This window comes from Streptomyces sp. NPDC059452, from assembly GCF_042750035.1.
Classification (GTDB): Bacteria; Actinomycetota; Actinomycetes; order Streptomycetales; family Streptomycetaceae; genus Streptomyces.
The window spans coordinates 1-56,248 of record NZ_JBHYVE010000004.1 but is presented as its reverse complement, the minus strand read 5'-3'; the positions used below and the strand labels follow the sequence as shown (position 1 = coordinate 56,248).

At 70.2% G+C, this 56,248-nt stretch carries 54 protein-coding genes and 4 tRNA genes (1 of these 58 cut by a window edge); 33 read left to right on the top strand and 25 right to left on the bottom strand.

Translation table 11 applies throughout. From position 1 onward, the window contains the following. The 3 genes from ACFW9Z_RS07760 to ACFW9Z_RS07750 all read right to left on the bottom strand — a co-directional run. Positions 1-81 carry the 5' portion of a hypothetical protein gene (locus ACFW9Z_RS07760; RefSeq protein ID WP_384635941.1) on the bottom strand. 384 nt of this gene lie to the left of the window's left edge, so 81 of the gene's 465 nt are visible here — the first part of the coding sequence; it begins with the start codon at positions 79-81; its stop codon lies beyond the left edge, outside the window. 71 nt (positions 82-152) lie between these two features. After that, entirely contained in the window at positions 153-1,175 is a 1,023-nt protein-coding gene (gene rarD, locus ACFW9Z_RS07755) for an EamA family transporter RarD (protein WP_384635938.1), read from the bottom strand. Positions 1,176-1,332: 157 nt separating this feature from the next. Beyond that, positions 1,333-2,202 (bottom strand): SDR family oxidoreductase, encoded by an 870-nt coding sequence (locus ACFW9Z_RS07750; RefSeq protein WP_384635936.1) that lies wholly within the window; start codon positions 2,200-2,202, stop codon positions 1,333-1,335. A gap of 186 nt (positions 2,203-2,388) precedes the next feature. On the opposite strand from ACFW9Z_RS07750, the gene ACFW9Z_RS07745 reads away from it, so the two are divergent. Next, positions 2,389-2,724, top strand: a complete 336-nt coding sequence (locus ACFW9Z_RS07745; RefSeq protein ID WP_384636786.1) for a winged helix-turn-helix transcriptional regulator — start codon at positions 2,389-2,391, stop codon at positions 2,722-2,724. An 85-nt stretch (positions 2,725-2,809) separates the two neighbouring features. On the opposite strand, the gene ACFW9Z_RS07740 is transcribed toward ACFW9Z_RS07745, so the two are convergent. The 5 genes from ACFW9Z_RS07740 to ACFW9Z_RS07720 form a co-directional block, all read right to left on the bottom strand. After that, positions 2,810-3,883, bottom strand: coding sequence for a 2-oxoacid:ferredoxin oxidoreductase subunit beta (locus ACFW9Z_RS07740; RefSeq protein WP_384635933.1), 1,074 nt, complete (start codon positions 3,881-3,883; stop codon positions 2,810-2,812). Further along, positions 3,876-5,840 carry a 2-oxoacid:acceptor oxidoreductase subunit alpha gene (locus tag ACFW9Z_RS07735; RefSeq protein WP_384635930.1) on the bottom strand — a complete coding sequence of 655 codons (1,965 nt, stop codon included), beginning with the start codon at positions 5,838-5,840 and terminating at the stop codon, positions 3,876-3,878. The genes ACFW9Z_RS07740 and ACFW9Z_RS07735 overlap by 8 nt, the downstream gene beginning before the upstream one ends. A 526-nt stretch (positions 5,841-6,366) precedes the next feature. Continuing rightward, positions 6,367-7,026, bottom strand: a complete 660-nt coding sequence (locus ACFW9Z_RS07730) for a response regulator transcription factor (protein ID WP_366390923.1) — start codon at positions 7,024-7,026, stop codon at positions 6,367-6,369. 488 nt (positions 7,027-7,514) lie between these two features. Then, positions 7,515-8,894 carry a sensor histidine kinase gene (locus tag ACFW9Z_RS07725; RefSeq protein WP_384635928.1) on the bottom strand — a complete coding sequence of 460 codons (1,380 nt, stop codon included), beginning with the start codon at positions 8,892-8,894 and terminating at the stop codon, positions 7,515-7,517. Positions 8,895-9,088: 194 nt separating this feature from the next. Continuing rightward, positions 9,089-10,279 carry a sensor histidine kinase gene (locus ACFW9Z_RS07720; protein WP_384635926.1) on the bottom strand — a complete coding sequence of 397 codons (1,191 nt, stop codon included), beginning with the start codon at positions 10,277-10,279 and terminating at the stop codon, positions 9,089-9,091. 183 nt (positions 10,280-10,462) lie between these two features. Here ACFW9Z_RS07720 and ACFW9Z_RS07715 point away from each other — a divergent pair, with 183 nt between their 5' ends. The 14 genes from ACFW9Z_RS07715 (at position 10,463) to ACFW9Z_RS07650 (ending at position 23,706) form a co-directional block, all read left to right on the top strand. Then, positions 10,463-10,912, top strand: a complete 450-nt coding sequence (locus ACFW9Z_RS07715; protein WP_384635924.1) for an NADH-quinone oxidoreductase subunit A — start codon at positions 10,463-10,465, stop codon at positions 10,910-10,912. Further along, positions 10,903-11,613 carry an NADH-quinone oxidoreductase subunit B gene (locus ACFW9Z_RS07710; RefSeq protein ID WP_384635921.1) on the top strand — a complete coding sequence of 237 codons (711 nt, stop codon included), beginning with the start codon at positions 10,903-10,905 and terminating at the stop codon, positions 11,611-11,613. The genes ACFW9Z_RS07715 and ACFW9Z_RS07710 overlap by 10 nt, the downstream gene beginning before the upstream one ends. Beyond that, the gene (locus tag ACFW9Z_RS07705; protein WP_384635918.1) at positions 11,610-13,151 is read left to right on the top strand and encodes an NADH-quinone oxidoreductase subunit C; all 1,542 of its coding nucleotides are present in this window, start codon (positions 11,610-11,612) and stop codon (positions 13,149-13,151) included. Before ACFW9Z_RS07710 ends, ACFW9Z_RS07705 begins: the two co-directional genes overlap by 4 nt. Continuing rightward, a complete protein-coding gene (locus ACFW9Z_RS07700; RefSeq protein ID WP_384635915.1) occupies positions 13,148-14,116 on the top strand; it encodes an NADH-quinone oxidoreductase subunit H in 969 nt (322 codons plus the stop codon). Before ACFW9Z_RS07705 ends, ACFW9Z_RS07700 begins: the two co-directional genes overlap by 4 nt. Next, a complete protein-coding gene (locus tag ACFW9Z_RS07695) occupies positions 14,116-14,733 on the top strand; it encodes a NuoI/complex I 23 kDa subunit family protein (RefSeq protein WP_384635912.1) in 618 nt (205 codons plus the stop codon). The genes ACFW9Z_RS07700 and ACFW9Z_RS07695 overlap by 1 nt, the downstream gene beginning before the upstream one ends. Then, positions 14,730-15,398: an NADH-quinone oxidoreductase subunit J gene (locus ACFW9Z_RS07690; protein ID WP_384635909.1), complete on the top strand. Its 669-nt coding sequence runs from the start codon at positions 14,730-14,732 to the stop codon at positions 15,396-15,398. Before ACFW9Z_RS07695 ends, ACFW9Z_RS07690 begins: the two co-directional genes overlap by 4 nt. Continuing rightward, on the top strand, positions 15,398-15,871 hold the full coding sequence (gene nuoK, locus ACFW9Z_RS07685; RefSeq protein ID WP_384635906.1) for an NADH-quinone oxidoreductase subunit NuoK: 474 nt from the start codon (positions 15,398-15,400) through the stop codon (positions 15,869-15,871). The genes ACFW9Z_RS07690 and nuoK overlap by 1 nt, the downstream gene beginning before the upstream one ends. Continuing rightward, complete coding sequence (locus ACFW9Z_RS07680) at positions 15,868-17,868, top strand: NADH-quinone oxidoreductase subunit L (protein ID WP_384635903.1); 2,001 nt, start codon at positions 15,868-15,870, stop codon at positions 17,866-17,868. The genes nuoK and ACFW9Z_RS07680 overlap by 4 nt, the downstream gene beginning before the upstream one ends. Beyond that, a complete protein-coding gene (locus tag ACFW9Z_RS07675; RefSeq protein WP_384635900.1) occupies positions 17,865-19,562 on the top strand; it encodes an NADH-quinone oxidoreductase subunit M in 1,698 nt (565 codons plus the stop codon). The genes ACFW9Z_RS07680 and ACFW9Z_RS07675 overlap by 4 nt, the downstream gene beginning before the upstream one ends. Beyond that, on the top strand, positions 19,559-21,169 hold the full coding sequence (locus tag ACFW9Z_RS07670; RefSeq protein WP_384635897.1) for an NADH-quinone oxidoreductase subunit N: 1,611 nt from the start codon (positions 19,559-19,561) through the stop codon (positions 21,167-21,169). The genes ACFW9Z_RS07675 and ACFW9Z_RS07670 overlap by 4 nt, the downstream gene beginning before the upstream one ends. Before the next feature lie 114 nt (positions 21,170-21,283). Further along, on the top strand, positions 21,284-21,739 hold the full coding sequence (mscL, locus tag ACFW9Z_RS07665) for a large conductance mechanosensitive channel protein MscL (protein WP_384635894.1): 456 nt from the start codon (positions 21,284-21,286) through the stop codon (positions 21,737-21,739). Positions 21,740-21,981: 242 nt separating this feature from the next. After that, positions 21,982-22,845, top strand: coding sequence for a zinc metalloprotease HtpX (htpX, locus tag ACFW9Z_RS07660; protein WP_384635892.1), 864 nt, complete (start codon positions 21,982-21,984; stop codon positions 22,843-22,845). Further along, positions 22,842-23,234, top strand: a complete 393-nt coding sequence (locus tag ACFW9Z_RS07655; RefSeq protein ID WP_384635889.1) for a YccF domain-containing protein — start codon at positions 22,842-22,844, stop codon at positions 23,232-23,234. Before htpX ends, ACFW9Z_RS07655 begins: the two co-directional genes overlap by 4 nt. A gap of 199 nt (positions 23,235-23,433) precedes the next feature. Further along, positions 23,434-23,706, top strand: coding sequence for a GlsB/YeaQ/YmgE family stress response membrane protein (locus ACFW9Z_RS07650; protein ID WP_384635886.1), 273 nt, complete (start codon positions 23,434-23,436; stop codon positions 23,704-23,706). Positions 23,707-23,719: 13 nt separating this feature from the next. On the opposite strand, the gene ACFW9Z_RS07645 is transcribed toward ACFW9Z_RS07650, so the two are convergent. The 3 genes from ACFW9Z_RS07645 to ACFW9Z_RS07635 all read right to left on the bottom strand — a co-directional run bounded on the left by ACFW9Z_RS07645 (position 23,720) and on the right by ACFW9Z_RS07635 (position 25,660). After that, positions 23,720-24,322, bottom strand: a complete 603-nt coding sequence (locus tag ACFW9Z_RS07645; protein WP_384635883.1) for an alpha-ketoglutarate-dependent dioxygenase AlkB family protein — start codon at positions 24,320-24,322, stop codon at positions 23,720-23,722. Between the two features lie 94 nt (positions 24,323-24,416). Next, positions 24,417-24,935: a methylated-DNA--[protein]-cysteine S-methyltransferase gene (locus ACFW9Z_RS07640; protein WP_384635880.1), complete on the bottom strand. Its 519-nt coding sequence runs from the start codon at positions 24,933-24,935 to the stop codon at positions 24,417-24,419. A gap of 236 nt (positions 24,936-25,171) precedes the next feature. Continuing rightward, complete coding sequence (locus ACFW9Z_RS07635; RefSeq protein WP_384635877.1) at positions 25,172-25,660, bottom strand: YajQ family cyclic di-GMP-binding protein; 489 nt, start codon at positions 25,658-25,660, stop codon at positions 25,172-25,174. Between the two features lie 167 nt (positions 25,661-25,827). On the opposite strand from ACFW9Z_RS07635, the gene ACFW9Z_RS07630 reads away from it, so the two are divergent. Next, positions 25,828-25,909, top strand: a tRNA-Tyr gene (locus tag ACFW9Z_RS07630). 88 nt (positions 25,910-25,997) lie between these two features. Here the strand turns inward: ACFW9Z_RS07630 and ACFW9Z_RS07625 are convergent. Both ACFW9Z_RS07625 and ACFW9Z_RS07620 read right to left on the bottom strand, forming a co-directional pair. Then, the gene (locus ACFW9Z_RS07625) at positions 25,998-26,654 is read right to left on the bottom strand and encodes an SDR family oxidoreductase (RefSeq protein WP_384635874.1); all 657 of its coding nucleotides are present in this window, start codon (positions 26,652-26,654) and stop codon (positions 25,998-26,000) included. Positions 26,655-26,688: 34 nt separating this feature from the next. Next, on the bottom strand, positions 26,689-27,981 hold the full coding sequence (locus ACFW9Z_RS07620; RefSeq protein WP_384635871.1) for an amidohydrolase family protein: 1,293 nt from the start codon (positions 27,979-27,981) through the stop codon (positions 26,689-26,691). A 255-nt stretch (positions 27,982-28,236) separates the two neighbouring features. Here ACFW9Z_RS07620 and ACFW9Z_RS07615 point away from each other — a divergent pair. The 6 genes from ACFW9Z_RS07615 (at position 28,237) to ACFW9Z_RS07590 (ending at position 30,920) form a co-directional block, all read left to right on the top strand. Next, positions 28,237-28,309 (top strand) — tRNA-Thr (locus ACFW9Z_RS07615). A gap of 45 nt (positions 28,310-28,354) precedes the next feature. Beyond that, positions 28,355-28,427, top strand: a tRNA-Met gene (locus ACFW9Z_RS07610). Between the two features lie 88 nt (positions 28,428-28,515). Next, positions 28,516-28,680, top strand: a complete 165-nt coding sequence (gene rpmG / locus ACFW9Z_RS07605) for a 50S ribosomal protein L33 (protein ID WP_003956487.1) — start codon at positions 28,516-28,518, stop codon at positions 28,678-28,680. A gap of 116 nt (positions 28,681-28,796) precedes the next feature. After that, on the top strand, positions 28,797-29,249 hold the full coding sequence (locus ACFW9Z_RS07600; protein WP_384635869.1) for a MaoC family dehydratase N-terminal domain-containing protein: 453 nt from the start codon (positions 28,797-28,799) through the stop codon (positions 29,247-29,249). Next, on the top strand, positions 29,249-29,677 hold the full coding sequence (locus ACFW9Z_RS07595; RefSeq protein ID WP_384635866.1) for a MaoC family dehydratase: 429 nt from the start codon (positions 29,249-29,251) through the stop codon (positions 29,675-29,677). The genes ACFW9Z_RS07600 and ACFW9Z_RS07595 overlap by 1 nt, the downstream gene beginning before the upstream one ends. Positions 29,678-29,864: 187 nt before the next feature. Next, on the top strand, positions 29,865-30,920 hold the full coding sequence (locus ACFW9Z_RS07590; protein ID WP_384635863.1) for a UDP-N-acetylmuramate dehydrogenase: 1,056 nt from the start codon (positions 29,865-29,867) through the stop codon (positions 30,918-30,920). A gap of 52 nt (positions 30,921-30,972) precedes the next feature. Here ACFW9Z_RS07590 and ACFW9Z_RS07585 read toward each other — a convergent pair whose 3' ends face one another. After that, a complete protein-coding gene (locus ACFW9Z_RS07585; protein WP_384635860.1) occupies positions 30,973-31,608 on the bottom strand; it encodes an NAD(P)-dependent oxidoreductase in 636 nt (211 codons plus the stop codon). 85 nt (positions 31,609-31,693) lie between these two features. Between ACFW9Z_RS07585 and ACFW9Z_RS07580 the strand changes: the two genes are divergently transcribed. Then, positions 31,694-32,284, top strand: coding sequence for a TetR/AcrR family transcriptional regulator (locus ACFW9Z_RS07580; RefSeq protein ID WP_384635858.1), 591 nt, complete (start codon positions 31,694-31,696; stop codon positions 32,282-32,284). Here the strand turns inward: ACFW9Z_RS07580 and ACFW9Z_RS07575 are convergent. Together ACFW9Z_RS07575 and ACFW9Z_RS07570 are read right to left on the bottom strand one after the other, a co-directional pair. Continuing rightward, positions 32,277-33,290: an adenosine deaminase gene (locus ACFW9Z_RS07575; RefSeq protein WP_384635855.1), complete on the bottom strand. Its 1,014-nt coding sequence runs from the start codon at positions 33,288-33,290 to the stop codon at positions 32,277-32,279. The genes ACFW9Z_RS07580 and ACFW9Z_RS07575 overlap by 8 nt on opposite strands. 114 nt (positions 33,291-33,404) lie before the next feature. Then, the gene (locus ACFW9Z_RS07570; RefSeq protein ID WP_384635852.1) at positions 33,405-34,631 is read right to left on the bottom strand and encodes a pyridoxal phosphate-dependent aminotransferase; all 1,227 of its coding nucleotides are present in this window, start codon (positions 34,629-34,631) and stop codon (positions 33,405-33,407) included. 223 nt (positions 34,632-34,854) lie between these two features. On the opposite strand from ACFW9Z_RS07570, the gene ACFW9Z_RS07565 reads away from it, so the two are divergent. The 10 genes from ACFW9Z_RS07565 to ACFW9Z_RS07520 all read left to right on the top strand — a co-directional run bounded on the left by ACFW9Z_RS07565 (position 34,855) and on the right by ACFW9Z_RS07520 (position 48,256). Beyond that, positions 34,855-34,927 (top strand) — tRNA-Trp (locus ACFW9Z_RS07565). Between the two features lie 106 nt (positions 34,928-35,033). Next, on the top strand, positions 35,034-35,321 hold the full coding sequence (gene secE / locus ACFW9Z_RS07560; RefSeq protein ID WP_084748604.1) for a preprotein translocase subunit SecE: 288 nt from the start codon (positions 35,034-35,036) through the stop codon (positions 35,319-35,321). 73 nt (positions 35,322-35,394) lie between these two features. Then, positions 35,395-36,285 carry a transcription termination/antitermination protein NusG gene (gene nusG / locus ACFW9Z_RS07555; protein WP_384635849.1) on the top strand — a complete coding sequence of 297 codons (891 nt, stop codon included), beginning with the start codon at positions 35,395-35,397 and terminating at the stop codon, positions 36,283-36,285. 176 nt (positions 36,286-36,461) lie between these two features. Then, positions 36,462-36,896 (top strand): 50S ribosomal protein L11, encoded by a 435-nt coding sequence (gene rplK, locus ACFW9Z_RS07550; RefSeq protein WP_003967000.1) that lies wholly within the window; start codon positions 36,462-36,464, stop codon positions 36,894-36,896. 80 nt (positions 36,897-36,976) lie between these two features. Then, complete coding sequence (gene rplA / locus ACFW9Z_RS07545) at positions 36,977-37,699, top strand: 50S ribosomal protein L1 (protein WP_384635845.1); 723 nt, start codon at positions 36,977-36,979, stop codon at positions 37,697-37,699. Between the two features lie 211 nt (positions 37,700-37,910). After that, the gene (locus tag ACFW9Z_RS07540; RefSeq protein WP_384635842.1) at positions 37,911-38,807 is read left to right on the top strand and encodes a hypothetical protein; all 897 of its coding nucleotides are present in this window, start codon (positions 37,911-37,913) and stop codon (positions 38,805-38,807) included. Between the two features lie 285 nt (positions 38,808-39,092). Next, positions 39,093-39,650: a 50S ribosomal protein L10 gene (gene rplJ, locus ACFW9Z_RS07535; RefSeq protein WP_003966997.1), complete on the top strand. Its 558-nt coding sequence runs from the start codon at positions 39,093-39,095 to the stop codon at positions 39,648-39,650. Positions 39,651-39,734: 84 nt separating this feature from the next. Continuing rightward, a complete protein-coding gene (gene rplL, locus ACFW9Z_RS07530; RefSeq protein WP_137232475.1) occupies positions 39,735-40,118 on the top strand; it encodes a 50S ribosomal protein L7/L12 in 384 nt (127 codons plus the stop codon). A 622-nt stretch (positions 40,119-40,740) separates the two neighbouring features. Beyond that, complete coding sequence (gene rpoB, locus ACFW9Z_RS07525; protein WP_384635837.1) at positions 40,741-44,226, top strand: DNA-directed RNA polymerase subunit beta; 3,486 nt, start codon at positions 40,741-40,743, stop codon at positions 44,224-44,226. 130 nt (positions 44,227-44,356) lie between these two features. Then, positions 44,357-48,256: a DNA-directed RNA polymerase subunit beta' gene (locus tag ACFW9Z_RS07520; protein WP_384635834.1), complete on the top strand. Its 3,900-nt coding sequence runs from the start codon at positions 44,357-44,359 to the stop codon at positions 48,254-48,256. A gap of 99 nt (positions 48,257-48,355) precedes the next feature. Here the strand turns inward: ACFW9Z_RS07520 and ACFW9Z_RS07515 are convergent, their stop codons facing one another. The 9 genes from ACFW9Z_RS07515 to ACFW9Z_RS07475 form a co-directional block, all read right to left on the bottom strand. After that, positions 48,356-48,619 (bottom strand): hypothetical protein, encoded by a 264-nt coding sequence (locus tag ACFW9Z_RS07515; RefSeq protein WP_384635831.1) that lies wholly within the window; start codon positions 48,617-48,619, stop codon positions 48,356-48,358. Beyond that, positions 48,616-48,879, bottom strand: coding sequence for a hypothetical protein (locus ACFW9Z_RS07510; RefSeq protein ID WP_384635828.1), 264 nt, complete (start codon positions 48,877-48,879; stop codon positions 48,616-48,618). The genes ACFW9Z_RS07515 and ACFW9Z_RS07510 overlap by 4 nt, the downstream gene beginning before the upstream one ends. 55 nt (positions 48,880-48,934) lie before the next feature. Next, positions 48,935-49,798: a peptidoglycan-binding protein gene (locus ACFW9Z_RS07505; protein ID WP_384635825.1), complete on the bottom strand. Its 864-nt coding sequence runs from the start codon at positions 49,796-49,798 to the stop codon at positions 48,935-48,937. A 119-nt stretch (positions 49,799-49,917) separates the two neighbouring features. Beyond that, the gene (locus ACFW9Z_RS07500) at positions 49,918-50,568 is read right to left on the bottom strand and encodes a hypothetical protein (protein WP_384635822.1); all 651 of its coding nucleotides are present in this window, start codon (positions 50,566-50,568) and stop codon (positions 49,918-49,920) included. Beyond that, on the bottom strand, positions 50,565-50,789 hold the full coding sequence (locus ACFW9Z_RS07495; protein WP_384635820.1) for a hypothetical protein: 225 nt from the start codon (positions 50,787-50,789) through the stop codon (positions 50,565-50,567). The genes ACFW9Z_RS07500 and ACFW9Z_RS07495 overlap by 4 nt, the downstream gene beginning before the upstream one ends. Beyond that, positions 50,782-53,178: a hypothetical protein gene (locus ACFW9Z_RS07490; protein ID WP_384635817.1), complete on the bottom strand. Its 2,397-nt coding sequence runs from the start codon at positions 53,176-53,178 to the stop codon at positions 50,782-50,784. The genes ACFW9Z_RS07495 and ACFW9Z_RS07490 overlap by 8 nt, the downstream gene beginning before the upstream one ends. Beyond that, on the bottom strand, positions 53,165-54,418 hold the full coding sequence (locus ACFW9Z_RS07485; RefSeq protein WP_384635814.1) for a hypothetical protein: 1,254 nt from the start codon (positions 54,416-54,418) through the stop codon (positions 53,165-53,167). Before ACFW9Z_RS07485 ends, ACFW9Z_RS07490 begins: the two co-directional genes overlap by 14 nt. 80 nt (positions 54,419-54,498) lie before the next feature. Beyond that, positions 54,499-55,491 (bottom strand): hypothetical protein, encoded by a 993-nt coding sequence (locus tag ACFW9Z_RS07480; RefSeq protein WP_384635811.1) that lies wholly within the window; start codon positions 55,489-55,491, stop codon positions 54,499-54,501. 117 nt (positions 55,492-55,608) lie between these two features. Beyond that, positions 55,609-56,248 (bottom strand): hypothetical protein (locus ACFW9Z_RS07475; RefSeq protein ID WP_384635808.1); only part of this gene is annotated, 640 nt, incomplete at its 5' end.

Below are 56,248 nucleotides of genomic sequence, written 5' to 3'. Positions count from 1 at the left end.
GGGAACCTGGGACGCGGAGCCGTACGCATGCCGCAGCTCGTGCCACCGCACGTTCCTCATCTCGCCCAGGACAGTCCCCATCCGGGCACTCAATCAGCCTTATCGGATCGCGTCCACCATGCCGACCCTGGTCGCCCGGGGACCGGCCTCGCTCACGACGGGTTCGTCCTGGTCGGGGCGGCCTCCGGGGCTGTGGGAGCCGGGGTCGCGGGGGCGGGGGCCGTGGAAACGGGAGGCGGGGGTGCCGCCGCCGCGGTGGCCAGCAGGTCCGCCGCCAGGGCCCGGTTGCGGCGGGCGTTGCGCAGGGCGTCCCAGGTCAGGAGGGAGAGGGCCAGCCACACCAGCGCGAACCCGGCCCACCGTTCGGGCGGCATCTCCTCGTGGAAGTAGAGGATGCCGAGGGCGAACTGGAAGACCGGAGCCAGGTACTGGAGCAGCCCCAGCGTGGAGAGCGGTACCCGGATCGCCGCCGCCCCGAAGCAGATCAGCGGGACCGCCGTGACGATGCCCGTCGCGGCGAGCAGCGCCCCGTGGCCCGGGCCCGCGGGCCCGGCGGTGAACGTCGACGCGCCGGTGGCCGTCAGCCAGAGCAGGAAGCCGAGCGCGGGCAGGAAGAGTACGGCGGTCTCGGCGGCCAGCGACTCCAGGCCGCCCATGTTGACCTTCTTCTTCACCAGCCCGTACGTGGCGAAGGAGAACGCCAGGACCAGGGAGATCCACGGCGGCCGCCCGTAACCGATCGCCAGGACGAGTACGGCGGCCAGGCCGGTGGCGACGGCGATCCACTGGACCGGCCGCAGCCGCTCGCCGAGCAGGAGGACGCCCATGGCGATGGTGACCAGCGGGTTGATGAAGTAGCCGAGCGAGGCCTCGACGACCTGGCCGTTGTTGACGGCCCAGATGTAGAGACCCCAGTTGACGGCGATGGTCGCCGCCGCGACCGCTATCAGGCCCAGCTTGCGCGGATCGCGGGCCAGCTCGCCGATCCAGGCCCAGCGTCGGATCACGAGCAGGGCGACCCCGACGACGGCCAGGGACCAGACCATCCGGTGGGCCAGGATCTCGACCGCCCCGGACGGCTGGAGCAGCGGCCAGAAGAGGGGGACGATGCCCCACATCCCGTACGCGCCGACTCCGTACAGCAGGCCGGCCCGCTGTTCGTTCTTCCCCTTCACGGGCCCCTCCCGGACTACCTGCGCCGACGGGTCTGCCGACGGGATGACGGTAACGCCGGAAGGGCCTCATGTCATAGCCGTCTCAGGGAAACACTCATGACATGTATGGACGCCGATGGCAGCCGGTGACAGCTGATGACATGGGGGCCTGTGTGTCTCAGGCGGCGGTGGTGGTCGTGAGGGCGGCGCGTACCGAGGTGGCCAGGGGGGTGGTCGGGCGGCCGATCAGCCGGGCCAGGTCGCCGCTCGTCCCCGCGAGCCGCCCGCGCCCGATGGCCTCGTCCACGTCGGTGAGGATCGCGGCGAACCCCTCGGGAAGGCCCGCGCCGACCAGGATCTCCTGGTGCGCGGCGGCCGGGACCTGCTGGTACGCGATCTCCTTGCCGGTCACCTCGGACAGCAGGGCCGCGTACTCGGCGAGCGACCAGGCGGTGTCGCCGCTCAGCTCGTAGGCCTGGCCGAGGTGGCCCTCGCCGGTCACCACGGCCGCCGCTGCGGCGGCGTAGTCGGCGCGGGCGGCGGAGGCGATCCGGCCCTCGCCCGCGTTGGAGACGACCGCGCCGTGCTCCAGGACGGGGGCGAGGTTGGCGGTGTAGTTCTCCGTGTACCAGCCGTTGCGCAGGAGCGTGTACGGCAGCCCGGAGCCGAGGATCAGCCGCTCGGTGGCCTTGTGCTCGTCGGCCAGCAGGAAGTCCGCGTCCGGTCCGCCCAGGATGCCCGTGTACGCGAGCTGCGCCACGCCCGCCGCCTTGGCCGCCTCGATGACCGCGGTGTGCTGGGCGACCCGCTTGCCCACCTCGCTGCCGGAGATCAGCAGCACCCGGTCGCCCGCCCGGAACGCCCCGGCGAGGGTCTCGGGCCGGTCGTAGTCGGCGATACGGAGCTCGATGCCCCGGGCCGCGAGCGCGGCGGCCTTCTCCTTGTCGCGGACGACCGCCGCGATCTCACCGGCCGGGACCGTGGCCAGCAGCTCATCGATGACGAGGCGGCCGAGTGCTCCGGTGGCTCCGGTGACGACGATGCTCATGGGGGTGCTCCTGTTTCGGGATTTCGGTGGGGGGCTTTCCCGATCGAGCGTATGGCGGGCACTAACTGAAAGAAAGTACCCACTTTGAAGTAAGGTACTGATATGGGAGTTAGTGAGAGTGTGGGGAGTACGGCTCCGGTCGGTCTGCAAGGGGTGCCGATCCCCGTCCAGGACGTCAACCAGCCGATGTGCCCGTCACGCCTGGTGCTGGAGCATGTGACGAGCCGCTGGGGCGTGCTCGTGCTGGCGGCCCTGCTGGAGCGCTCGTACCGCTTCAGCGAGCTGCGCCGCACGATCGGCGGGGTCAGCGAGAAGATGCTGGCCCAGACCCTCCAGACGCTGGAGCGCGACGGCTTCGTCCACCGGGACGCGAAGCCGGTGATCCCGCCCCGGGTGGACTACTCGCTCACCCCGCTCGGCACCGAGGCCGCCGAACAGGTGTGGGCGCTCGCCCGCTGGGCCGAACGCCGGGTGGACGCGGTGCAGGCGGCACGCGAGGTGTACGACGAGGCCCGGGCCTGATCGTCCTTGTCACGGCAGAGGCCCGGGCCTGGTCCTCCTCGGTCGGGGGACGGGGCCCGGGCCTCTGCCGTGACTCTGCGGCTTGTCAGCCGACGACGGTCCAGGTGTCGGCCCCGGCGAGCAGCGCACCGAGATCGCCCTTGCCGTCGCGCTCCACGGCGGCGTCCACCTGGTCGGACATCAGGGTGTCGTAGACGGGCCGCTCGACGCTGCGCAGCACCCCGATGGGGGTGTGGTGCAGGGTGTCGGCGTCGGCCAGCCGCGACAGCGCGAACGCCGTGGTCGGGGAGTCCGCGTGGGCGTCGTGGACGAGGACCTGGGAGCGGTTCTCGTCGGTGACGGCGACGACTTCCAGATCACCGGTGGCCTGATTGCGGACGACGCCCTTGGAGCCGTCGGCTCCGAAGAGGATCGGCTGCCCGTGTTCGAGGCGGATGACGGCCTCGGCGGCCTGCTCCTTGTCCTTGAGGACCTCGAAGGCGCCGTCGTTGAAGATGTTGCAGTTCTGGTAGATCTCCACCAGGGCTGTGCCCGGGTGCTCGGCCGCCGCGCGCAGCACGCTCGTGAGGTGCTTGCGGTCGGAGTCGACCGTCCGCGCCACGAACGTCGCCTCCGCCCCGATCGCCAGTGACACCGGGTTGAAGGGGGCGTCGAGCGAGCCCATCGGCGTCGACTTGGTGATCTTCCCGATCTCGGAGGTGGGGCTGTACTGGCCCTTGGTCAGCCCGTAGATCCGGTTGTTGAAGAGGAGGATCTTCAGGTTGACGTTGCGACGCAGGGCGTGGATGAGGTGGTTGCCGCCGATGGAGAGCGCGTCGCCGTCCCCGGTGACCACCCAGACCGACAGATCGCGGCGGGAGGTGGCGAGCCCGGTGGCGATGGAGGGGGCGCGGCCGTGGATGGAGTGCATCCCGTACGTGTTCATGTAGTACGGGAAGCGGGAGGAGCAGCCGATGCCGGAGACGAAGGCGATGTTCTCCTTCGCCAGCCCCAGCTCCGGCATGAAGCCCTGTACTGCGGCGAGGACGGCGTAGTCGCCGCAGCCGGGGCACCAGCGCACTTCCTGGTCGGATTTGAAGTCCTTCATGGACTGCTTCGCCTCGGCTTTGGGCACCAGCTGCAGCAGTTCGTTGTGGAGCAGTTCCCCGGCTTCAGGCATCGATGGCCTCCTTGAGGGCGGTGGCGAGCTGCTCGGCCTTGAACGGCATTCCGTTGACCTGGTTGTAGCTGTGGGCGTCCACCAGATACTTCGCCCGCAGCAGCAGCGCGAGCTGGCCCAGGTTCATCTCCGGGACGACGACCTTGTCGTAACCCTTCAGCACCTCGCCGAGGTTTCTCGGGAAGGGGTTGAGGTGTCTCAGGTGGGCCTGGGCGATGGGCTGCCCGGCGGCGCGCAGCCTGCGTACGGCGGCGGTGATCGGCCCGTACGTCGAGCCCCAGCCGAGCACCAGGGTGCGGGCCCCGGCCGGGTCGTCGACGACGAGGTCGGGGACGGCGATGTTGTCGACCTTCGCCTGACGGGTGCGGACCATCAGGTCGTGGTTGGCCGGGTCGTAGGAGATGTTCCCGGTGCCGTCCTGCTTCTCGATCCCGCCGATGCGGTGTTCGAGGCCGGGGGTGCCGGGGACGGCCCAGGGGCGGGCCAGGGTCTGCGGGTCGCGCTTGTAGGGCCAGAAGACCTCGGTGCCGTCGGCCTGGGTGTGGTTCGGGCCGGTGGCGAAGGGGGTGGTGAGGTCGGGCAGACTGTCCGTCTCCGGGATGCGCCAGGGCTCGGAGCCGTTGGCCAGATAGCCGTCGGAGAGCAGGAAGACCGGGGTCCGGTACGTCAGGGCGATCCGGGCCGCGTCGATCGCGGCGTCGAAGCAGTCGGCCGGGGTCTGCGGGGCCACGATCGGGACGGGGGCCTCGCCGTTCCTGCCGTACATCGCCTGGAGCAGGTCGGCCTGTTCGGTCTTGGTCGGCAGGCCGGTGGAGGGCCCGCCGCGCTGGATGTCGATGATCAGCAGCGGCAGCTCCAGGGAGACCGCGAGCCCGATCGTCTCCGACTTCAGCGCCACGCCGGGCCCCGACGTCGTGGTCACGCCCAGCGCCCCGCCGAACGCGGCGCCCAGCGCCGCCCCGATCCCGGCGATCTCGTCCTCGGCCTGGAAGGTGCGCACGCCGAAGTTCTTGTGCTTGGACAGCTCGTGCAGGATGTCCGAGGCCGGGGTGATCGGGTACGAGCCCAGGTAGAGCGGCAGGTCCGCCAGCTGCCCGGCGGCGATCAGGCCGTAGGAGAGGGCCAGGTTCCCGGAGATGTTGCGGTAGGTGCCGGTGGGGAACGCCTGGGAGGCCGGGGCGACCTCGTAACTGACGGCGAAGTCCTCGGTCGTCTCGCCGAAATTCCACCCTGCCCGGAAGGCCGCCACATTCGCCTCGGCGATCTGCGGCTTCTTCGCGAACTTCTGCCGCAGGAACGTCTCCGTTCCCTCGGTCGGCCGGTGGTACATCCAGGACAGCAGCCCGAGCGCGAACATGTTCTTGGACCGCTCGGCCTCCTTGCGGGAGAGCCCGAACTCCTTCAGCGCCTCGATCGTCAGGGTCGTCAGCGGCACCGGGTGGACGTTGTACGCCTCCAGCGAGCCGTCCTCCAGCGGACTGGTCGCATACCCGACCTTCGCCATGGGCCGCTTGGTGAACTCGTCGGTGTTGACGATGATTTCGGCGCCGCGCGGCACGTCGTCGATATTCGCCTTGAGGGCGGCCGGGTTCATCGCGACCAGGACGTTGGGGGCGTCGCCGGGGGTGAGGATGTCATGGTCGGCGAAGTGCAGCTGGAAGGAGGAAACCCCTGGCAGGGTGCCTGCGGGGGCCCGGATCTCGGCCGGGAAGTTCGGCAGGGTGGAGAGATCGTTCCCGAAGGAGGCCGTCTCCGAGGTGAACCGGTCACCCGTGAGCTGCATCCCGTCGCCCGAGTCACCCGCGAAGCGGATGATCACCCGGTCCAGGCGGCGGACCTCTTTCCCGTCGCCGCCGGTCGTTCCCGTCGTTCCTGACAGGGGGGCGCGCTGACCCCCGAGGACGGCGTCGTTGGCCTCATCGGCCTTCTCTGCCGCGCTACTGACCTGGCTCGTCACTGAACTGGACCTCCCTTGGGGCGGCGGTTCGGAACCGTCCGGCCAGCCGGCGGTCCCAGAGGCAACCCTACGTCCGTGCGGTTCGCCCTCCAGGGGCCGATCATATGGTGGACGCTGTTTTGAGACACCCTTTTAGCCCGTTTTACCATCTTTCTCAAGCCCCCCGATCGCTGGGTGCAGGTGTTCTGCCCGTAGGTCTTTGGTGCTAGGTCCTGCCGTGGCTGCGTCGTGGCTACGTCGTGGTTGCGCCGTGCCTGTGACGTGGTTGCGACGTGGTTCTGCCGCGACCCTGCCGTGATCCTGCTGTGGGTCTTCCGCCCAGGACTGCCCGGCGGAGACTCCCCGGACACCCCCGGCGAAGATCCGCGGGGAGTGCGCCGGGTGCTCGTCGGGCGCCCGGTGGCGGTTCGGGTGGATGGCTGACAGGTGCTGACGGATAACTGACAGGGTGTCAGATCGCTGGAGGTCCAGGTAGATGAGCCAGGAGCTCAGGTAGGCGTGAGTCAGGAGTTCAGGTAAGGGTGAGTCAGGAGTTGAGGTAGGTGAGTACGGCGAGGACGCGCCGGTGGTCCCCGTCGCTGGGCGAGAGCCCCAGCTTCTGGAAGATATTGCTGACGTGCTTCTCCACCGCCCCGTCGCTCACCACGAGCTGCCGGGCGATCGCCGAGTTCGTCCGGCCCTCGGCCATCAGACCCAGGACCTCCCGCTCGCGCGGCGTCAGCCCCGCCAGCACGTCCTGCTTGCGGCTGCGGCCCAGCAGCTGCGCCACCACCTCCGGGTCCAGCGCCGTCCCGCCGCGCGCCACCCGTACGACCGCGTCGACGAACTCGCGGACCTCGGCCACCCGGTCCTTCAGCAGATAGCCCACGCCCCGGCTGCTGCCCGCCAGCAGCTCGGTGGCGTACTGCTCCTCCACGTACTGCGAGAGGACCAGCACCCCTATCCCCGGGTACTCCTTCCGCAGCCGCACCGCCGCCCGTACGCCCTCGTCGGTGTGGGTCGGCGGCATCCGCACATCGGCCACCACCACATCGGGCAGCGCCTGCTCCGCGCCCAGGTCCGCCACGGTCTTCAGCAGCGCCTCGGCGTCCCCGACCCCGGCGACCACGTCGTGCCCGAGATCGGTCAGCAGACGGGTCAGCCCCTCCCGCAGCAGGACCGAATCCTCGGCGATGACTACCCGCACTCTGTTCTCCACATGCTCCACGGTGCTGCGCCCCCGCTGTTCTCCGGTGATTCCGCGTTCTCGCGGCTCTGCCTCTTCACGGCCCGCGTCTCCGCGTCCGCACTGCTGTGCGCCCCACGCCCGACCGCTGCGCTCCACGCCCGACACCTCCAGCATCCCAGGCCCGGGGCGCGGATGGGGTGCCTGTGGATAACGCACACCGATCGCGCTACCCAGCCGAAATTCTTGCCACCGGGGAGGGGGTTTTCGGCGGGGAGGCGGCGGTCGGTGTAGGCGCGGGCGCCTCCGGTGGCCGGGCTGGCCTGGGGGTGGGCGGGGCTTGGCTGGGCTGAGGGCGCGGGTGGCGGGGCTGCCCGGCGGAGGCGCTGAGCCCGGTGGCGGGGGTGCGGTGGTGGGGGGTGCGGCGGTGAGGTGTGGTGAGCGGGGGCCGGGCGCCGCGCGGGGCCCGGGGCCGGTGCCGGGGCGGGCGTCGGCCCCCGGGCGTCGGGTCAGCCTCGCCAGGGCAGTTCGGCGGTGACCGTCGTCGGGCCGCCGGTCGGGGAGTCCACCACCAGGACCCCGTCCACCGCGTCGAGCCGTTCCGTCAGTCCGGCCAGGCCGCTGCCGGTCGAGACCGCCGCGCCGCCCCGACCGTTGTCGGTGACCTGGAGCATCAGCCGGTCGGACGTCCGCCACACGTCGACCGTGGCCCGGGTCGCCCGTGCGTGCTTGCTGACGTTTTGCAGCAGCTCCGAGACGGTGAAGTAGGCGATGCCCTCGATGGCCTGTGCGGGCCGTGCGTCCAGGTCCACCTCGACCGTGACGGGGACGGTGCAGCGGGAGGCGATGGCGGAGAGTGCGGCGTCGAGGCCTCGGTCGGTGAGGACGGCGGGGTGGATGCCGCGGGCGAGGTCGCGCAGCTCCTGGAGGGCGACCTTCACTTCGCCATGGGCCTCGTCCACCATCCGCGCGGCCGCCTCGGGGTCATCGGTGAGCTTCTCCTTGGCCAGGCCGAGATCCATGGCCAGGGCGACCAGCCGGGCCTGGGCGCCGTCGTGGAGGTCCCGTTCTATCCGGCGCAGGTCGGCGGCCGCGGTGTCCACGACCACGCCCCGGTCCGACTCCAGCTCGGTGACCCGGGCGGACAGCGAGGACGGGCCCAGCAGGCCGGACACCATCAGTCGGTCCACCGAGACCAGCCCCCGCACGATCCACGGCGCCACCAGCACCAGCACCAGGCCCACCGCGCTCGTCGCCGCCAGTTCGAGAGGGGAGTCCAGGTAGTACGCGTGGGTGGCGTCCCCGTACAGCTGGATGCCGTCGGCGCCCACGAACACCGGGAAGATCCAGTGCCACAGCGGGTACGTCAGCGCCATCAGGCCGTATGTCCAGAACACCACCGACACCGAGAACGTGAACACGGCCCAGGGAAAGTGCAGCAGCGTGTAAAGAAGGTGACGCCAGGAGACCCCGCTCTTGAGGACGGCGCCCATCCATGACATCGGGCCGCCCGACTTCGCCCGCACTCGCACGGGCTCCGCCACATCCAGCTTCAGCAGTCCGCGTGCCCGGGCCCGCTCCATCGCCCCGAACCCACGGCAGACGGCCAGGCCGACCGCGAGCAGCGGAACCCCGATGAAGGTGATGAGCAGACCGGCGCTGAGGGAGGTCATGGTGACCGCGAAGACGAACATCACCGTCGCCAGCGGCAGGCTCAGCACGACATACAGGAGCTCGCGCCAGCTACGCGCCTCCAGGGGCGCGCGCAGTACAGCAGGGAGGAAGTGATTCCCCGGGGACTGCCCTCGGGGCCCGGCGCCCCGACCCGTGTGGTCGCGCGTGCCCGATTCCTTGTAGTCCCGCATGTCCGGTCCGTATGCCGTGGCCATGAGTGCCGTCCGTTCCGTCTCTTCTGTCGATCACTTCTGCCGATCGGCGGAGTGTTCTGCTTTTTGCTCCGCGCTCGTGCTCGTCCACCGCGGACCGTGTTCCTTCAAGGGTGCTGGTCCGTGCTCTCCGGCACCATGTGGCCGGTCTCCGTATTCATCCGGGGGTTTTCCCCACCCCCGGCCGTACTCCGGGCTCAGGCCACGCGGCCGGCCGCCGGAGCCCGGTCGCGCCAGGGCAGCTCGGCGGTGACGGCCGTCGGCCCGCCCACCGGGGAGTCCAGGACGAACAGCCCGTCCACCGCCCCCAGCCGCTCGGCCAGCCCCGCCATCCCCGTACCCCCGTCCAGCCGGGCCCCGCCCGACCCGTCGTCCGTCACCTGGATCAGCAACCGGTCTGCCACCCGCCACACTTCGACGGAGGCCGACCGGGCACCGCTGTGCTTGCTGACGTTCTGCAGGAGCTCCGAGACGGTGAAGTACGCGATCCCCTCGATCGCCTCCGCCGGACGCGCCGGCAGATCCACCGATACGGAGACGGGGACGGTGCAGCGGGAGGAGATGGCGGAGAGTGCGGCGTCGAGGCCTCGGTCGGTGAGGACGGCGGGGTGGATGCCGCGGGCGAGGTCGCGCAGCTCCTGAAGGGCGACCTTCACTTCGCCGTGGGCCTCCTCCACCATCCGCGCGGCCGCCTCCGGGTCGCCCGTCAGCTTCTCTTTCGCCAGCCCCAACCCCATGGCGAGGGCCACCAGTCGGGCCTGGGCGCCGTCGTGGAGGTCGCGTTCGATACGGCGCAGGTCGGCGGCGGCGGTGTCCACGACCACGCCCCGGTCCGACTCCAGCTCCGCGATCCGGCGCTCCAACTCGTCCGAGCGCGACAACAGCCCCCGCACCATCGCCCGGTCCGCCGCCGTCAGCCCCCGCGCGATGAAGGGGAGCACCGGCCACAGGACGATCAGAGCCACCAGCGTCACCGTGAAGGTCAGCACCCCCCACGGCAGCCGAATGAACGCGTACAGCAGGGAGCGCCAGCCCACCGGGTCCTTCAGCCCCGACCAGAGCCACGGGAAGAACCCCTCCTCGCGGCGACCGCGCGCCAGCGGACTCGGCTCCTCGATCCGCACCCCGAGCAACGACCGCGCCCGGCCCCGCTCCAACCTGCCCAGCCACCGCGCGCCCCGCAACCCGCTGACGAGCACCGGCAGCCCGATCGCGGTGACGGAGAGTCCCACGCCGACGGCGACCACGAGAATCGCGTAGACGAACCCGACGATCGCCATCGGCAGGTTGACCAGCAGGTGCACGATCTCCCGCCAGGTCCACCGGTCGAGGGCGAAGCGGGCAGGCGGCAGCCGGTCGGGGGCGGGTACGGAAGGGCTCATGGTCATGGCACCAGCCTGCCGGGCCGTGTCCGCGCACGCCATGGGGCTCGTAGGTGGCATGAAGTAGGGATAACCCCACCTGCGCGCGACGCGGCTGCTTACTGTGCGTTTATCAGGGCCTAGACTCCCGTGCGTACAGAGGGGCCTCGGATACGTGCGGGGCTACAACCGGATGACGAGGAACAAGGGGTGGACGTGAGGGACGTGGCGTACGTGCCGGAAGTGCCGCACGTGACGTACGTGCCGGTCCACCACCAGACCACCCTCGCCTCCGAGTACTTCCAGAGCTACTCGGTGGTCGGCCTGCTCGCGCTGATCGGCGTCCTGTTCGTGGCCGTCGCGTTCGGGGCGGGACGGCTCCTGCGGCCCGTGGTCCCGACGCCGGAGAAGCTGCTCACGTACGAGTGCGGCGTCGACCCGGTCGGCGAGGGCTGGGCTCACACCCAGGTCCGCTACTACGTCTACGCCTTCCTTTACGTCATCTTCGCCGTCGACTCCATCTTCCTGTTCCCGTGGGCGACGGTCTTCGCCGCGCCCGGGTACGGCGCGACCACGCTGGTGGAAATGTTCATCTTCCTCGGCTTCCTCGCCGTGGGACTGCTCTACGCATGGAAGAAGGGCGTCCTCGCATGGGCCTGACGAGCCGGCCGACCCCTGCTGCGCAGCACCCCGAGCCGACACCGTCGGCCGACGCGCGGACGGCGGCCGCGCCGGAACCGGTGCTCCTCCCGGAGCCGAAGCGCCTCGGCATCCTCTCCCGGCTCGCGCCCGAACCGATGAAGGTCGTCCTCAACTGGGGCCGCCGCTACAGCCTCTGGGTCTTCAATTTCGGACTCGCCTGCTGCGCGATCGAGTTCATCGCCGCCTCCATGGCACGCCACGACTTCATCCGCCTCGGCGTGATCCCCTTCGCCCCCGGCCCCCGCCAGGCGGACCTGATGATCGTCTCCGGCACGGTGACGGACAAGATGGCGCCCGCGGTGAAGCGCCTGTACGAGCAGATGCCCGAACCGAAGTACGTCGTCTCCTTCGGTGCCTGCTCCAACTGCGGCGGCCCCTACTGGGACTCGTACTCCGTCACCAAGGGCGTCGACCAGATCATCCCCGTCGATGTGTACGTACCCGGGTGCCCGCCCCGGCCCGAGGCACTGCTCCAGGGCATTCTCAAGCTCCAGGAGAAGATCGCGCGCGAATCCCTGGTGGAGCGTTACGCGACCGCCCCCTCCGGGGGAGCCCCCTCCACGGCGGCGCTGCGCAGCGGCCTGGTCACCGCGCCGGCTGCCCCGAAGACGGCCCAGGAGGCAGCCCGGGGCACGGAACCGGGGGAGGAGCAGCGGTGAGCGAGCGGCAGCACCAGGACCACCACCCGTACGACCGGCTGCCGGACGCCGTCACGGAGCTGTTCGGCGAGGGCGCGACGGCGGAGTCGGCCTACGACCTGCTCACCGTCGACGTCCCCGCCACCACCTGGATCACCGCCCTGCGGACCGCCCGCGACGAACTGGGCTGCAGCTACTTCGACTGGCTCAGCGCCGTGGACGAGCCCGGTACGGGCTTCCGCGTCTGCGCCCACGTGGCGGCTCTCGGCGGGGGCACGGTCCGCCGGCTCATGCTGCGCACCACCGTCCCGCACGACGCGGCGGTCCTGCCGACCGCGATCGACGTCTACGCGGGCGCGGCCTGGCACGAGCGTGAGACGTACGAGATGTTCGGCATCGCCTTCGAGGGCCACCCCGGCCTCGCCCCGCTCCTGCTGCCCGAGGGCTTCGAGGGCCATCCGCTGCGCAAGGACTTCGTCCTGGCCGCCCGGGTCGCCAAGGCCTGGCCCGGCGCGAAGGAGCCCGGCGAGTCCGAACACGGCGGCCCCAAGCGCCGCACGATGCTTCCGCCCGGTGTCCCCGACCCGAACGAGTGGGGCCCCCTCAAGGGCCAGCTCCCTCCTGCCGCCGCCCGCCCGGCCCGCACAGCCCGCCCGGCGGCCGACCGCCCGCCCCGCCGCACCCGCTCGGCGAGCGAGGGCTCGGCAGCACAACGCCCGCAGCCGGAACCGCCCGGGAGCCCGGCGCCCGGGGCTTCCGCGCCCGGGGTTCCCGAGGCCGCGCACGGAGCTCCTGAGTCCGCGCCCGGGAGCCCTGCACCCGGAGCCCCCGAGCCCGCGCCGACGCCCGCTCCATCGGAGCCCGTACCGCCTCCGTCTGCGGCCACGCCCCCAGGAGCTACGCCTTCCGGAGGCGTGTCGTCCGGCGACGTACCGCCCGGGGCGCCCCCGGCCGCGCGCCCGCGCCGCTCCCGTTCGGCGTCCGGCGGTTCGGCGAGCCAGCGGGGCGCGCAGGGGCCGGAGGCCCGGAGTCCGGGGCCCGGGACCTCGGGGGACCGGGCCCCCGAGGCCTCCGCGCCGCGCCCGCCGCGCCGGTCCCGTTCCGCGTCGGACGGCTCGGCGAGCCAACGTGTCCGCAGCACGGACGCCCCCTGGCACGATGCTCAACCGGCTTTCGACGACCCGGACGCCTCGTCTCAGCCCGGCCGGGCCCCGGCGAGCGACGATGCCGCTCCTCAGTCCCCTCGCGCCTCGGCGACCGATGACGCCGCTTCTCAGCCCGTCCCGCCTTCGGCGAGCGGGGACGCTTCCTCCCAGCCCCTCCGGCGTTTGAGGAGCGGGGGTCCGGGGGCAGAGCCCCCGGTTCGGGAAGGGGCGGGTAGGGGAGAAGCCCCGCGCAGCGGCGCCCCCGCCCCCGCCCCTGAGAAGCCCGAACCTGAGAAGCCCGACCGCGAGCCCGACAAGGCCGACCCCGAGAAGCCCGACCCCGACCCCGACAGCGCCGGGCCCGACCCCGACACCCCCGACAAGCCCCACCCCGCCGGAGGCGATACCGAGTGAACGACGTGTCCGACGTCGCCCTCCGCCTGGCCATCATCTTCGTCGTGTTCCTGGTCGCCCCCCTCCTCGTGGGCCAGACCGAGCACAAGGTGATGGCCCACATGCAGGGCCGCCTGGGCCCCATGTACGCGGGCGGCTTCCACGGCTGGGCCCAGCTCGTCGCGGACGGCGTGAAGTTCGCGCAGAAGGAGGACGTGGTTCCGGCCGCCGCCGACCGCCGCGTCTTCCAGCTCGCCCCCGCCGTCGCCCTCCTCCCGTACCTCCTCGTCCTCGTGGCCATCCCCATCGGCCCCGGCGACGGTGCCGTGGGCCAGGTCATCGACGCGGGCATCTTCTTCGTGCTGGCCGTGATGGGCATCGGCGTACTCGGCTCGCTCATGGCGGGCTGGGCCTCGGCCAACAAGTTCTCCCTGCTCGGCGGCCTGCGCACCGCCGCCCAGCTCCTCTCCTACGAACTCCCGATGCTCCTCGCCGCCGCCTCCGTGGCCATGGCGGCGGGCACGGTCTCGCTCATCGGCATCCTCGACGCCTTCGAGTGGTGGTGGCTGCCCTGGCAGATCGTCGGAGCCCTGGTCTTCTTCGTCGCGGGCCTCGCCGAACTCCAGCGTCCGCCCTTCGACGCCCCGGTCGCCGACTCCGAGATCATCTTCGGCGCGTACACCGAGTACACGGGGCTGCGCTTCGCCCTGTTCCTTCTTGCCGAGTACGCGGGCATCGTCATCCTCTGCGCCCTGACCACCGTCCTCTTCCTGGGCGGCTGGCACGGCCCGTTCGGCGCCGACGGGCTCGGCTGGCTCTGGACCCTCCTCAAGACCGCCCTCCTCGCGTTCGTCGTCATCTGGCTGCGCGTCAGCTACCCGCGTCTGCGTGAGGACCAGTTGCAGAAGCTTGCCTGGACCACCCTCGTACCCCTCGCCCTCGCGCAGATCGCGCTCACCGGCATCGTGAAGGTGGCGATCAACTGATGCCCCCGATCCCCGGATCCGGCCTGGCCAAGGGCCTCGCCGTCACCCTCCGTACGATGACGAGGAAGACCGTCACCGCGCAGTACCCGGACACCCAGCCCGAACTCCCGCCCCGCTCCCGCGGTGTCATCGGGCTGTTCGAGGAGAACTGCACGGTCTGCATGCTCTGCGCCCGTGAGTGCCCCGACTGGTGCATCTACATCGACTCCCACAAGGAGACGGTGCCGCCCGCCGCCCCCGGCGGACGCGAGCGCAGCCGCAACGTCCTCGACCGGTTCGCCATCGACTTCTCCCTCTGCATGTACTGCGGTATCTGCATCGAGGTCTGTCCCTTCGACGCCCTCTTCTGGTCGCCCGAGTTCGAGTACGCGGAGACGGACATCCACGAGCTCACCCACGAGCGGGACAAGCTCCGCGAGTGGATGTGGACCGTGCCGGAGCCGCCCGCGCTCGACCCGGGCGCGGAGGAGCCGAAGGAGATCGCCGCAGCCCGCAAGACGGCGGACAAACTCGCCACCCAGCAGGCGGCGGAGCAAGCCCAGCAGGCGGCGCAGCAGGCCCAACACGCTGAGCAGGCCCAGCAGGCCCAGCAGAACGAGGAGGGAGGAACCCCGTGACGCTCCCCACCGCCCCCTCCCTGCTCGCCGCGGCCACAGCCACCACCGGCCACCCCGGCTTCCTCTCCCCGACCGGCGTCGAGATCGCGTTCGTCCTGGTCGGCCTCGCCACCCTCGGCGCCGCCGTCATCACGGTCACCACCAGACAACTGGTGCACGCCGCCCTCTGGCTCGTCGTGGCGCTCGGCGGACTGGCCGTGGAATACCTCCTGCTCACCGCTGAGTTCATCGCCTGGGTGCAGGTACTGATCTACGTCGGTTCCGTCGTCGTCCTCCTCCTCTTCGGCCTGATGCTCACCCGGGCCCCCATCGGCCGCTCCCCGGACGCCGATTCGGGCAATCGGTGGGTCGCCCTCGGTGTGGCCCTCGCCTCGGCGGCCGCACTCGTCTGGGTCGTCGTGGACGCCTTCCGCACCACCTGGATCGACCTCGAAGGACCGGCCCAGGGCTCCACCGCCGTCACCGGAGCCTTTCTCTTCCGGAACTGGGTCCTCCCCTTCGAGGCGCTCTCCGTCCTGCTGCTCGCCGCCCTCGTCGGCGCGATCGTGCTGTCCCGCAAGCACGACACGGACACCGCGGTCCGGCCCGCCCCGAACCAGGACCCGGACCCCGCCCCGGCTCCGGACCCGGTCGCCCGAGGCGACAAGAAGGGGGAGCGGCGCTGATGCACCTCGCCTATCCCGCCGTACTCGCCGCCCTCCTCTTCTGCACCGGCCTCTACGGTGTCCTCGCCCGGCGCAACGCGATCCTGGTCCTGATGTCCGTCGAGCTGATGCTCAACGCCGTCAACCTCAACCTCGTCGCCTTCGACGTCTGGCTCCGCGACACCCTCCACTCCGGCCAGGCCCTCACCCTGTTCACCATCGCCATCGCCGCCGCCGAGATCGGCATCGGCCTCGCGATCGTCCTCGCCGTCTACCGCAACCGCGGCTCCTCTGCCATCGACCGGCTCCGCGACGCCGCCGAGACCGCCGACGCCGCCGAGACCAGTGACGCCGCCGAGACCGGTGACGCCGCCGGTACTACCGACGCCGGGACCGACGGCCACCCCGCAACGGCAGGGAATGCCACAGCAGGGGACGCCACAGCAGGGAACACCAAGGCAGGGCACACCACGAACGCAGAGGCCACCTCGTGACCACGACGACCCTCGCCGCCCTCGTCCCGCTCCTCCCCTTCCTCGGTGCCGTCGCCGGACTCGCGCTCGGCCGCACCGCCCCCGGCTTCGTCCGCCCCCTGGCGATCCTGCCGACGCTCACCGCCGCCGTACTCGCCGTGATCGTCGCCGTCCGGCAGGGCGGCGGGCGCGCCATCGACGCCGCGACCCAGCTCACCCCCACCGGGTCCGTCCCCATCGACCTGGCCCTGCACCTGGACGGCTTCGCGGTCCTGGTCGCCGTCCTCGTCGGGCTCGTCGCCACCTGCGTACAGCTCTACTCGACGGCCTACCTCCGCGACGACGCCCGCTACCCCTCCTACGCGGCCCTGGTCTCCCTCTTCACCTCCGCGATGCTGCTCGTCGTCTACTCCGGCGACCTGATGGTGCTCCTGGTCGGCTGGGAGATCATGGGCATCTGCTCGTACTTCCTCGTCGGCCACTACTGGGAGACGCCCGAAGCCCGCGCGGCCTCCCTGAAGGCCTTCCTCGTCACCAAGCTCGGCGATGTCCCCTTCCTGATCGGTCTGTTCGCCCTGGCCGCCGACACCGGCAGCTTCCGGATCACCAAGATCCTGGCGGCCGTCACCAACGGCGGCCTGGACCACCCCACCCTCATCGCCCTGCTGCTCCTCGCGGGCGTCGCCGGGAAGTCCGCCCAGTTCCCCCTGCACACCTGGCTGCCCGACGCGATGGCCGGTCCCACCCCCGTCTCCGCGCTCATCCACGCCGCCACGATGGTCGCCGCCGGGATCTACTTCGTGGCCCGGCTGCTGCCCGTCTTCGCCGCCTCCGGCGCGGCTCTCACCGTCCTCGCCGTGATGGCGGCCGTCACGATGATCGGCTCCGGACTCGCCGCCCTCGCCCAGGACGACATCAAGCGGGTCCTCGCCTACTCGACCATCGGTCAGCTCGGCTACATGTCCGGCGCCCTGGCCGTCGGTGACCGTGGTGCCGCCGTCTTCCACCTCATCTCGCACGGTGCGTTCAAAGCCGTCCTCTTCCTCGCGGCCGGCGTCGTCATCCACGCCGCCGGCACCAACTCACTCGCCGCCATGTCCCGTATGGGCGGCCTCGCGCGCCGCGTTCCCGACGCCTTCTGGACGATGACCGTCGCCCTCCTCGCGCTCGCCGCCATCCCGCCGTTCGCCGGCTTCTTCTCCAAGGAAGCCGTCCTCGTCGCCGCCGAGCACACCGCCCTGGGGGACCGGAGCGTCGCCCCCGCCGCCGCGGGCTGGACGATCCTGATCGCCGGACTCCTCGCCGCCGCCCTCACCGCCGCCTACGCCACCCGCCTCTGGCTCCTCGCCTTCCGGGGGCGCGGCGCCGAACTCCCCGACCACGGCAGGCAGCCCCTCGCCATGACCTCCGTCCTCTGGGTCCTGGCCGTCCCCACCATGGCCTTCGGACTCACCGCCGGAGTGATCGGCGACTGGTTCGACGGGCATGCCCTCACCCCCTCCCTCACCACCGCCGTCCTCTCCACCGGCATCGGCCTCGTCGGCGGCCTCGTCACCTACGGAGCGTGGCGCCACACCACGGTGCTCGCCGCCCGCACCCCCATCGGTGCCGTCGCCGCCCACCCCGGCGCCGAACCCGCCCTCGTCGAAGCCGAGGCCATGACGTCCCACACCGCCGCCTACGGCACCGTCGCGGATGCCGCCGACCCGGCCGACCCCGGACGCCTCCTGCTGGGCCCGCTCCACCGTCACGCGGTCACCGGCTTCCACCTGGACGCCCTGTACACGACGCTGTTCGTCCGGCCCGTCCAGCAGGCCGCCCGCCTCGTGCGCTTCCTGGACCGCACGGTCATCGACACCTACGTCGACGGATCGGGCGCCGTCACACGCCTTCTCGGAACCGCTGTACGCCGCGCCCAGACCGGGAACGTGCAGACCTACCTCAGCGTCCTGCTCGCCGGCTCCCTGGTCCTGGTGATCGCCGCCGTCGTCTTCGCCAACGTCAACGCGGGGTCGTGACCGTGATCGATATCAGCCCGTCCGTGATGCAGTTCCTTCTCGCGTTCATCGTCGTCGCCCCGCTCCTCGGCGCCGTCGCGGCGCTGCTCCCCGCCCCGCCCGGGCTCAAGGGGAAGAACCCCGACCAGGCCGTGCTCCGCCACGGCGTGACCGTGACCGGCGCCGTCCTCATCGCCGCGATCGTCCTGGCCGTCGGCTTCGACCACGACCACCCCGCCACGATGCAGGCGACCACCGATATCAGCTGGATCCCGGCACTCGACGTCCGCATCCACCTCGGCATCGACGGCATCTCGCTCCCCCTCCTCCTGCTGACCGCGCTGCTGACCTTCCTCTGCGCCCTGTACAGCTACTTCAAGCCTCCTGCGGGCCCCTCCCCGAAGGCCTTCACCGCCCTCGTCCTCGTCCTGGAATCCGGCACCCTCGCCACCTTCGCCGTCCTCGACCTGCTGCTCTTCTTCCTGGCCTTCGAGATGGTCCTCATCCCGATGTACTTCCTCATCGCCCGGTGGGGCGGTGACCAGCGGCAGGCGGCCGCCTGGAAGTTCATCCTCTACACACTGCTCGGCTCGGTCGTCATGCTGCTGGGCCTGCTCCTCATCGGGCTGAAGAGCGGCACCTTCGACATGGTGGCACTCGCCACTGACAACGGCCGGGGCCTCACCGCATCCGTGCAGGTCATCGCCGTTCTCGCGATCGGCATCGGGCTCGCCGTGAAGACCCCGATGTGGCCCCTGCACAGCTGGCTCCCCGCCGCCCACACCGCCGCGCCCACCGTCGGCTCGGTGCTCCTGGCGGGCGTCCTGCTGAAGATGGGAACGTACGGATTCGTCCGGATCCTGCTCCCCATCGCCCCCGACGGCATGCGGACCTTCGCCCCCTACCTCGCCGCGTTCGCCGTCGTCGGCATCGTCTACGGGTCGCTCGCCTGCCTGGCCCTCGCCCGGACCGGCGCCAAGGGCGACCTCAAGCGGCTCATCGCGTACTCCTCCGTCGGCCACATGGGCTTCGTCCTCCTCGGCATCGCCACCATGACCCCCACCGGAGTCAACGGCGCGCTCTTCGCCAACATCGCCCACGGCCTCATCACCGGCCTGCTGTTCTTCCTGGTCGGCGCTGTCAAGGACCGTTACGGCACCGCCGACCTGGACACCCTCGCCGGTGCCACCGGGGCCGCCCTCTACGGCCGCGCCCCCCGCCTCGGCGCCCTGCTCGCCTTCGCCGCCGTCGCCTCGCTCGGGCTGCCCGGACTCGCCGGGTTCTGGGGCGAGATGCTCACCTTGTTCGGCGCCTACAGCCCCGCCGAAGGCCTCAGCCGCCCCGCGTTCCGCACCTTCATGGCCATCGGGGCGTTCGGCACCCTGCTCACCGCCGCGTACATGCTCATCGTGGTGCGCCGCGTCTGCATGGGCGAGCACACGCCCCACTCCCAGCTCTCGCCCGATACGCAGCCGACGGACACCTCTCAGCCGACGGATGCCCCGCAGCCGACGGATGTCCCCCGGCTGAAGGACGCTCCCCAGCCGTCCGCGGCCGCCGGAAGCCCGCCGAGGCTCGCCGACATCCAGGCGTACGAAGCCGCCACCTGGACCCCGCTCGTCGCCCTCACCGTCCTCGCCGGCCTCTGGCCCGCCGTCCTCCTCGGCCTCACCGACCCGGCCGTGCAGAAGCTCCTCGCAGGAGGCAAGTCGTGACCGCGGACCTCAGCAGCGCCACCACCGGGGCGGCCCAGGACGTCCTCGCCACCGGGGCAGTCCCGAGAGCCCTCACCACAGCGGCCGACACCGCCCCCAGCGTCGTCCAGACCATCGACTGGCTCGCCATCGCGCCCCCCACCCTCACCGCGCTGGCCGCCCTGCTCGTCCTCGTCGCCGACCTCTTCCTCCCCGAGCACCGCAAGAAGCTCCTCGGCTACGGAACCCTCACCGCGCTCGCCGGGGCCCTCGCCCTCCTCGTCCCGCTCCGCGCCGGAGACCGCTCCACCTTCTGCGTCACCACCGGCACCCAGGCGTGCAGCTACACCGCCGACCACTTCACCCTGGTCATCCAGGCCCTCGTCCTCGGCGGGGCGTTCCTCACCGTGCTGCTCTCCCTCGGCGACACACGGAAGCTCCCGGCGGGCGAGTACTGGTTCCTGCTGCTCGCCTCCACGGCGGGCGCGGCCCTCCTGCCCGCCTCCCGGGACCTCGCCACCCTCGTCGTCGCCCTCGAAGTCGCCTCGCTGCCCGCCTTCGCTCTCGTGGGCATCGTGCGCGGCAACCGGCGCTCCTCCGAAGCCGCGCTCAAGTTCTTCCTCTCCTCCGTGGTCGCCACCGCCGTCATGCTCCTCGGCGTCAGCTTCGTCTACGCGACCACGGGCACCCTGCACCTCACCGAGATCGCCGCCCGCCTGGACGACGTCCCCCCGGCGCTCGACACCCTGGCCAGGACCGGCGTCGTCCTCACTCTCGTGGGCTTCGCCTTCAAGACCGCCGCGGCACCCTTCCACTTCTGGGTACCCGACACCTACGTGGGCGCGCCCCTGCCGATCGCCGCCTACCTCTCCGTGGTCGGCAAGACCGTCGGCTTCTCCGGCCTCATCCTCGTGACGGTCATCGCGTTCCCTTCCTATGCCGACGTCTGGGGGCCCGCAGTCGCCGTCCTGGCCGCCCTCACCATGACCGTCGGCAACGTCGCGGCCATCCGCCAGAGGGCCGACCGGGCCCGCAGCGCCGTCCGGCTCCTCGCCTGGTCCTCCGTCGCCCAGGCCGGCTATCTCCTCGTCCCGATCGCCGCCGCCGCGTACTCCGGCGACGAGCGGATCGGCTCCACCGTCGCGTACGCCCTCATGTACGCCGTCGTGAACCTCGGCGCCTTCGCCGTCGCGGCCCTCGTGGCCCGTACGAGGCCGGGCAACCGCATCGCCGACTACCGGGGCCTGTACGCGACCCGGCCCCTCGCCGCCCTCGCGCTCGGCTTCTTCCTGCTCTGCCTGGCCGGACTGCCGCCGGGCATCATCGGGCTCTTCGCGAAGGTCACCGTCTTCTCGGCGGCCGTCGACGCGGGTCTCGGCTGGCTCGCCGTCGTCATGGCCGTCAACGTGGTGATCGCTCTCTACTACTACCTTCAGTGGACCGCGATCCTCTTCAGGAGCCCGGAAGCCACGGAGACGGCCACCGGAACACCGGCCTCCGAACCGCCCCACGGATTCCGGGTCCCGGCCCCGCTGACCACGGTGATCGTCCTCACCACCGTTGGCGGCATCCTTCTTTCAGGTGCTCCCCAGCTCATCCTGCGCTTCGCCGCCGTCAACCTCTTCTGACGCTCCCCGGGAGCGAAAGATCGGTTTGCCCGGGGCGGCCGCCACAGGGCAAGGTCTTGGCTGCATACGTCCCGTACACGACGAAGACGTACGAAATCCATAGAGGAGAGAGCAGTGCTGAACGGGTTCAAGGACTTCATCCTGCGTGGGAACGTCATCTCGATGGCGATCGGCCTCGCCGTGGGAGCCGCCTTCACCGCCGTGGTCACCGGCTTCAGCACCGCCTTCATCACCCCGCTGATCGGCCTCGCCACCGGTTCGGTCGGCGACTTCAGCACGGCGGAGTTCACCGTCGAGGGCGCGATCTTCCCGTACGGAAAGTTCCTCGCGGCCGCCATCGCCTTCCTCATCACCGCCGCGGTCCTCTACTTCTGCGTCGTCGTCCCCATGACCAAGGTGCAGAACCGCTTCGCCAAGGAGGAGGAGGTCGACATCAAGGCCGCCCTCCGCGACTGCCCGCGCTGCTACAGCTCGATCCCGGCCATCGCCTCCCGCTGCGGCCACTGCACCAGCGAGGTCGAGCCCGAACCCGAGGCCCTCTCCCTCGCCAAGCTGCCCGTCCAGCGCTGAGCCGGCTGCCCGTCCGGCGCTGACGCACGCCCGCCCCCGGCACCCGTACGGCCCAGTGCCCCGCCGTACGGGCCAGGAGCCCGAACCGGCCGGATCACGCCGGAGCGGCCCCGCCCTCCAGCCGCACGCACAAGGGAACTAGCTCTCCTCGCCTGGCGTTGACCAGTACGGGAGGCTCCACTGGGGGAGTGGAGCACCACCATGCAAAGGGTTCCCCTGCCGCACCACTTGGAGGGCGTACCGTGCACCGCCGGCACAACGGGCTGAAAACCGCCGTACTCCTCGGGGGCCTCTCCGCCCTCATCATCATCATCGGCAGCTTCTTCGGACGTACGGGTCTTGTCATCGCGCTCGTCGTGGCCTTGGGTACCAACGCCTACGCCTACTGGAACAGCGACAAGCTGGCCCTGCGGGCCATGCGGGCCCGCCCCGTCAGCGAATTCGAGGCGCCCCAGCTCTACCGGATCGTCCGGGAGCTCTCCACCGCGGCCCGTCAGCCGATGCCCCGGCTCTACATCTCGCCCACCCAGGCGCCCAACGCCTTCGCTACCGGCCGCAACCCGCGCAACGCGGCCGTCTGCTGCACCGAGGGCATCCTCCAGATCCTCGACGAGCGGGAGCTGCGCGGCGTCCTGGGCCATGAGCTGAGCCACGTCTACAACCGGGACATCCTCATCTCCTCCGTCGCCGGAGCCCTCGCCTCCGTCGTCATGTTCCTGGTCAACTTCGCCTGGCTCATCCCCATCGGCCGCTCCAACGACGACGAGGGCCCCGGCCTCCTGGGCATGCTCCTGATCATGATCCTGGGCCCGCTCGCCGCCTCCGTCATCCAGCTCGCCGTCAGCCGCTCCCGCGAGTACGAGGCCGACGCCTCCGGGGCCCAGTTGACCGGGGACCCACTTGCCCTCGCCAGTGCCCTGCGCAAACTGGAAGCAGGAACGAAACAGCTCCCGCTGCCCCCGGAACCCAGGATCGAGACCGCGAGCCACATGATGATCGCGAACCCCTTCCGCCCCGGCCAGGGAATGGCCAAGATGTTCTCCACCCACCCACCGATGGCGGAGCGCATCGCCCGACTGGAACAGATGGCAGGTCATCGCCCATGAAAACCATCCTGAACGTCATCTGGCTCGTCCTGTGCGGCTTCTGGATGTTCCTCGGTTACCTCCTCGCAGGCGTCGTCCTCTGCATCACCATCATCGGCATCCCGTTCGGCCTCGCCGCCTTCAGGATCGGGATCTACGCCCTCTGGCCCTTCGGCTACACCGTCGTCGACCGCAGGGACGCCGGATCGCCCTCCTGCGTCGGCAACGTCCTCTGGCTGGTCCTCGCCGGATGGTGGCTCGCCCTCGGCCACATCACCACCGGTATCGCCCTCTGCATCACGATCATCGGCATCCCCCTGGGCATCGCCAACTTCAAGCTGATCCCCGTCTCCCTCCTGCCCTTCGGCAAGGAGATCGTCCCCACGGACCAGCCCTTCGCCGCCCGCTGACCGGACGGCCCGACCGGACCGCCGGGCCTGGCCGCCCGACCAGACCGCCTGGCCGGACCGCCTGGCCTGGCCGTCCGATCTACCTCTGATCTGCCTCCGACCTGCCCGTTCTGCCCCGCCGTCGGACGGTCCGCGCAACCGATCCCCCCACCCCCGGCGTCTTGGATTCCGTAACCGAGCAAGGGGTAGGTAGAGCCACATGGGCATCATCAGTTGGATCATTCTCGGGCTGGTCGCCGGAGTCATCGCCAAGGTCCTGCTCCCGGGCCGTGACCCGGGCGGCATCTTCGGGACCACCCTCATAGGCATCGCCGGTGCCTTCGTCGGAGGCTGGCTCTCCAGCCAGTTCCTCGACCGCCCCATCAGCAACGACTTCTACGACACCGCGACCTGGATCGCTGCCATCGCCGGCTCCCTGGTCCTGCTGATCCTCTACCGACTGCTCTTCGGCAACTCCCGCGAACGCCGCTGACCGCCCCCGGGGCTCAACTCAGCCCGGTCTCCCGCAACGTCAGATTCAGTCGGCCCGCCCGCATCCCCGCGGCCGGGTCGGCCGATCCGGGGTACACCTTCGGCACCCCGTGGAACGCGAAGCGCGACGGGCCCCCGAAGACGAAGAGGTCGCCGGAGACCAACTCCACGTCCGTGTAAGGCTGCCCGCGACTCTCCGGGTTCCCGAAGCGGAACACGCACGTCGCCCCGATGCTCAGTGACACCACAGGAGCGCCCGACCGCTCCTCCTTGTCCTGGTGCATGCCCATCCGCGCCGCTTCGTCGTAGAAGTTGATCAGCGCGGTGTCCGGAGCGAACGCCTCCGCCGCACCCTCGTCCTCGTACGCCTCCGCCACCGCCGCCCGCCCCAGCGCCACCAGCCACTGCGGCAGGGCGGCCACCCGGGCGCCGTTCACATCGTCGGCGGTACGGGTGTACCGGTACGGCTGCCAGTGCCACCCCAGGCACACCGTCCGTACGGACATCACCCCGCCACCCGGCAACACGGTGTGCCGCAGCGGAACCGGCCCCCGCGCCCACTCCCGGCACGCCGTCACCAACTCCCGCCGACGCTCCACCGGGAGCCACTCCGGCATGTGCACGGCACCCGGCGCCACGACCTGACGGGGCCGCGGGAACAGCCCGCCCGAAGCAGCCGGAACCCCACGCGACACCACCGTCACACCACCCTCAGCGGTCGGCGCTCACACACGCCGCCCCCTCCAGCCCCAGCAGCAACTCCTTGCGCTCCAGCCCACCCGCGTACCCCCGCAGCGCCCCGTCCGCGCCGATCACCCGGTGGCACGGCCGTACGACCAGCAAGGGGTTGCGCCCGATCGCCGTACCCACCGCCCGTACCCCCGCGCCCGAGGCCCCCACCCGCGCGGCGACCTCCCCGTACGACAGGGTCTCCCCGTACGGGATCGACTCCAGCACCTTCCAGACGCGCCGCTGGAACTCCGTACCCACACCCTCCGCGAACGCCACGTCGAACCGCGTCGACCGCCCCGCGAAGTACGCCTCCACCTGTGCCACGACCCCCGCGAACAGCTCGGGCGCCCGGAGCCACCCGTCCTGGACGGCCGCGCCGCCCTTCTGCCCGGGCACCGACAGCGACACCAGCCGCAGCCCTTCGGCCGTACCGTCCGACTCGCCCACCAGCAGCAACTCGCCCAGCGGACTCGCCACCCGTGTGTACACCGTCGTCACGACCGCTCACTTCCCTCCATCGAAGAACCCACGGCCAGTCTGCTCCGCGCCCCGCACCCCCGGCTGGCGGTTTTCGGACACCGCGCCCCGGGTGGCAGGGGTCATGCCCCCGAAACGCGAAGAGGCACGTCGTCGAGGCCGGCCCCGACGAAGTGCCCCTGGTCCGCTCACCAATTGTCCTACTGGTTCACGAACCGTCCTACCGGTGATTCGTGAACCAACCAGTGGTTCGTGAACTACCGGTAGTTCACGAACTGGATGGCGAAGTCGAGGTCCTTCTCCTTCAGCAGCGCCTGCACGGCCTGAAGGTCGTCCCGGCTCTTCGAGCTGACCCGCAGCTCGTCACCCTGGACCTGGGCCTTGACGCCCTTGGGGCCCTCATCACGGATGATCTTCGCGACCTTCTTGGCGTTCTCCTGGGAGATGCCTTCCTCGATCGTCGCGAAGATCTTGTACTCCTTGCCCGAGAGCTGCGGCTCGCCGGCGTCCAGCGACTTCAGCGAGATGCCCCGCTTGATCAGCTTGGACTGGAAGATGTCGAGGATCGCCTTGACCCGCTCCTCGCCGTTCGCCTCCATCAGGATCTTCTCGCCGGACCACGAGATCGAGGCGCCCGTGCCCTTGAAGTCGTAACGCTGGGAGATCTCCTTGGCGGCCTGGTTGAGGGCGTTGTCGACCTCCTGCCGCTCGACCTTCGAGACGATGTCGAAACTGGAGTCGGCCATGACGTGTGGCTCCTTGCGTCGAATGTGCGTGGGATACAGCGCAAAGCCTAGCCACCGCCGCACCCTCCGGCTGCTGATCAATGAGGTGGCGGAGCACCCCTGGCCATCGGGTATTGTTTACGTCGTCGCCAAGGAGCTCACCAGTGGAGATCCGACGCGTCGCCCGAGGCGGTGTGCCCGAGTGGCCAAAGGGAGCAGACTGTAAATCTGCCGGCTCAGCCTACCCAGGTTCGAACCCTGGCGCCGCCACGCGAACGAAGCCCCCGACCGGTTCTTCCGGTCGGGGGCTTCCTCGTTCCCGCAGCCTCGTGCGCGCCGCCCTCAGCCACCCGCGATATCAGTTGCCCGCGATGTCCTTCACGGCCACCGTGACCGGCACGTTCCCCGAGATCAGCTCAAGGGTCAGGCCCGCCGTCGCCGGGGTGTCCAGCAGCTCCAGGATCGTCGCCGCCACGTCGTCGCGCGGGACCGGGCCGCGGCCTGTCTTCGCGGCGAGCAGCACCTGTCCGTTGCCCGCGTCGTCGGTGAGCATCCCGGGGCGCAGGATCGTCCAGTCGAGCGCGGACCGGGAGCGTACGTCGGCGTCCGCCGCGCCCTTCGCCCTCAGATAGACGTCGAACACCTCGTCGCCGGGGTGGTCGGGGTCGGCGCCCATGGAGGAGATGACGATGTACCGGCGTACGCCTGCCGCTTGGGCCGCGTCGGCGAACAGGACGGCGGCGCCCCGGTCGACGGTGTCCTTGCGGGCGGTGCCGCTGTTCGGTCCGGCGCCCGCTGCGAAGACGGCCGCGTCGGCGCCGCGCAGCACCTCGGCGGTCTCCTCGACGGAGGCCGATTCGAGGTCCAGTACGGCGGGTTCGGCGCCGATGTCGGTGAGTTCCTGGCTCTGTTGGGGGTTGCGGATGATCCCGACGGCTTCATCCCCGCGTGCGGCGAGCAGGCGCTCCAGCCGCTGTGCGATCTGACCGTGTCCACCTGCGATGACAATGCGCATACCTCCGACCGTACGCCCGGCGGCCACCGAACGCTCAGCTCCCCGGCCCGGCACCGGAGTCGGGTCGCCCCTGGCGCGGGAGGTCGGGGCCGGCGGCGGTGTCGGGGTCGGAGTCGCAGTACTCGCGTACGGCGCTGGTGCGGGCGACGACCCGGCCGCGGTGGACGACGATCCGGCTGTAGGCGAGGGAGAGCACTGCGGGGAGCCGTTCACCGCGTACGGCGAGGAGTTCGGCGGGGAAGCCCGCCTCCACGCGGACGTCGGGCAGGCCGAGGGCGGCCCGGGCGGTGGTGGAGACCATGGCGTAGGCGTGTTCGGCGCGCAGGCCGTGCTGCGAGGCGAGGAGGTACGCGGCCTCCAGCGGGTCGCCGCGGCCCACCGGGTTGGCCGTGTCGCGCAGTGCGCCGCTGCCTGCCGCCACGCGTACGCCCGCGGAGCGCAGGAGGCGTACGGGGGCGGTCGTACGGCGTTCGGAGCCCGCACAGCCGCCCTGGGGGAGGCAGACGACGGTGATGCCGGCGGCGGCGAGCCGGTCGGCGGCGCGGGCCGCCGTGTCCAGGGGGAGGTGGGCGAGGCCGGCGCAGGGCCCGATGGTGACGCCGGGGCGCAGCCCGCCGGCCATGGCGGCGAGCCGGGCGAGCCGGGTGGGGTCGTCGCCGTCGGTGTGCAGGTCGACGGGGCAGCCGTGCTCGGCGGCGACCTCCAGGACGGCCGCGGTGTAGCCGGTGGGGTCGGGGTCCAGGTCGGGGCAGCCGCCGACGACGGCGGCGCCCATCTTCACGGCGTCGCGGAGCATGGCGAGGTTGTCGGCCCCGGCGACCCCGGTCAGCAGGCGGGGGACGGCGACGGCGGTCAGGTCGGCGAGGCCGCGCAGGGCCCGCCGGGTCTGGAGGACGGCCTCCAGCGCGGCCAGCCCCCGTACGTCGCCGATGCGGACGTGGGCGCGCAGCGAGGTGGCGCCGTGGCCGAGCTGGAGGAGGGCGGCCTCGGTGGCGCGGCGCTGGACGTCCTCGGTGCGGTGGGAGGCGGGCCCCGGGCCGTCGGGCCCGGCGCTGTCGGCGGTCAGGGCGCTGTCGCTGTGGGCGTGCGGCTCGGCCGGTGCGGGGAGCAGGAGGTAGCCGCGCAGGTCGATGCGGGGCCCGCGGGTGGTGAGGCTGCCCGCCGTGCCGACGGCCTCGATACGGCTGCCGCTCAGGCGTACGTCGACGGTGCGGCCGTCGGTGAGGCGGGCGCCGCTCAGGACGAGTGCGGGGGCGCCGTCGGTGGTGGCCGCGTCGGCGCTGTCGGGCGCGTTGTCGTCGGGCCGCCGCGGCTGGCTGTCAGGCATCGCGCTCCTGGGAGGGGTGCAAGATCACACGGAGTGGGTCGAGCCTAGGGGCGGGCCGGGGCGGCTTCCGGGAGGAGCGGAATAGTCGTACCGGTGCGCCTGCGCCGACGTGGGGGAGCGCCCGATCCGGAGGGCGGCGCAGGGTGGATCAAGGCCTGATCAGGGGGTGTGGGCGGGCCGGGACCGGTGGCCGCAGCCCGGTGCCCAAACGGATTTGGGCGATCGGCCGGAGAGCGTGTAATGTCTTCCTCGCTCGCCCCAATAGCTCAGTCGGTAGAGCGTCTCCATGGTAAGGAGAAGGTCTGCGGTTCGATTCCGCATTGGGGCTCTGGTGATCGGGAAACCCCGCTTCGGCGGGGGGACTCATCATCAAAGCGGTGTAGCTCAGTCGGTAGAGCAAGCGGCTCATAATCGCTGTGTCACCGGTTCAAGTCCGGTCACCGCTACTAACGGTAGCCGATTGTTGGGTCGGTCCTTCGATCGGCTACTCTTTTATGCGTTCATCCGTCCATCGTCCGTCCAAGGAGCACTCACGTGGCTGCCACCGACGTCCGCCCGAAGATCACGCTGGCCTGCGTGGAGTGCAAGGAGCGGAACTACATCACCAAGAAGAACCGGCGTAACAACCCGGACCGTCTTGAGATGAAGAAGCACTGCCCGCGCTGCAACTCGCACACCGCGCACCGCGAAACGCGCTGAATCAGGCTCGTACACGAGGCCGCCCCCACTGGGGGCGGCCTCGTGTCGTTGTATGGGGTCGCCCCCGCAACAGGGGTGCGCCCTTATTCGTCTTTCCATCAGGAGGTAGCGAGCTCATGGCGCTCGACCAGTCCTTCGTGGGGCGGACCTATCCGCCCACTCCCGCGTACGAGGTCGGCCGGGAGAAGATCCGCGAGTTCGCCGAGGCGGTGGGTGACACCCATCCGGCGTACGTCGATGCGGAGGCGGCCCGCGCACTCGGCCATGCCGATGTGATCGCGCCGCCCACGTTCGTCTTCTCGATCACCTACCGGGCCGCCGGCGAGGTGGTGCAGGACCCCCAGCTGGGCCTGGACTACAGCCGGGTCGTCCACGGCGACCAGAAGTTCTCCTACGTGCGTCCCGTACGGGCGGGGGACCGGCTGACGGTCACCTCCACGATCGAGACCATCAAGTCCCTGGCGGGCAACGACATCGTGGACATCCGCGGGGACGTGCACGACGAGGCCGGTGAGCTGGTGGTCACGGCACTCACGAAGCTGGTGGCGCGCGCCGCCGAGGAGGCGTGATGACGGCGAAGGTCTCTTACGGGTCGGTCGAGGTCGGCACGGAGCTGCCCGCACAGTCGTTCCCGGTGACCCGGGCGACGCTCGTGCGGTACGCGGGTGCGTCGGGCGACTTCAACCCGATCCATTGGAACGAGAGGTTCGCGCGCGAGGTCGGGCTGCCGGATGTGATCGCGCACGGCATGTTCACCATGGCCGAGGCGATCCGGGTGGTCACGGACTGGGCCGGCGACCCGGGCGCGGTCGTCGACTACGGGGTCCGGTTCACCAAGCCGGTCGTGGTGCCCGACGACGACAAGGGCGCGCTGATCGAGGTCAGCGGCAAGGTCGCCGCCAAGCTGGACGACAACCTGGTCCGGGTGGACCTGGTGGCCATGTGCGACGACAAGAAGGTGCTGGGGATGTCCCGCGCCGTCGTCAGGCTCGCCTGAGGGCCACGCGGAAGCCGTATCGGCCCTGCGGTCTCCTGAGGGTCATGCGGAAGCCGTACGGTCCTGCGTTTCCCCTGAAGGTCACGCGGAAGCCGTACGGTCCTCCGGTTCGCCCGAGGAGCGTGCGGAAGCTGTACGGTCCGTGGCCCCGCCCGAGCGGCGGGGGCGCGGACCGTACCCTTGTCCCGTGCAGGAACTCCACGATGCCCCCCTCGCCCCCCTGACCACCTTCCGGCTCGGCGGCCCCGCCACCCGGCTCCTGACGGCCACCACCGACGCGGAGGTGGTCGCCGCCGTCCGTGAGGCCGACGCGAGCGGCACCCCGCTGCTGGTCATCGGCGGCGGCTCCAACCTGGTCATCGGCGACAAGGGCTTCGACGGCACGGCGCTGCGCATCGCCACCAAGGGCTTCACCCTCTCCGGTACGTCGCTGGAGCTCGCGGCCGGTGAGACGTGGACCGACGCCGTCGCCCGGACCGTCGAGGCGGGTCTCGCGGGCATCGAGTGCCTGGCCGGAATCCCCGGCTCCGCGGGCGCGACACCCATCCAGAACGTCGGGGCGTACGGGCAGGAGGTGTCCTCCACCATCACGGAGGTCGTCGCCTACGACCGGCACACCCGGGAGACGGTGACCATTCCGAACGCGGAGTGCTCCTTCTCGTACCGGCACAGCCGCTTCAAGGCGGAACCCGACCGTTTCGTGGTGCTCCGCGTCCGCTTCGAGCTGGAGGAGGCGGGCGGTCTCTCCGCGCCCCTCGCGTACCCGGAGACGGCCCGGGCCATGGGTGTGCGGCAGGGCGAGCGCGTTGCCGCCTCCGCCGCCCGGGAGACCGTGCTGAAGCTGCGGGCAGGCAAGGGCATGGTGCTGGACCCGGAGGACCACGACACCTGGTCGGCGGGGTCCTTCTTCACCAACCCGATCCTGGACGCGGCCGCCTACGAGGACTTCCTGGCCCGGGTCCACGAGCGCCTCGGCCCGGACGTGGCACCCCCGGCCTTCCCCGCCGGGGACGGCCGCACCAAGACCTCGGCGGCCTGGCTGATCGACCGGGCGGGCTTCACCAAGGGGTACGGCAGCGGACCGGCCCGGATCTCCACCAAGCACACCCTCGCCCTCACCAACCGGGGCGAGGCCACCACCGAGGACCTGCTCGCCCTGGCCCGCGAGGTCGTCGCCGGGGTCCACGCGGCCTTCGGCGTCACCCTGGTCAACGAGCCGGTGACGGTCGGCGTCGCTCTGTAGGGCACGCGTCGCCCTGTAAGAGGACCCACTCAGCAGGCGACCGAAGACCCGCTCAGTAGGCGACGCCCACGGCCTGTTTCACGGCCGCCGGGTCGTCGATCAGCCCCAGCATCGCGTGCGCCACATCGGCCCGGGAGATGGACCGGCTGCTGCGCGGCGCTGAGCCCAGGGCCGTGCGGTAGGAGCCCGTGCACGGCCCGTCCGTCAGCTTCGGAGGACGTACGGAGGTCCAGTCCGCCGCACTGCGGGCCAGCGCCGCCTCCATCCGTGTGAGGTCGGCGTACACGTCCCTGAAGACCGCCCCGACCACCCTGCGGACCAACCGGTCCAGCGGCGGCTCACCGGCCGGTACGGGTCCCACCGGGGCCGCGCTCACCACCAGCAGCCGACGTGTCCCCTCGGCCTCCATCGCCTCGATGATCCGCCCGGTCAGCCGCTCGGTGATCCCGTCCGTCCTCCGGCCGCGCGCACCCAGCCCCGAGAGCACCGCGTCCCGACCGGCCACCGCCGCCCGCACCGCCGCCGGGTCGCCCAGCGGCACGACCGCGTGCAGCGCCCCGGCGTGGAGCGGTCCGGGGAGCCTCGCCGGATCGCGGACCACGGCCGTCACCTCGTGGCCCGCCGCGAGCGCCTGGCCCACGATCTCCCGGCCGACACCTCCGGTCGCTCCGAACACCGTGAGCCGCATCTGCCCCTCCTCAGGTGGGTAAGTGTTCACTCACCTCTAGGGTGGGTGGCTGCTCACCCACCCGTCAAGCCGTTTGGGAGTACGCATGGAGCCGAAGCCGGCCCGCGTCCGCATCGTCGACGCCGCCCACGAGCTGATGCTCTCCATCGGCCTCGCCCGGACCACCACCAAGGAGATCGCGCGGGCGGCCGACTGCTCGGAGGCCGCGCTGTACAAGTACTTCCCCAGCAAGGAAGAGCTTTTCGTGACCGTACTGAAGGAGCGGCTGCCGAGGCTCGGGGGGCTGCTCGGCGACCTGGTCGCGGGGGAGGGCGACGTCGAGGCCAACCTCACCGAGGTGGCCCGGCAGGCCGCGCTCTTCTACGAGCAGACGTTCCCGATGGCCGCGTCCCTGTACGCCGAACCGCAGCTCAAGCGCCGCCACGAACAGGGCCTGCGCGAGCTCGGCACCGGCCCCCACACGCCGATCCAGGGGCTCGACGCCTACCTCCGCGCCGAACAGCGGGCGGGCCGGGTCCGCGCGGACGCCGACACCTACGCGGCCGCCTCCCTGCTGCTCGGCGCCTGCGCCCAGCGGGCCTTCGTCTACGACGCGCTCCCCGGCGGAACGCCCCCGCAGCCGCTGGAGGAGTTCGCCGCCTCCCTCGCCCGCACCCTGCTCGCAGGAATCAGCTAGCCAGCCAGTCGTCGATCCCCGACAGCAGCTTGTCCCGTACGTCGACGGGGGCGGCCGACCCGCGCACCGACTGGCGGGCCAGCTCGGCCAGCTCCGCGTCGGTGAAGCCGTGGTCGCGGCGGACCAGCTCGTACTGCGCGGCGAGCCGCGAGCCGAACAGCAGTGGGTCGTCCGCGCCGAGCGCCATCGGCACCCCCGCGTCGAACAAGGTGCGCAGGGGTACGTCCGCGGCCTTCTCGTAGACGCCGAGCGCCACATTGGAGGACGGGCAGACCTCACAGGTCACCTGCCGCTCGGCCAGCCGGGCCAGCAGCCGGGGGTCCTCGGCCGCCCGCACCCCGTGGCCGATGCGCGAGGCGTCCAGGTCGTCCAGGCAGTCGCGCACGCTGGAGGCGCCCGCGAGCTCCCCGCCGTGCGGGGCCGCCAGCAGGCCGCCCTCCCGCGCGATGGCGAAGGCCCGGTCGAAGTCGCGGGCCATGCCGCGCCGCTCGTCGTTGGAGAGCCCGAAGCCGACGACGCCCCGGTCCGCGTACCGCACGGCCAGCCGCGCCAGGGTCCGGGCGTCCAGCGGGTGCTTCATCCGGTTGGCGGCGATCACCACGCGCATCCCCAGACCGGTGTCCCTGGAGGCGCTGTCCACCGCGTCCAGGATGATCTCGATCGCCGGGATCAGCCCGCCGAGCAGCGGGGCGTACGAGGTGGGGTCGACCTGGATCTCCAGCCAGCCGGAACCGTCCGCGACGTCCTCCTGGGCGCTCTCGCGGACCAGGCGGTGGATGTCCTCGGGGGACCGCAGGCAGGACCGGGCGATGTCGTAGAGCCGCTGGAAGCGGAACCAGCCGCGCTCGTCGGTCGCCCGCAGTTTCGGCGGTTCGCCGCCGGTCAGCGCGTCGGGGAGGTGGACCCCGTATTTGTCGGCGAGTTCGAGCAGGGTGGTGGGCCGCATCGACCCGGTGAAGTGCAGGTGCAGGTGGGCCTTGGGCAACAGACGTACATCACGCTCCATTTGAAGATCCTGCCGCACGGGCGGGCCGGAGCGGAAGCCGCTTTCCTCTTTGGAGTGGGCCTCGAACGAAAAGACCCCCGGCCGAGGCGGCCGGGGGCACAATTCGCGGGCTTCTCAGGCCTTGGCCTCGCCCAGGAGCTTCTGGAGCCGGGAGACGCCCTCGATGAGGTCGTCGTCGCCCAGCGCGTAGGAGAGGCGGAGGTAGCCCGGGGTGCCGAATGCCTCGCCCGGGACGACGGCCACCTCGGCCTCGTCCAGGATGAGGGCCGCGAGCTCCACGGAGTCGGCCGGGCGCTTGCCGCGGATCTCCTTGCCGAGCAGGCCCTTCACCGACGGGTAGGCGTAGAACGCGCCCTCGGGCTCCGGGCAGAGCACGCCGTCGATCTCGTTGAGCATCCGCACGATGAGGTTGCGGCGGCGGTCGAAGGCGGTGCGCATCTCCGCGACGGCGTCCAGCGGGCCGGAGACCGCGGCGAGCGCGGCGACCTGGGCGACGTTGGAGACGTTGGAGGTGGCGTGCGACTGGAGGTTGGTCGCGGCCTTGACGACGTCCTTCGGGCCGATGATCCAGCCCACGCGCCAGCCGGTCATCGCGTACGTCTTGGCGACGCCGTTGACGACGACGCACTTGTCGCGCAGCTCCGGCACGATCGCCGGGAGCGAAGTGAAGGTCGCGTCGCCGTAGACGAGGTGCTCGTAGATCTCGTCCGTCATGACCCACAGGCCGTGCTCGACGGCCCAGCGGCCGATCGCCTCCGCGTCGGCCTCGCTGTAGACGGCGCCGGTCGGGTTGGACGGCGAGACGAAGAGGACGACCTTCGTCCGCTCGGTCCGCGCGGCCTCCAGCTGCTCGACGGAGACCCGGTAGCCGGTGGTCTCGTCGGCGACGACCTCGACCGGGACACCGCCGGCGAGCCGGATCGACTCGGGGTAGGTGGTCCAGTACGGGGCGGGGACGATGACCTCGTCGCCCGGGTCGAGGATCGCGGCGAAGGCCTCATAGATGGCCTGCTTCCCGCCGTTGGTCACCAGGATCTGGCTCGCGTCGACCTCGTATCCGGAGTCCCGCAGCGTCTTCTCTGCGATGGCGGCCTTGAGCTCGGGGAGCCCGCCGGCCGGGGTGTAGCGGTGGTACTTCGGGTTGCGGCAGGCCTCGACCGCGGCGTCGACGATGTAGCCGGGGGTCGGGAAGTCGGGCTCGCCCGCGCCGAAGCCGATCACCGGACGGCCGGCGGCCTTGAGGGCCTTGGCCTTGGCATCGACGGCGAGGGTCGCGGACTCGGAGATCGCACCGACGCGGGCGGAGACCCGGCGCTCGGACGGAGAAGTTGCAGCGCTCATGGCCCCATGCTCGCAGACCGGAAAACCCGTCGGCGCACGCGTTTCAGGGACCGGACGGGACCCGGACAGGACCCGAAAGGGAACCGGACAGGACCGGTCGGTAGTTGTCTGTTCGACGCAGCGGCGCTGAGCACGTACACTCACCTGTCGTTGGCCTTCACCAGCCGCACCGTATGTACATCCGGGCATCCGGGAAGATGCGGTAGGTTGGTGGAAACCACAAAGGGTCGTAGCTCAATTGGTAGAGCACTGGTCTCCAAAACCAGCGGTTGGGGGTTCAAGTCCCTCCGGCCCTGCTACACACTCCTTCGCCAGGATGTGTGCGCATGTACGTACTTCATTGCACAGCCGTGCGGCTCCACCGGGCGCGGCACGGCCACGACCCGGAATCAGGTGAGAAGCGTGACGGACGCCGTGGGCTCCATCGACATGCCTGATGCTGAGGACGAATCCCCCGAGTCCAAGAAGAAGACTCGGAAGGGCGGCAAGCGCGGCAAGAAGGGTCCCCTGGGCCGTCTCGCGCTGTTCTACCGCCAGATCGTCGCCGAACTCCGTAAGGTTGTCTGGCCGACTCGCAGTCAGCTGACGACGTACACCATCGTCGTGATCGTGTTCGTCGTCGTGATGATCGGTATCGTTACCGTTCTCGACATGGGGTTCGCGCGAGTCGTCAAGTACGTCTTCGGCTGAGTCGGCGGAAGGCGTCGGACCGGCGCCCCCCTCCGCATGTTCCACCCTTTGTATCCAGGAAGAAGCAGCCACCGTGTCTGACCCGAACCTGAACGACGCCGCCGAGCCCGAGGCGGGCGCTTCCAAGTCCGGCAAGGACGAGCTCGGCATCGTTGAGGCTGCTGACTCCGTGGAGCCTGCCCAGGCCGCTGTCGAGGCCGAGGCGGACGAGACCGTCCAGGCCGACGAGGACGCCGCCGTCGCCGAGGCCGTAGCTGCCGACGAGGACGAGGCGGCCGAGGACGCCGCCGAAGCCGAGGCCGACGACGAGAGCGCCGATGAGGAAGAGGCCGAGCCGGCCGCCCCCGTCGACCCCGTCGCCGCCCTGCGCGAAGAGCTCCGCACGCTCCCCGGCGAGTGGTACGTCATCCACACGTACGCCGGTTACGAGAAGCGTGTGAAGGCCAACCTGGAGCAGCGCGCCGTCTCGCTCAACGTGGAGGAGTTCATCTATCAGGCCGAGGTGCCTGAGGAGGAAATCGTCCAGATCAAGAACGGCGAGCGCAAGAACGTCCGGCAGAACAAGCTCCCCGGCTACGTGCTGGTGCGCATGGACCTGACGAACGAGTCCTGGGGCGTCGTGCGGAACACGCCGGGCGTCACCGGCTTCGTGGGCAACGCCTACGACCCGTACCCGCTGACCCTGGACGAGATCGTCAAGATGCTCGCCCCGGAGGCCGAGGAGAAGGCCGCCCGCGAGGCCGCCGAGGCCGAGGGCAAGCCGGCTCCGTCCCGCAAGGTCGAGGTCCAGGTGCTGGACTTCGAGGTGGGCGACGCGGTCACCGTCACCGACGGCCCCTTCGCCACGCTGCAGGCCACGATCAACGAGATCAACGCCGACTCGAAGAAGGTCAAGGGCCTCGTCGAGATCTTCGGCCGCGAGACCCCGGTCGAGCTCAGCTTCGACCAGATCCAGAAGAACTAGCGCTTCCCGCCGGTTTCTGGACACATGCCTACCCAGCAGGTCAGAGGGGCTTCGCAGCCGCTCTGACCTGCTGGGTTTTTGGTCGCACAGCTATACCCGTTATCGTTGTGCGGTATGCCTCCATCCGGATGACCGGAATCGGCGGCGAAACACTCTCATAGGACCCGGAGAGAGCAATGCCTCCCAAGAAGAAGAAGGTCACGGGGCTTATCAAGCTCCAGATCAACGCCGGTGCGGCGAACCCGGCCCCGCCGGTCGGCCCCGCGCTCGGTCAGCACGGCGTCAACATCATGGAGTTCTGCAAGGCCTACAACGCCGCGACCGAGTCGCAGCGTGGCATGGTCGTGCCGGTGGAGATCACGGTCTACGAGGACCGCTCCTTCACCTTCGTCACGAAGACTCCGCCGGCCGCCAAGCTGATCCTCAAGGCCGCGGGTGTGGACAAGGGCTCCGGCGAGCCGCACAAGACCAAGGTCGCCAAGCTGACGGCCGCCCAGGTCCGCGAGATCGCCACGACGAAGCTCCCCGACCTGAACGCCAATGACCTCGACGCCGCGTCGAAGATCATTGCCGGCACCGCCCGCTCCATGGGCATCACGGTCGAAGGCTGATTCAGCCCCGTAGCCCCCAGTGGTAGGACCAAGCGCTGGTCCGCACCACGACTCCACACTCTGAAACCACAGGAGTAGAAGTGAAGCGCAGCAAGAACCTCCGCGCTGCGGACGCCAAGATCGACCGGGAGCGCACCTACGCCCCGCTCGAGGCCGTCCGTCTCGCCAAGGACACCGCCACCACGAAGTTCGACGGCACCGTCGAGGTCGCCTTTGCCCTGGGTGTCGACCCGCGCAAGGCCGACCAGATGGTCCGCGGCACCGTGAACCTCCCGCACGGCACCGGCAAGACCGCCCGGGTCCTGGTCTTCGCGACCGGTGACCGTGCTGCGGCCGCGGAAGCCGCCGGAGCCGACATCGTCGGCGCCGACGAGCTCATCGACGAGGTGGCCAAGGGCCGTCTGGACTTCGACGCCGTCGTCGCCACCCCGGACCTCATGGGCAAGGTCGGCCGCCTGGGCCGCGTGCTCGGTCCGCGTGGTCTGATGCCGAACCCGAAGACCGGCACCGTCACCCCCGATGTCGTGAAGGCTGTCAACGACATCAAGGGCGGCAAGATCGAGTTCCGCGTCGACAAGCACTCCAACCTGCACTTCATCATCGGCAAGGTCTCCTTCGACGAGACCAAGCTGGTGGAGAACTACGCAGCGGCGCTGGAGGAGATCCTCCGTCTGAAGCCGTCCGCCGCCAAGGGCCGCTACATCAAGAAGGCCACGCTGGCCACCACGATGGGCCCCGGCATCCCGCTGGACGCCAACCGCACCCGCAACCTCCTCGTCGAGGAGGACCCGGCCGCCGTCTGAGCCACCGCGCTCACCCGGTAGCCGCGTCGGACGCGTGCACTGTGTGGACGGGCCCCGCAACCTTTCGAGGTGCGGGGCCCGTCTTCGTATCCGAAGGAAGAACGCGCGGGACGTGTCCGTGAGGGCGTTCCCGTGAGAAGCGGTGACTGTCAGTGCCCTGTGCCAGTGTGGGACGGGTACGGCAGGACGATACGAGGGGTGGACCGGTCCGATGAGGACGAGCACGATACGCCGGGTGGGTACGGGGGCCGCAGTGGTGGCCCTGATGTCGGTGGCGGCCTGCAGCGGCGGGGGCGGAAACAGCGGCTCCGGTACGGCGGGGAAGCCGGCGGCCGCGGGCGTGGCCGGGGCGAGCCATGTCGCGGCGCTCCAGCAGATCCAGAAGAAGGCCGACACCACCCAGTCGGCCCGGGTCGAGGGCACCTCCACGATGGGCGACGCCGTCTCCATGAAGCAGGCGGGGACCATCAGCTGGGCGGACGGCCTCACGGGCTCGCTCACCATCACGTACACCGGCGGCAAGCTGGCCGAGCAGCAGGGCGGCCCCAAGTCGGTCGAGGCGCGCTATTTCAAGGACGCGTACTACGCCGACATGGGCGAGGACTTCGCCAAGCAGTCGGGCGGCAAGCGCTGGGTCCGGTACGCCTTCGATGACTTCGCCGAGCTCGGCGGGCCCGCGGGCGACGCCATGAAGGAGCAGTTGCAGAAGCAGGACCCCCAGGAGGGCGTGAAGGCCCTGCTGGCCGCCGGGGACGTCAAGAAGGTCGGCCAGGAGGACGTCCGGGGCGTCTCCGCGACGCGCTACTCCGGCACGGTGGACGTGGCGGAGCTGACTGCGCGGAACAGCGCCCTGGACGCCGAGCAGCTCGCCGCCCTCAAGGAGCAGCTCTCCGCCGCCGGAATCACCACGCAGACCGTCGACATCTGGGTCGACAAGAACGACCTGCTGGTGAAGAAGACCGAGCGCGGCGAGAGCGCGCTGGGCGCGTTCAACACGACGGCCTTCTACAGCGACTACGGCACGGACGTCTCCGTGGAGAAGCCGCCGGCCTCCGACACCGCGGACTTCGCGGAGCTGCTGAAGGAAGAGGGCGCAGGCCCCTCCTGACCTGCGGCCACACCTCCCGCACCGGGGTGGCGACGCCGGATTTGCCCGGCGCGCCCCCGGTCGCGTACGCTCCACAGGAAGCCAAAGACCGCTGGTCGTCGCTGCGCTCTCGCAAGAGGGACAGTGACCGAAGGTTCCGCTAGATCGGACGACCTGCGCAGGTGACTGTGGAACTGCTCCCGGACTCTGTCCGGTCGAGCCGCGCCCTGGCACTTGTGCTGGGGCGTTTCGTCTTTCCCGGCCCCTTCTGAGCGGTCCTCATCACCCGGAAGGAGGCCGACGCTCATGGCAAGGCCCGACAAGGCTGCCGCGGTAGCCGAGCTGACGGACCAGTTCCGCAGCTCGAACGCCGCCGTGCTGACCGAGTACCGGGGTCTCACCGTGGCACAGCTCAAGGAGCTGCGCCGTTCGCTCGGTGAGAACGCCCAGTACGCCGTGGTGAAGAACACGCTGACCAAGATTGCGGCCAACGAGGCCGGGATCGACACGCTGGACGACCTGTTCTCGGGTCCGACGGCGGTTGCCTTCGTCACCGGTGACCCGGTGGAGTCGGCGAAGGGTCTTCGTGACTTCGCCAAGGACAACCCCAACCTCATCATCAAGGGCGGTGTCCTTGACGGTAAGGCGCTGTCCGCCGATGAGATCAAGAAGCTCGCGGACCTCGAGTCCCGCGAGGTTCTGCTCTCCAAGCTGGCCGGTGCTTTCAAGGGCAAGCAGACGCAGGCGGCGCAGGTCTTCCAGGCCCTGCCCTCCAAGTTCGTCCGCACCGCGGAAGCTCTTCGTGCCAAGAAGGAAGAGCAGGGCGGTGCCGGTACTCCGGCTCCCGCCGAGGCCGCCGAGTAATTTCGCTCAGCGGTCCAGCGGGCTCCACGTACGCCCGCCGACACATACACCCGGCACCTGCCGAATAGTGGAAGGACGCCTGTCATGGCGAAGCTGTCCCAGGAAGAGCTGCTCGCGCAGTTCGAAGAGCTGACCCTCATCGAGCTCTCCGAGTTCGTCAAGGCCTTCGAGGAGAAGTTCGACGTCACCGCCGCCGCGGCCGTCGCCGTCGCCGGTCCCGCCCAGGGCGGCGCCCCGGCCGAGGCCGAGGCCGAGCAGGACGAGTTCGACGTCATCCTCACCGGCGCCGGCGAGAAGAAGATCCAGGTCATCAAGGTCGTGCGTGAGCTGACCTCGCTGGGTCTGAAGGAGGCCAAGGACCTCGTCGACGGCACCCCGAAGCCCGTCCTCGAGAAGGTCGCCAAGGAGGCCGCCGAGAAGGCTGCCGAGTCCCTCAAGGCCGCCGGCGCTTCCGTCGAGGTCAAGTAACACCCCGGGAGTCCACGGACTCCCCGCGGGCGCGTCACGCGTCCGCACCGAAGGGCGATCATCCATCCGGGTGGTCGCCCTTCGGCGTACCCGTGGCGGCTGCCTTGAACTTCTGCCGGTGACGAGTAGGGTGATCTTCGCCGTGCGCCTCTCGCGGGGCGCCCAGGGGCCTCCCGAGGGCTTCCCGGGGCGGCCGGAGAGAGCTCCCGGAGGACCCGTCCGGACCGGTGGGCCTTGACGAACGGCACGAGGCGCGCAATTCTCAGGACGCGTCCTCACTTCGATCCGTATCCGAGGCATGGATCGAGAGTGAAGAGGGCAGTAAAGAAGAGCGCACCCCGCGCGAGGGCCTGACCACATAGGTAGTTGAGAACAGCTGTTGAGAGCAACGTGGGTCTCTGAGAACCCCGACTGGACATCAGTGTGCCGCTTGGCTACACTGACCCTTTGCGCTGCCTGTTAGCTGCCTCCTGCCCGTCACCAGGGGCATGCCCGCACTTGAGCATCGATGACCGACCTTCGCTGAGCTGGCCTTTTCGGCCGGTTCGGGACGGTGTGTCTGGGTGTCCAATGCGGGACCGGTACGCGCGTAGTGAGTCCGAGCCCTCGGAAGGACCCCCTCTTGGCCGCCTCGCGCAACGCCTCGACCGCGAATACGAACAACGGTGCCAGCACCGCCCCGCTGCGCATCTCTTTTGCAAAGATCAAGGAGCCCCTCGAGGTTCCGAACCTCCTCGCGCTGCAGACCGAGAGCTTTGACTGGCTCCTCGGCAACGCCGCCTGGAAGGCTCGCGTCGAGGCTGCTCTGGACAGTGGACAAGACGTCCCCACCAAGTCCGGCCTGGAGGAGATCTTCGAGGAGATCTCACCGATCGAGGACTTCTCCGGGTCGATGTCGCTTACGTTCCGCGACCACCGCTTCGAGCCCCCCAAGAACTCGATCGACGAGTGCAAGGAGCGCGACTTCACGTTCGCCGCGCCGCTCTTCGTCACGGCCGAGTTCACCAACAACGAGACCGGCGAGATCAAGTCCCAGACGGTCTTCATGGGCGACTTCCCGCTCATGACCAACAAGGGCACCTTCGTCATCAACGGCACCGAGCGTGTCGTCGTGTCGCAGCTGGTCCGCTCGCCGGGTGTCTACTTCGACTCCTCCATCGACAAGACGTCCGACAAGGACATCTTCTCCGCCAAGATCATCCCGTCCCGGGGTGCCTGGCTGGAGATGGAGATCGACAAGCGCGACATGGTCGGTGTCCGCATCGACCGCAAGCGCAAGCAGTCCGTCACCGTCCTCCTCAAGGCGCTCGGCTGGAGCACCGAGCAGATCCTTGAGGAGTTCGGCGAGTACGAGTCGATGCGCGCCACCCTGGAGAAGGACCACACCCAGGGCCAGGACGACGCGCTGCTCGACATCTACCGCAAGCTGCGCCCGGGCGAGCCGCCCACCCGCGAGGCCGCTCAGACGCTGCTCGAGAACCTCTACTTCAACCCGAAGCGCTACGACCTCGCGAAGGTCGGCCGCTACAAGGTGAACAAGAAGCTCGGCGCCGATGAGCCGCTGGACGCCGGGGTGCTCACCACCGACGACGTCATCGCGACCATCAAGTACCTGGTCAAGCTGCACGCCGGTGAGACCGAGACGATCGGTGAGTCGGGCCGGGAGATCGTCGTCGAGACCGACGACATCGACCACTTCGGCAACCGTCGTCTGCGCAACGTCGGCGAGCTCATCCAGAACCAGGTCCGTACGGGCCTGGCGCGGATGGAGCGCGTCGTGCGTGAGCGCATGACGACCCAGGACGTCGAGGCGATCACGCCGCAGACCCTGATCAACATCCGGCCGGTCGTCGCCTCCATCAAGGAGTTCTTCGGCACCAGCCAGCTGTCGCAGTTCATGGACCAGAACAACCCGCTGTCGGGTCTCACCCACAAGCGCCGTCTGTCGGCTCTTGGCCCGGGTGGTCTCTCCCGTGAGCGGGCCGGCTTCGAGGTCCGTGACGTGCACCCGTCCCACTACGGGCGCATGTGTCCGATCGAGACCCCCGAAGGCCCGAACATCGGCCTGATCGGTTCGCTCGCCTCGTACGGCCGCGTCAACGCGTTCGGCTTCATCGAGACGCCGTACCGCAAGGTCGTCGACGGCCAGGTCACCGACGACGTCGACTACATCACCGCCGACGAGGAGGACCGCTTCGTCATCGCCCAGGCGAACGCGACCCTCTCCGACGAGCTGCGCTTCACCGAGCCGCGTGTCCTGGTCCGCCGCCGTGGGGGAGAGGTCGACTACGTCCCCGCCTCCGAGGTGGACTACATGGACGTCTCGCCGCGCCAGATGGTGTCCGTCGCCACCGCGATGATCCCCTTCCTGGAGCACGACGACGCCAACCGTGCCCTCATGGGCGCGAACATGATGCGTCAGGCGGTGCCGCTGATCAAGTCGGAGGCCCCGCTCGTCGGCACCGGCATGGAGTACCGCTGCGCCACCGACGCCGGTGACGTGCTCAAGGCCGAGAAGGACGGTGTGGTCCAGGAGGTCTCCGCGGACTACATCACCGTCACGAACGACGACGGCACGTACACCACGTACCGCATCGCCAAGTTCATGCGCTCCAACCAGGGCACCTCGGTCAACCAGAAGGTCGTCGTCTCCGAGGGCGACCGGATCATCGCCGACCAGGTGCTGGCCGACGGCCCGGCCACCGAGAACGGTGAGATGGCCCTCGGCAAGAACCTCCTCGTGGCGTTCATGCCGTGGGAGGGTCACAACTACGAGGACGCGATCATCCTGTCGCAGCGCCTCGTGCAGGACGACGTCCTCTCCTCGATCCACATCGAGGAGCACGAGGTCGACGCCCGTGACACCAAGCTCGGCCCGGAGGAGATCACCCGGGACATCCCGAACGTCTCCGAAGAGGTCCTCGCCGACCTCGACGAGCGCGGCATCATCCGTATCGGTGCCGAGGTCGTCGCCGGTGACATCCTCGTCGGCAAGGTCACGCCCAAGGGTGAGACCGAGCTGACCCCCGAGGAGCGCCTGCTCCGCGCGATCTTCGGTGAGAAGGCGCGCGAGGTGCGCGACACCTCGCTGAAGGTGCCGCACGGTGAGATCGGCAAGGTCATCGGCGTCCGCGTCTTCGACCGCGAAGAGGGCGACGAGCTGCCGCCGGGCGTGAACCAGCTGGTCCGCGTCTACGTCGCGCAGAAGCGCAAGATCACCGATGGTGACAAGCTCGCCGGCCGTCACGGCAACAAGGGCGTCATCTCGAAGATCCTGCCGATCGAGGACATGCCGTTCCTGGAGGACGGCACCCCGGTCGACATCATCCTCAACCCGCTGGGTGTCCCGTCCCGAATGAACCCGGGACAGGTCCTGGAGATCCACCTCGGCTGGCTCGCCAGCCGCGGCTGGGACGTCTCCGGCCTCGGTGACGAGTGGGCCAAGCGCCTGCAGTCCATCGGCGCCGACCAGGTCGCCCCCGGCACCAACGTCGCCACCCCCGTCTTCGACGGTGCGCGCGAGGACGAGATCTCCGGTCTCTTCGAGGCCACGATCCCCAACCGCGACGGCGACCGCCTGGTCCAGCCCTCCGGCAAGGCCAAGCTGTACGACGGCCGCTCCGGCGAGCCGTTCCCGGACCCGGTCTCGGTCGGGTTCATGTACATCCTCAAGCTCCACCACCTGGTCGACGACAAGCTGCACGCGCGTTCGACCGGTCCGTACTCCATGATCACCCAGCAGCCGCTGGGTGGTAAGGCTCAGTTCGGTGGACAGCGCTTCGGTGAGATGGAGGTGTGGGCACTGGAGGCGTACGGCGCCGCCTACGCCCTCCAGGAGCTGCTGACGATCAAGTCCGACGACGTGACCGGCCGCGTGAAGGTCTACGAGGCCATCGTCAAGGGCGAGAACATCCCCGAGCCGGGCATCCCCGAGTCCTTCAAGGTGCTCATCAAGGAAATGCAGTCGCTCTGCCTCAACGTGGAGGTGCTCTCCTCGGACGGCATGTCCATCGAGATGCGCGACACGGACGAGGACGTCTTCCGCGCAGCGGAGGAGCTCGGTATCGACCTGTCCCGGCGCGAGCCGAGCAGCGTCGAAGAGGTCTGACGGGTTCGCCGGCCGGATCCCTGTGATCCGGCCGGCTCTCCCCGGACCCGTTCAGACCATTGCTGAAGTGCCCCGATTTCTCGCTTTCACGCGAGGGGGCTCGAACCCCCGAAAGAGGGATTGACGACAAGTGCTCGACGTCAACTTCTTCGACGAGCTGCGGATCGGCCTTGCCACCGCGGACGACATCCGGACCTGGTCCCACGGCGAAGTGAAGAAGCCGGAGACCATCAACTACCGCACGCTCAAGCCCGAAAAGGACGGACTCTTCTGCGAGAAGATCTTCGGTCCGACCCGGGACTGGGAGTGCTACTGCGGCAAGTACAAGCGTGTCCGCTTCAAGGGCATCATCTGTGAGCGCTGCGGCGTCGAGGTCACTCGCGCCAAGGTACGCCGTGAGCGGATGGGCCACATCGAGCTCGCCGCTCCCGTCACCCACATCTGGTACTTCAAGGGCGTCCCGTCGCGCCTCGGGTACCTGCTGGACCTCGCGCCGAAGGACCTCGAAAAGGTCATCTACTTCGCCGCGTACATGATCACGTTCGTGGACGAGGAGCGTCGTACCCGCGACCTGCCGTCCCTGGAGGCGCATGTCTCCGTCGAGCGCCAGCAGACCGAGAACCGCCGCGACTCCGACCTGGAGGCCCGCGCCAAGAAGCTCGAGACCGACCTGGCCGAGCTGGAGGCCGAGGGCGCCAAGGCCGACGTACGCCGCAAGGTGCGCGAAGGTGCCGAGCGTGAGATGAAGCAGCTGCGCGACCGTGCGCAGCGCGAGATCGACCGTCTCGACGAGGTGTGGAGCCGCTTCAAGAACCTCAAGGTCCAGGACCTGGAGGGCGACGAGCTGCTCTACCGCGAGCTGCGTGACCGCTTCGGCACGTACTTCGACGGCTGCATGGGCGCCGCCGCGCTGCAGAAGCGCCTGGAGTCCTTCGACCTCGACGAGGAGGCCGAGCGCCTCCGCGAGATCATCCGCACCGGCAAGGGCCAGAAGAAGACCCGTGCGCTCAAGCGCCTCAAGGTCGTCTCCGCGTTCCTGCAGACCAGCAACAAGCCCAAGGGCATGGTGCTCGACTGCGTGCCGGTCATCCCGCCGGACCTGCGTCCGATGGTGCAGCTGGACGGTGGCCGCTTCGCGACCTCCGACCTGAACGACCTGTACCGCCGTGTGATCAACCGCAACAACCGCCTCAAGCGTCTCCTTGACCTCGGTGCCCCCGAGATCATCGTGAACAACGAGAAGCGGATGCTGCAGGAGGCCGTCGACGCGCTGTTCGACAACGGCCGCCGCGGTCGCCCGGTGACCGGTCCCGGTAACCGCCCGCTGAAGTCCCTGAGCGACATGCTCAAGGGCAAGCAGGGCCGTTTCCGTCAGAACCTGCTCGGTAAGCGTGTGGACTACTCCGCGCGTTCCGTCATCGTCGTCGGCCCTCAGCTCAAGCTGCACCAGTGCGGTCTGCCCAAGGCCATGGCGCTGGAGCTCTTCAAGCCGTTCGTGATGAAGCGCCTGGTGGACCTGAACCACGCGCAGAACATCAAGTCGGCCAAGCGCATGGTCGAGCGTGGCCGCACCGTCGTGTACGACGTCCTCGAAGAGGTCATCGCCGAACACCCGGTGCTGCTGAACCGTGCGCCCACCCTGCACCGCCTCGGCATCCAGGCCTTCGAGCCGCAGCTGGTCGAGGGCAAGGCCATCCAGATCCACCCGCTCGTCTGCACCGCGTTCAACGCGGACTTCGACGGTGACCAGATGGCCGTGCACCTGCCGCTCTCCGCGGAGGCGCAGGCCGAGGCCCGCATCCTGATGCTGTCCTCGAACAACATCCTGAAGCCGGCCGACGGTCGTCCCGTCACCATGCCGACCCAGGACATGGTGCTGGGGCTGTTCTTCCTCACCACCGACGGCGATCTCCGTGACACCAAGGGCGAGGGCCGCGCGTTCGGCTCCACGGCCGAGGCGATCATGGCGTTCGACGCCGGCGAGCTGGCGCTCCAGTCCACCGTCGACATCCGCTTCCCGGTGGGCACCATCCCGCCGCGCGGCTGGGTGCCGCCGGTCGCCGAGGAGGGCGAGCCCGAGTACCAGCCGGGTGACACCTTCCGGCTGCGTACCAGCCTGGGCCGTGCGCTCTTCAACGAGCTGCTGCCCGAGGACTACCCGTTCGTCGACTACTCGGTGGGCAAGAAGCAGCTCTCCGAGATCGTCAACGACCTGGCCGAGCGCTACCCCAAGGTCATCGTGGCGGCGACGCTCGACAACCTGAAGGCGGCGGGCTTCCACTGGGCGACCCGTTCGGGCGTCACCGTGGCCATCTCCGACGTCGTCGTGCCCGAGGCCAAGAAGGCCATCGTCAAGGGCTACGAGGAGCAGGACGAGAAGGTCCAGAAGCAGTACGAGCGCGGTCTGATCACCAAGGACGAGCGCACGCAGGAGCTCATCGCGATCTGGACCAAGGCGACCAACGAGGTCGCCGAGGCGATGAACGCGAACTTCCCCAAGACCAACCCCATCTTCATGATGGTTGACTCGGGTGCCCGAGGAAACATGATGCAGATGCGGCAGATCGCCGGTATGCGTGGTCTGGTGTCGAACGCGAAGAACGAGACCATCCCGCGTCCGATCAAGGCGTCCTTCCGCGAGGGCCTCACCGTTCTGGAGTACTTCATCTCCACGCACGGTGCCCGTAAGGGTCTGGCGGACACCGCCCTGCGTACCGCCGACTCGGGTTACCTGACCCGTCGTCTGGTGGACGTCTCGCAGGACGTGATCATCCGCGAGGAGGACTGCGGCACCGACCGCGGCCTCAAGCTGAAGATCGCCGTCAAGGGCGCCGACGGCGTGCTCCGCAAGACGGACGACGTCGAGACCTCGGTCTACGCCCGCATGCTCGCCGAGGACGTCGTGGTGGACGGCAAGGTCATCGCGCCTGCCAACGTCGACCTCGGTGACGTCCTGATCGACGCCCTGGTGGGCGCCGGAGTCGAGGAGGTCAAGACCCGCTCGGTCCTGACCTGTGAGTCCGCGGTCGGCACCTGTGCCTTCTGCTACGGACGCTCGCTCGCCACCGGCAAGCTGGTCGACATCGGTGAGGCAGTCGGCATCATCGCCGCCCAGTCCATCGGTGAGCCCGGTACCCAGCTGACGATGCGTACCTTCCACACCGGTGGTGTGGCCGGTGACGACATCACCCAGGGTCTGCCCCGAGTCGTCGAGCTCTTCGAAGCCCGTACGCCCAAGGGTGTCGCCCCGATCTCCGAGGCCAAGGGCCGCGTGCGGATCGAGGAGACCGAGAAGACCAAGAAGCTCGTCGTCACCCCGGACGACGGCAGCGACGAGACGGCGTTCCCGATCTCGAAGCGTGCCCGTCTGCTCGTGGGCGAGGGCGACCCGGTCGAGGTGGGCCAGAAGCTCACCGTGGGTGCCACCAACCCGCACGACGTGCTGCGCATCCTCGGCCAGCGTGCGGTCCAGGTCCACCTGGTCGGCGAAGTCCAGAAGGTCTACAACTCGCAGGGCGTGTCGATCCACGACAAGCACATCGAGATCATCATCCGGCAGATGCTCCGCCGTGTGACGATCATCGAGTCCGGCGACGCGGAGCTGCTTCCGGGCGAGCTGGTCGAGCGGTCGAAGTTCGAGACCGAGAACCGTCGTGTGGTCACCGAGGGCGGCCACCCCGCCTCCGGCCGTCCGCAGCTGATGGGTATCACCAAGGCCTCGCTCGCCACCGAGTCGTGGCTGTCGGCGGCGTCCTTCCAGGAGACGACCAGGGTCCTGACCGACGCGGCGATCAACGCCAAGTCGGACTCCCTGATCGGCCTCAAGGAGAACGTCATCATCGGTAAGCTCATCCCGGCCGGTACGGGTCTGTCCCGCTACCGCAACATCCGGGTCGAGCCGACCGAGGAGGCCAAGGCCGCGATGTACTCGGCCGTCGGCTACGACGACATCGACTACTCGCCGTTCGGCACGGGCTCCGGCCAGGCCGTCCCGCTGGAGGACTACGACTACGGTCCGTACAACCAGTAAGCGAGTGGCGTTCGCTTGAACGCCTGAGGGCGGTCACCCCGTACGTCACGGGGTGGCCGCCCTCCGGCGTGTCCGGGGGCGTGATCCACACGAAAGACGCTAGTTGCCGGTGAGCTGCCATACGGACAGGACCACACCGGCCACGGCGGTCACCGCGGCGATACTGGGCAGCGGCCAGCGGGCCCGCTCCAGGGCGTCGAGCCGCGTCTCGTGCTCGGCGAGCCGGCCGTCGCTCTGGTCACTGCGCTGCACCAGCAGGGCGAGCGAGCCGTCGACCCGGGCGAAGCCGACCTCGACCGTGCCGCGCAGCCGTTCCAGCTCCAGGGCGACGGCCGCCGGGTCACTGTGTGCGGGATCGGTCATCCGCGCCTCCGCTCGGCACGCAGCAGGGCGGCGAGCTCCCGGCCGTCGTCCGCCCCGGTGTGCAGGGGGCGGGGCAGGAGACGCTGTACGGAGTCCAGAGCCATGATCCGGCTCAGTGCGGCCGCCACCGCCGCGGCCCCGGCCGCCCAGGGCAGGCCCTCGGCCACACCGGAGGCGTCGACGAGGGCGGGCAGGGCGACGGCGAGGGCGACGGCGGTCTGGACGAGGGTGCGCAGGGACCGCCTGGTTGCTTCGGACATGAGGTGGCACCTTTCCGTTCGTGAGAAGTGAGGAGGGCAGGGAGGGCAGGGGGATTCAGGAGGTACGGGGAACCTTGAGCGCGGCCCAGGACGCGGGGCCCGGCACGCCGTCGGCGTCCTTGCCGGTGTAGCCGAGCCTGCGCTGCCACACGGCGTACGAGCGGCGGTCGGCCTCGCTCCAGACGGGCCCCGGGCCGACCGCGTACCGTCCGCAGCCCTCGGCGACCAGTCGTCTGCCGACCGCCGTGAACAGCGGGCTGCGGCTGCCGGGCCGGAAGAAGGCGCCGCCGGGGAAGGCCGCGAGCGGCGAGGCGGGTGCGGGTGTGGGGCGGGCGGGTCCCTGCCGGAGTCGGCCGGTGATCCGGGCCCGCATCCCGTCCATCGGGAACGTCGGGTCGATCTTGCGCCGGGTCCACTCCTTGTGGCCGATCACTCCGGCGGCGGACCAGCCGTGGGCCCGGCACAGCGCGGCCGACAGGCGTTCCACGGCGTCGAGCTGGGCGGCCGGGTAGGGGTCGCGGCCGTCGCCGAGGTTCTCGATCTCGAAGCCGTAGAAGCGGGCGTTGCCGTCCACCGCGTCCACCCCGGGAGCGGGCGGGCGCGCTCCGGCGCGCACGGCGGCGAGGACGGCCGCCGAGCCGCTGCCCGCGTGGTTGGTGCGCCCGTAGCCGATCAGGTGGACCAGCCCGGACTTGTCGACGACGCCGATGCACAGGGGGCCGGGCAGGTCCGGGGTGCCGCGGTGGCAGAAGGCGACGCTGTCGGACCCGGCGGTGTGGTGGAGCATGACGCCGTGGACCGGGCCCCAGGCTCCCTTGTGGTTGCGGTGGTGGCCGCGCCACCCGGTGTGCTCGGTGACGCGGGCCCCTTCGGCACGCAGGGCGCGGACGAAGGCGTCGGCGGACAGGGGGGCTGCCATGGGACGTACCTCCTCATGATCTTTTACGGGTTGGGGTCGGAGGGGGACGGGAACGGCCCCGGCCCGCCGCTGTGTGCGGGGGCCGGGGCCGTTCCCGTGAGGGGGGTGCGCCGGGCGGGTCACATGATCGGGTCGACCCGGATGTAGCGGGTGCCGAAGGTGGCCGTGTTGGCGGTGGTGGCGGACCGGTAGGCGGGCGTGGCCGTGTGGGTCGCGCCGGGGGCCAGGCCCGTGACGAGGAACTGGGTCGACAGGGAGGAGCGGGTCACGCCGTTCGTCTGCGCGGCCCGGCCGTCGTTGGCGGCGAGGACGACCGTGTTCGAGGCGTTGCGGACGACGGCCCCCATGTACGAGGCGACGTTCGCCGCCGAGCTGGAGGCGTAGCAGCCCACGGTCACGATGACCTGACCCGACCCCGGCGCGGTGAACGACGCCGCCATCGGGTCGCCGGTGGCGCCGGTCAGCGTCTCGGCGTACGTGGTCGACGTCGTCGTACCGGCGGTGGAGTTGATCCGGAAGACCGGCACGGCGCCGACCGGTGTCCACGCGGAGCCGGTGTAGTGCGTCAGCCTCGGCGGCGAGGCGACCCAGGCCACCATGCCCGCGACGGGCGCCGGGATCTTGGTGTCCCGCTCGGCCGCCGTGCCGAAGCGCAGGACGGTCCGCCCGTCCAGGGCCTGGGCCAGCGACTGGAGCTGGGCCGGGAGGTCCGCCGGATCGCTCGGCTGCGGGTAGGGGATGCCGCTGAGGGGGGTGTACTGCGTGGTCATACGGAAGCCTCCTGTACGGGTTCGACGGGGACGGGCACGGGCGCGGGGACAGGCACGGCGACGGGTTCGACGGGCGTCCCGCCGCCGGGTTCGGCAGGCGGGACCCCGGGAGCCGGTGCGTCGGGCGGCAGCTCCTCGACGGTGACCAGGACGGGCAGCCCCCAGAGCTCCGGTGCGCTGTCCGGGGGTGTTCCGGTTGTTTCGGGCCGATGCTCAGGCATCGCTGTCCTCCTTCACCTGTCGCCAGGTCCGGCCCCCCGAGGCCAGGGCGGCGAGCGTCGCGTACCGCGACCGCACGTTCCCGTAGGTGGGCCCGGCGGGGAGCGGGGTGTGGTCGGCGGACGTGTCCGGGGTCAGTCCCGTGTCGTACGGGAGGCCGTTGGGGCGGGTGCCGCGCAGGGTGAGGGTCTGCTGGACGGTCCCGGCCGCCGTGGCCGCCGTCTTGATGGCGACGACCCAGGCGAGGGTGTCCAGTTCCGCGCCGACGGTGTCCACCAGCCGTACGACGTCACCCAGCTGGATGCGGGGGTCGTACAGCACCTCGGTCTCGCTGATGACCGGGACCGGGTACTCCCCGGCCGACCGCATCGCGTCGGCGAGGTTCCGGGCGGCCCGGAAGTCCTGCACCCAGTCGCTGGCCTCGGCGCTGAACTCCTGTCGCCCGTAGAAGCGTTCGCTGGTCCCGTCGGCGGAGGAGGAGGTCGCCTGCCGTTCGACCGCCTCGGTCGAGGGCACCAGCGTCTGGATGAAGACGGAGGGCTTGCCGTTCACCGTGACCGTGAAGAGCCGCTGGGCGCCCCGGTTGGTGAACTGCACGACCAGATAGCCGTCCTCGCGCCGGGCGAGCACCTCGACCACCCCTTTGACCGCGTCCCCGCCCGCCGAGGGCGTCGCCGCGAAGCGCACCGAGAAGCCGAGCGCGACGCTCTGGTCGTCGTCGGTGTTCGGCGGGCCGATGTCGAACTCCTCGTCGGCCAGCACATAGCGGATGGTCACCGTGGAGCGGCCGGGGATCTCCCGGATGACGGTGTCGGAGTAGGTCGTACCGCTGGAGACCGCGACCGCCGTCCAGTCCTTGTACGGCTGGACGCAGTAGTTGCGGCAGGCGTCGATCTCCTCGGTCAGGGTGAGCGAGGAGATGTCCCGGACCGAGGTCAGGGTCAGGTCGGGAGCCGTGGGCAGGGTGGCGAACCGGGTGCAGTTGTGCCAGCGGAAGATGCCCCGCTCGTCGAACTCGGCGGTGGACATGCTCGCCTTGGCGATCTGCGTCAGTACCTCCCACTGCGATCCGGAGACCCGGGGCACCGAGTAGAGCGGCAGGACCGCCTCGTCCAGCCGCGCACCCCTGTCCCAGCTCTGGGTGAACTCGGCCACCGACGGAATGGCCGCCAGCCCGCTGGTGAGCTGTACCCCTTCCGTCCCCATCGTGGTGATCAGACGCATCTGGGCGAGCTCGGACATCTGCTGGGCGGCGGTCGTGTGCCCGGTGGAGAAGACGCCCGGGCCGAGGGTGTAGTTACGCCCGTCGGGCCCGGTGAGCCGGGGCTGCACGGTCGGCAGCACGGTGGTGTCCGTACCGGAGAGATCGAAGAAGCCGCCGATGTGCCAGACGCCCGGCTGGGTCTTCATGTCCGGCACGTTCCAGGTCATGTGGTAGCCGCCGGCGCCCCGGCTCCCGGAGTACATGAAGATCTGGCCGAGGGAGAAGTCGGCCGAGAGCCGGAGCTGGCCGACGTGGCTGCCCTCGCCGTTGAGGTCCAGCTCCAGGGAGACCGTGCTGCCGATCCCGACCGCGCTGTTCACCCAGGCCTCGGCGAAGAGCCGGCTGCCGGGTACGGTCGGCCGGCTGCGCGGGAACCAGGAGGCGATCAGCCCGCTGACGTCCGTCTCGGGGGACTTGGCGTGCGGAGCGGCGTGCGGGACGAGCATCATCTCGTGCGGCGCGCCCGCCCGCGCCCAGCTGTAGTGGCGGGGGTCGGGGACCAGCTCCGGCTGGCCGTACGGTGCCGCGAACCCGCCGTGCAGGGAGGCGTGGACCAGGGTCAGCGGAGCGTTCGCCACCGCGTCCGGGTAGCGGGGCGGCGGCCCGGTGTGGATGCCCGCCTGGCGCAGGAGCTCGTCGACGCACCAGGTGGCGGTGGCCACCGGGCGGCGCCAGTAGAACCCGGCGTACGGCTTGGGCAGCGCCGCGGGGCCGTGCAGCCGCTCGGCCCCGTCCAGCGCGGTGAGCTGCACCTGGTCGGTGCCGGAGGCGGCGGACCGGTTGCGGAGCGTGCCCCGGAACGCGGGCAGGGTGCCCGCGTCCGTACCGTACGCATGGACCACCGACTGCCCCGGGCGCGCCACATCGCCCGTGGTGCGGGGGGCCCACGGTGAGTAGAGGGCCGGGGCGGACCTGCCGTCGGTGCCCGCGATCTGGAGCTGGAGCTGCGCCGCCGAGCTGCCGGAGAAGGCGCGCATGGCTTCCGGCAGATCGGTGCTGTAGCTGCGTTCCAGCTGCCAGGACAGGACCTGGTCCGTCACGTCCTTGCCGCCGAGGCGGGTGGAGTGCGCGGTGATTCTCGATCCGGCTCCGAGGGCGCCGGTCGCCTGGGCGTCAGTTGCTCGCACTGGTCACCTCCGTGAGGTCGATCGAGATGGTGCGGTACGGGAGCGGGCGCGCGGGGGAGTCGGTGTAGCCGGTCACCGCCATGGCCGGGCAGCCCTCGCCCGCGAGCTGCGGGACCGTGCTGTCGATGTGCAGGAGCTTGGTGGGGCCCAGGCGGGCGGAGAAGGCGGTGGGGGCGGCGTCGAAGGAAAAGCCGACTATGACCTGCGCGGCGGTGGGGAAGACCTTCGAGACTCCCCACTCGGTGGAGAAGCCCACAAAGGTGCCGGCCGCGTTGAAATAGGTGTAGGAGCAGCTCGACGAGCGTGCGCGCAGGGCCGCCGGAAGCACCAGGCCGACGAAGCCCGGACCCGGTACGGGGTGGCCCGGCTGCCCCGGGTGGATGAGGTTGATCCAGCCCGACGTGTTCGCCGCGAGGGACGCCACGACGTACCCCTCGGCGTCCGTGGACAGGGTGACGCCGCTGGTCTCCCACTGGGTCGTCGGGCCCCTTCCCGCCGCCTGGTCGGCGGTGAGGAGGTTGACCGGCGCGGTGGGCACGTGCGGATCGCCGATGGTGAGGACGGCGCCGCCGAGCGGGTACCAGCCCGCCTCGCCGGCGACCCCGGCGGGGGTGACGAACGCGGCTCCGGCGGGCGCGGTCGCGGTGACGGTGTGGCCGTTCGCGGTCGCCGAGGAGAGCAGGGACCCGGCCGCGTCCCGCCAGTGCAGACGGGACGTGCAGGGGCCCGCCCGCCAGGTGGTGGGCAGGGTGAACCGCAGCTCCATGCCCGGAGCCACCGGGAAGCCGGCGCCGGGGCGGCGGCGCCAGCTGAGCTCCGAGGCGGCCGAGTCGGTCCGCCATTCGTACGCGCCGATCGCGTGCCCCGTCCCGGAGGGCCGCTCCAGCTTGCCGGTGCCCCCGGAGACGTACCAGTACAGGGAGGCCGGAGCGCCGGGGCTGCGGCCCTCGGCCTGGAGCGGGTCCAGGAGGTTGCGGGTGACCGGGTCGATGACGGTGATCGGGCCCGGTCCGTCGATGCGCCGGGCCAGCCGGTCGAGGTGGGCGGCGTCGTCCTCGGAGAGCCGGTCGAAGGTGAACTTCGTCTTACGGGCGCTGCGTTGGGGCGCGAGGGTGGTGACCTGGCCGCCGAGCGAGGTGAACTGGGTGACCCCGAGTTCGGCGCCGCGCTCGAAGGCGGTGGCCGCCTGGCTGATCTCGCGCAGTCGTCCGGGCAGGCCGATCCAGAGGTTGCGTGGCATGGTCGGGTGCCTCCTTCTTCGTTGTCTGCGGATGCGGTGTCGGCGGGTGGGGCGTCCGCGGGTGCGGGGCGCCTCGCGGGCTACCTGCGGGCCAGCTGGCGGTGGCCCGCGAGTACGGCGCGGGCGATGGTCTGGCCGTCCACCTGGACGTGGACCGGGCGCTCCGCGAGCCGCTCGACGGCGGCGGCGAGGCGTGCGGTCTGGGCGCGGCCTGCGGCGCCCGAGCCGAGCATCCGCTCCAGCTTGGAGAGCGGGATCACGGCCTCGGACTCGCCGGCCTCGCCGATGACGGCGAGGGTGCCGCCGTTGCGGGGCTGGACGACGCCGCCCTTGGCGAGGTGGGGGACCGGGATCTTCGGCAGGTTGAGGCTGAAGTTCCGGCCGCCGTAGACCGGGACCCAGCCGGGGATCGAGACCTTGATGCCGTTGAGGGCGCCGATGATCGTGTTGATGGCGGTGGCGAAGGCTCGGAAGGGGGCGAGCAGCACGTTGCCGACGCCCTTGAGGATCGGGGTCATCACCCGTATCGCGGTGGAGACCGCGTTCGACGCCGCCTTCATGCCGGACTTGAAGCCCTTGCTCACCACCGCGACGATCTTGTCGACGTTGACGAACCGGGCGATCAGCGGCGCGAGCAGCGCCATGATCAGGCCGAAGGGGTTGGCGGCCATGGCCAGGTTGAGCCCCCGCTGCGCGAGGCTCGCCCCCTTGAGCCCCTTGGCGAGGCCGCCGCCCATGGTCTTGCCGGTCCGGTCGGCGTTCTTGCCTGCCTTGCCGACGGACTTCTCGACGGCGTCGGCCTGGCGCTTGACGTCGCGCAGGGAGTTCTTCGCCTTGTCCGCCGACCCCTTGAGCCGGTCCAGCGCCGTCCTGAGCCGGTCGGAGCCGCCCCTGGCCCTGCCGAGCGAGGAGTCGGCGTTGCGCAGCCCGGTGTGCAGCCTTCCGACGGCGCTCTGGCTGCTGCCGGCGGAGGTGCGGAGCTTGCCGAGGGCCGTACCGGTCTGTCCGGCACCGGTCCTGAGCCGGGACAGGGAGGCGGTGGTGCTGCCGGCCGACCGTTGGAGGGCGACCATTCCCTGGGAGGCGGCGTTGAGCCTGCCCCTGAGGCCCTGAAGACTTGAGGAAACATTCAGTACTGCTCGTTTGAGGCTCACGGAGCAACCTCGCTCTCGGATAGTGAGGTGGGTGCGTCAGGACAGTGCACGGACAAGTTCGTTCACGCGGTTTTCGAGGACGTTGATAGCGCTGGCGGCCTGCCTGACTTCAGTGATATCGGCCTGCGGAGTGGCCGGACGTATGCCGGTGCGTCCGGCTCCGGACATGATCCTGGCGACTCCGCTGTTGGCGCGGGACGCGCCCCTTTTCGCCCCGTCCGCCGTTGCCTGGGCGCGATCCGCGGCCCTTCGGGCATTGGTCGTCTTTTCTTCCAGTGCGGCGATCTTCGCCTTGTGCTGCCCGATCAGGCCGCCGTCCTCGGCAGGGAAAGAGGAGCCGCCGCCGATCTTGTCTATTCTCGCCTTGAGGTCGCCGGGGTCCTCACCCCTGGCCTTTGCCTGCATCTCCTTGAGGTCGAAGAACGTGTGCTCGGCGTTGAACAGCTTGACGCCGAAATTGGCGCCCACGGCTTCGGCGACGATTCCGTTCAGTTCGGGCTTGAGGAGGTTTACGGAGTGTGCGACTCCGACGAGTTCCTTCTTGACGGCGGCGATGTCGTCCTCGGCGTAACCGAGTTTCTTTCCTATGGTGGTGAGGTCAAAACCCATGTGCTGAGCTCCTTCCGGGGCATGAAAAAGCCGACGGGTGGTGCGGTCGGGCCGATCTGCTGGAGAT

Coding starts and splice junctions, on each gene's coding strand:
- ACFW9Z_RS07750 (WP_384635936.1), bottom strand. CDS start 2,202: ATGAGCATCGTCGTCACCGGAGCCACCGGAGCACTCGGCCGCCTCGTC.
- ACFW9Z_RS07745 (WP_384636786.1), top strand. CDS start 2,389: ATGTGCCCGTCACGCCTGGTGCTGGAGCATGTGACGAGCCGCTGGGGC.
- ACFW9Z_RS07740 (WP_384635933.1), bottom strand. CDS start 3,883: ATGCCTGAAGCCGGGGAACTGCTCCACAACGAACTGCTGCAGCTGGTG.
- ACFW9Z_RS07725 (WP_384635928.1), bottom strand. CDS start 8,894: ATGGCCACGGCATACGGACCGGACATGCGGGACTACAAGGAATCGGGC.
- ACFW9Z_RS07720 (WP_384635926.1), bottom strand. CDS start 10,279: ATGACCATGAGCCCTTCCGTACCCGCCCCCGACCGGCTGCCGCCTGCC.
- ACFW9Z_RS07710 (WP_384635921.1), top strand. CDS start 10,903: ATGGGCCTGACGAGCCGGCCGACCCCTGCTGCGCAGCACCCCGAGCCG.
- ACFW9Z_RS07695 (WP_384635912.1), top strand. CDS start 14,116: ATGCCCCCGATCCCCGGATCCGGCCTGGCCAAGGGCCTCGCCGTCACC.
- nuoK (WP_384635906.1), top strand. CDS start 15,398: ATGCACCTCGCCTATCCCGCCGTACTCGCCGCCCTCCTCTTCTGCACC.
- ACFW9Z_RS07655 (WP_384635889.1), top strand. CDS start 22,842: ATGAAAACCATCCTGAACGTCATCTGGCTCGTCCTGTGCGGCTTCTGG.
- ACFW9Z_RS07650 (WP_384635886.1), top strand. CDS start 23,434: ATGGGCATCATCAGTTGGATCATTCTCGGGCTGGTCGCCGGAGTCATC.
- ACFW9Z_RS07645 (WP_384635883.1), bottom strand. CDS start 24,322: ATGCCGGAGTGGCTCCCGGTGGAGCGTCGGCGGGAGTTGGTGACGGCG.
- ACFW9Z_RS07635 (WP_384635877.1), bottom strand. CDS start 25,660: ATGGCCGACTCCAGTTTCGACATCGTCTCGAAGGTCGAGCGGCAGGAG.
- ACFW9Z_RS07625 (WP_384635874.1), bottom strand. CDS start 26,654: ATGCGCATTGTCATCGCAGGTGGACACGGTCAGATCGCACAGCGGCTG.
- ACFW9Z_RS07620 (WP_384635871.1), bottom strand. CDS start 27,981: ATGCCTGACAGCCAGCCGCGGCGGCCCGACGACAACGCGCCCGACAGC.
- ACFW9Z_RS07600 (WP_384635869.1), top strand. CDS start 28,797: ATGGCGCTCGACCAGTCCTTCGTGGGGCGGACCTATCCGCCCACTCCC.
- ACFW9Z_RS07595 (WP_384635866.1), top strand. CDS start 29,249: ATGACGGCGAAGGTCTCTTACGGGTCGGTCGAGGTCGGCACGGAGCTG.
- ACFW9Z_RS07585 (WP_384635860.1), bottom strand. CDS start 31,608: ATGCGGCTCACGGTGTTCGGAGCGACCGGAGGTGTCGGCCGGGAGATC.
- ACFW9Z_RS07580 (WP_384635858.1), top strand. CDS start 31,694: ATGGAGCCGAAGCCGGCCCGCGTCCGCATCGTCGACGCCGCCCACGAG.
- ACFW9Z_RS07575 (WP_384635855.1), bottom strand. CDS start 33,290: ATGGAGCGTGATGTACGTCTGTTGCCCAAGGCCCACCTGCACCTGCAC.
- ACFW9Z_RS07570 (WP_384635852.1), bottom strand. CDS start 34,631: ATGAGCGCTGCAACTTCTCCGTCCGAGCGCCGGGTCTCCGCCCGCGTC.
- rplK (WP_003967000.1), top strand. CDS start 36,462: ATGCCTCCCAAGAAGAAGAAGGTCACGGGGCTTATCAAGCTCCAGATC.
- ACFW9Z_RS07540 (WP_384635842.1), top strand. CDS start 37,911: ATGAGGACGAGCACGATACGCCGGGTGGGTACGGGGGCCGCAGTGGTG.
- rplJ (WP_003966997.1), top strand. CDS start 39,093: ATGGCAAGGCCCGACAAGGCTGCCGCGGTAGCCGAGCTGACGGACCAG.
- rplL (WP_137232475.1), top strand. CDS start 39,735: ATGGCGAAGCTGTCCCAGGAAGAGCTGCTCGCGCAGTTCGAAGAGCTG.
- ACFW9Z_RS07515 (WP_384635831.1), bottom strand. CDS start 48,619: ATGACCGATCCCGCACACAGTGACCCGGCGGCCGTCGCCCTGGAGCTG.
- ACFW9Z_RS07510 (WP_384635828.1), bottom strand. CDS start 48,879: ATGTCCGAAGCAACCAGGCGGTCCCTGCGCACCCTCGTCCAGACCGCC.
- ACFW9Z_RS07505 (WP_384635825.1), bottom strand. CDS start 49,798: ATGGCAGCCCCCCTGTCCGCCGACGCCTTCGTCCGCGCCCTGCGTGCC.
- ACFW9Z_RS07500 (WP_384635822.1), bottom strand. CDS start 50,568: ATGACCACGCAGTACACCCCCCTCAGCGGCATCCCCTACCCGCAGCCG.
- ACFW9Z_RS07495 (WP_384635820.1), bottom strand. CDS start 50,789: ATGCCTGAGCATCGGCCCGAAACAACCGGAACACCCCCGGACAGCGCA.
- ACFW9Z_RS07485 (WP_384635814.1), bottom strand. CDS start 54,418: ATGCCACGCAACCTCTGGATCGGCCTGCCCGGACGACTGCGCGAGATC.
- ACFW9Z_RS07480 (WP_384635811.1), bottom strand. CDS start 55,491: ATGGTCGCCCTCCAACGGTCGGCCGGCAGCACCACCGCCTCCCTGTCC.